The sequence below is a fragment of the Roseovarius sp. MBR-51 genome (assembly GCF_053628575.1).
Genome location: NZ_JBRJGQ010000011.1, coordinates 55,079 through 111,392 on the forward strand (window position 1 = coordinate 55,079; position 56,314 = coordinate 111,392).

General features: G+C 62.0%; 52 protein-coding genes, 2 tRNA genes and 1 riboswitch (2 of these 55 cut by a window edge). Of the genes, 20 read left to right on the forward strand and 34 right to left on the reverse strand.

Going from position 1 to position 56,314, the window contains the following annotated elements; all coding sequences use genetic code 11:
- Positions 1-317, forward strand: the final stretch of a protein-coding gene (gene ygfZ / locus ACSSVY_RS16175; RefSeq protein WP_454270605.1) for a CAF17-like 4Fe-4S cluster assembly/insertion protein YgfZ. It extends 430 nt beyond the left edge of the window; only the last 317 of its 747 coding nucleotides appear in the window; its start codon lies off the left edge, out of view; it ends in the stop codon at positions 315-317.
- Between the two features lie 63 nt (positions 318-380).
- Here ygfZ and ACSSVY_RS16180 read toward each other — a convergent pair.
- The 3 genes from ACSSVY_RS16180 to lepA all read right to left on the reverse strand — a co-directional run bounded on the left by ACSSVY_RS16180 (position 381) and on the right by lepA (position 2,888).
- Positions 381-455, reverse strand: a tRNA-Val gene (locus ACSSVY_RS16180).
- A 19-nt stretch (positions 456-474) separates the two neighbouring features.
- Positions 475-996 (reverse strand): HU family DNA-binding protein, encoded by a 522-nt coding sequence (locus tag ACSSVY_RS16185; protein WP_454270606.1) that lies wholly within the window; start codon positions 994-996, stop codon positions 475-477.
- 92 nt (positions 997-1,088) lie between these two features.
- Positions 1,089-2,888, reverse strand: coding sequence for a translation elongation factor 4 (gene lepA, locus ACSSVY_RS16190; RefSeq protein ID WP_454270607.1), 1,800 nt, complete (start codon positions 2,886-2,888; stop codon positions 1,089-1,091).
- A gap of 165 nt (positions 2,889-3,053) precedes the next feature.
- Here lepA and ACSSVY_RS16195 point away from each other — a divergent pair, with 165 nt between their 5' ends.
- Positions 3,054-3,578, forward strand: coding sequence for a PhnA domain-containing protein (locus ACSSVY_RS16195; protein ID WP_454270608.1), 525 nt, complete (start codon positions 3,054-3,056; stop codon positions 3,576-3,578).
- A gap of 2 nt (positions 3,579-3,580) precedes the next feature.
- Here ACSSVY_RS16195 and ACSSVY_RS16200 read toward each other — a convergent pair whose 3' ends face one another.
- Entirely contained in the window at positions 3,581-4,369 is a 789-nt protein-coding gene (locus ACSSVY_RS16200) for a crotonase/enoyl-CoA hydratase family protein (RefSeq protein WP_454270609.1), read from the reverse strand.
- 108 nt (positions 4,370-4,477) lie between these two features.
- Here ACSSVY_RS16200 and ACSSVY_RS16205 point away from each other — a divergent pair, with 108 nt between their 5' ends.
- On the forward strand, positions 4,478-5,590 hold the full coding sequence (locus ACSSVY_RS16205) for a pyridoxal phosphate-dependent aminotransferase (protein WP_454270610.1): 1,113 nt from the start codon (positions 4,478-4,480) through the stop codon (positions 5,588-5,590).
- 19 nt (positions 5,591-5,609) lie between these two features.
- Here the strand turns inward: ACSSVY_RS16205 and ACSSVY_RS16210 are convergent, their stop codons facing one another.
- Positions 5,610-6,299 carry an arylesterase gene (locus ACSSVY_RS16210; RefSeq protein WP_454270611.1) on the reverse strand — a complete coding sequence of 230 codons (690 nt, stop codon included), beginning with the start codon at positions 6,297-6,299 and terminating at the stop codon, positions 5,610-5,612.
- Here ACSSVY_RS16210 and ACSSVY_RS16215 point away from each other — a divergent pair.
- The 4 genes from ACSSVY_RS16215 to ACSSVY_RS16230 all read left to right on the forward strand — a co-directional run bounded on the left by ACSSVY_RS16215 (position 6,298) and on the right by ACSSVY_RS16230 (position 12,379).
- Positions 6,298-6,975, forward strand: a complete 678-nt coding sequence (locus ACSSVY_RS16215) for an ABC transporter ATP-binding protein (protein ID WP_454270612.1) — start codon at positions 6,298-6,300, stop codon at positions 6,973-6,975. The two genes, ACSSVY_RS16210 and ACSSVY_RS16215, sit on opposite strands and share 2 nt — an antisense overlap.
- The gene (locus ACSSVY_RS16220; RefSeq protein ID WP_454270613.1) at positions 6,972-9,494 is read left to right on the forward strand and encodes an ABC transporter permease; all 2,523 of its coding nucleotides are present in this window, start codon (positions 6,972-6,974) and stop codon (positions 9,492-9,494) included. Before ACSSVY_RS16215 ends, ACSSVY_RS16220 begins: the two co-directional genes overlap by 4 nt.
- Positions 9,495-9,629: 135 nt before the next feature.
- Positions 9,630-10,493, forward strand: a complete 864-nt coding sequence (locus ACSSVY_RS16225; protein ID WP_454270614.1) for an inositol monophosphatase family protein — start codon at positions 9,630-9,632, stop codon at positions 10,491-10,493.
- A 98-nt stretch (positions 10,494-10,591) separates the two neighbouring features.
- Positions 10,592-12,379 carry a helix-turn-helix transcriptional regulator gene (locus tag ACSSVY_RS16230; protein ID WP_454270615.1) on the forward strand — a complete coding sequence of 596 codons (1,788 nt, stop codon included), beginning with the start codon at positions 10,592-10,594 and terminating at the stop codon, positions 12,377-12,379.
- A gap of 222 nt (positions 12,380-12,601) precedes the next feature.
- Here the strand turns inward: ACSSVY_RS16230 and gcvP are convergent, their stop codons facing one another.
- The 4 genes from gcvP to ACSSVY_RS16250 all read right to left on the reverse strand — a co-directional run bounded on the left by gcvP (position 12,602) and on the right by ACSSVY_RS16250 (position 17,815).
- On the reverse strand, positions 12,602-15,451 hold the full coding sequence (gcvP, locus tag ACSSVY_RS16235; RefSeq protein WP_454270616.1) for an aminomethyl-transferring glycine dehydrogenase: 2,850 nt from the start codon (positions 15,449-15,451) through the stop codon (positions 12,602-12,604).
- A 122-nt stretch (positions 15,452-15,573) separates the two neighbouring features.
- Complete coding sequence (gene gcvH / locus ACSSVY_RS16240; protein WP_009818071.1) at positions 15,574-15,933, reverse strand: glycine cleavage system protein GcvH; 360 nt, start codon at positions 15,931-15,933, stop codon at positions 15,574-15,576.
- A 21-nt stretch (positions 15,934-15,954) separates the two neighbouring features.
- Positions 15,955-17,079, reverse strand: coding sequence for a glycine cleavage system aminomethyltransferase GcvT (gene gcvT / locus ACSSVY_RS16245; RefSeq protein WP_454270617.1), 1,125 nt, complete (start codon positions 17,077-17,079; stop codon positions 15,955-15,957).
- 165 nt (positions 17,080-17,244) lie between these two features.
- A riboswitch (glycine riboswitch) is annotated at positions 17,245-17,331 on the reverse strand.
- Between the two features lie 31 nt (positions 17,332-17,362).
- On the reverse strand, positions 17,363-17,815 hold the full coding sequence (locus ACSSVY_RS16250) for an RrF2 family transcriptional regulator (RefSeq protein WP_454270618.1): 453 nt from the start codon (positions 17,813-17,815) through the stop codon (positions 17,363-17,365).
- Between the two features lie 59 nt (positions 17,816-17,874).
- On the opposite strand from ACSSVY_RS16250, the gene ACSSVY_RS16255 reads away from it, so the two are divergent.
- Both ACSSVY_RS16255 and ACSSVY_RS16260 read left to right on the forward strand, forming a co-directional pair.
- Entirely contained in the window at positions 17,875-18,480 is a 606-nt protein-coding gene (locus tag ACSSVY_RS16255) for a gamma-glutamylcyclotransferase family protein (protein WP_454270619.1), read from the forward strand.
- Positions 18,481-18,493: 13 nt separating this feature from the next.
- Positions 18,494-19,756, forward strand: a complete 1,263-nt coding sequence (locus ACSSVY_RS16260; RefSeq protein WP_454270620.1) for a DUF2254 domain-containing protein — start codon at positions 18,494-18,496, stop codon at positions 19,754-19,756.
- Here ACSSVY_RS16260 and gltX read toward each other — a convergent pair.
- A complete protein-coding gene (gene gltX, locus ACSSVY_RS16265) occupies positions 19,740-21,065 on the reverse strand; it encodes a glutamate--tRNA ligase (RefSeq protein WP_454270621.1) in 1,326 nt (441 codons plus the stop codon). The two genes, ACSSVY_RS16260 and gltX, sit on opposite strands and share 17 nt — an antisense overlap.
- A 65-nt stretch (positions 21,066-21,130) precedes the next feature.
- On the reverse strand, positions 21,131-22,462 hold the full coding sequence (locus ACSSVY_RS16270; RefSeq protein ID WP_454270622.1) for an MFS transporter: 1,332 nt from the start codon (positions 22,460-22,462) through the stop codon (positions 21,131-21,133).
- A 138-nt stretch (positions 22,463-22,600) separates the two neighbouring features.
- Here ACSSVY_RS16270 and ACSSVY_RS16275 point away from each other — a divergent pair, with 138 nt between their 5' ends.
- A complete protein-coding gene (locus ACSSVY_RS16275) occupies positions 22,601-23,527 on the forward strand; it encodes an MBL fold metallo-hydrolase (RefSeq protein ID WP_454270623.1) in 927 nt (308 codons plus the stop codon).
- A gap of 55 nt (positions 23,528-23,582) precedes the next feature.
- On the forward strand, positions 23,583-23,978 hold the full coding sequence (locus ACSSVY_RS16280) for a metallopeptidase family protein (protein ID WP_454270624.1): 396 nt from the start codon (positions 23,583-23,585) through the stop codon (positions 23,976-23,978).
- Positions 23,979-24,072: 94 nt separating this feature from the next.
- On the opposite strand, the gene ACSSVY_RS16285 is transcribed toward ACSSVY_RS16280, so the two are convergent.
- Together ACSSVY_RS16285 and ACSSVY_RS16290 are read right to left on the reverse strand one after the other, a co-directional pair.
- Positions 24,073-24,159, reverse strand: a tRNA-Leu gene (locus ACSSVY_RS16285).
- Between the two features lie 100 nt (positions 24,160-24,259).
- On the reverse strand, positions 24,260-25,591 hold the full coding sequence (locus ACSSVY_RS16290; RefSeq protein ID WP_454270625.1) for a peptidoglycan-binding domain-containing protein: 1,332 nt from the start codon (positions 25,589-25,591) through the stop codon (positions 24,260-24,262).
- Positions 25,592-25,691: 100 nt separating this feature from the next.
- Here ACSSVY_RS16290 and lipB point away from each other — a divergent pair, with 100 nt between their 5' ends.
- Positions 25,692-26,375, forward strand: coding sequence for a lipoyl(octanoyl) transferase LipB (gene lipB, locus ACSSVY_RS16295; protein WP_454270626.1), 684 nt, complete (start codon positions 25,692-25,694; stop codon positions 26,373-26,375).
- 97 nt (positions 26,376-26,472) lie between these two features.
- Positions 26,473-26,862, forward strand: a complete 390-nt coding sequence (locus tag ACSSVY_RS16300; RefSeq protein ID WP_454270627.1) for a c-type cytochrome — start codon at positions 26,473-26,475, stop codon at positions 26,860-26,862.
- Between the two features lie 64 nt (positions 26,863-26,926).
- Here ACSSVY_RS16300 and arsB read toward each other — a convergent pair whose 3' ends face one another.
- The 6 genes from arsB to ettA all read right to left on the reverse strand — a co-directional run bounded on the left by arsB (position 26,927) and on the right by ettA (position 33,445).
- On the reverse strand, positions 26,927-27,934 hold the full coding sequence (gene arsB, locus ACSSVY_RS16305; RefSeq protein WP_454270628.1) for an ACR3 family arsenite efflux transporter: 1,008 nt from the start codon (positions 27,932-27,934) through the stop codon (positions 26,927-26,929).
- Positions 27,931-29,193 carry an organoarsenical effux MFS transporter ArsJ gene (gene arsJ, locus ACSSVY_RS16310; RefSeq protein WP_454270629.1) on the reverse strand — a complete coding sequence of 421 codons (1,263 nt, stop codon included), beginning with the start codon at positions 29,191-29,193 and terminating at the stop codon, positions 27,931-27,933. The genes arsB and arsJ overlap by 4 nt, the downstream gene beginning before the upstream one ends.
- On the reverse strand, positions 29,190-30,188 hold the full coding sequence (locus ACSSVY_RS16315; RefSeq protein WP_454270630.1) for an ArsJ-associated glyceraldehyde-3-phosphate dehydrogenase: 999 nt from the start codon (positions 30,186-30,188) through the stop codon (positions 29,190-29,192). The genes arsJ and ACSSVY_RS16315 overlap by 4 nt, the downstream gene beginning before the upstream one ends.
- Complete coding sequence (locus ACSSVY_RS16320; RefSeq protein WP_454270631.1) at positions 30,185-31,024, reverse strand: arsenate reductase/protein-tyrosine-phosphatase family protein; 840 nt, start codon at positions 31,022-31,024, stop codon at positions 30,185-30,187. Before ACSSVY_RS16320 ends, ACSSVY_RS16315 begins: the two co-directional genes overlap by 4 nt.
- Before the next feature lie 199 nt (positions 31,025-31,223).
- Positions 31,224-31,490, reverse strand: coding sequence for a hypothetical protein (locus ACSSVY_RS16325; protein WP_454270632.1), 267 nt, complete (start codon positions 31,488-31,490; stop codon positions 31,224-31,226).
- Positions 31,491-31,789: 299 nt separating this feature from the next.
- Positions 31,790-33,445: an energy-dependent translational throttle protein EttA gene (gene ettA, locus ACSSVY_RS16330; protein ID WP_454270633.1), complete on the reverse strand. Its 1,656-nt coding sequence runs from the start codon at positions 33,443-33,445 to the stop codon at positions 31,790-31,792.
- A 173-nt stretch (positions 33,446-33,618) separates the two neighbouring features.
- On the opposite strand from ettA, the gene ACSSVY_RS16335 reads away from it, so the two are divergent.
- Positions 33,619-34,233 carry a nicotinate-nucleotide adenylyltransferase gene (locus ACSSVY_RS16335; protein WP_454270634.1) on the forward strand — a complete coding sequence of 205 codons (615 nt, stop codon included), beginning with the start codon at positions 33,619-33,621 and terminating at the stop codon, positions 34,231-34,233.
- A 58-nt stretch (positions 34,234-34,291) separates the two neighbouring features.
- Positions 34,292-35,818, forward strand: a complete 1,527-nt coding sequence (dacB, locus tag ACSSVY_RS16340; protein WP_454270635.1) for a D-alanyl-D-alanine carboxypeptidase/D-alanyl-D-alanine endopeptidase — start codon at positions 34,292-34,294, stop codon at positions 35,816-35,818.
- A gap of 56 nt (positions 35,819-35,874) precedes the next feature.
- Here dacB and ACSSVY_RS16345 read toward each other — a convergent pair whose 3' ends face one another.
- From ACSSVY_RS16345 to ACSSVY_RS16405, 13 genes are all read right to left on the reverse strand, one after another.
- Positions 35,875-36,348, reverse strand: coding sequence for a CoA-binding protein (locus ACSSVY_RS16345; RefSeq protein ID WP_454270636.1), 474 nt, complete (start codon positions 36,346-36,348; stop codon positions 35,875-35,877).
- 203 nt (positions 36,349-36,551) lie between these two features.
- Positions 36,552-36,851 (reverse strand): hypothetical protein, encoded by a 300-nt coding sequence (locus ACSSVY_RS16350; protein ID WP_454270637.1) that lies wholly within the window; start codon positions 36,849-36,851, stop codon positions 36,552-36,554.
- 80 nt (positions 36,852-36,931) lie between these two features.
- A complete protein-coding gene (locus ACSSVY_RS16355) occupies positions 36,932-38,998 on the reverse strand; it encodes an exonuclease domain-containing protein (protein ID WP_454270638.1) in 2,067 nt (688 codons plus the stop codon).
- A complete protein-coding gene (locus tag ACSSVY_RS16360; protein WP_009818043.1) occupies positions 38,991-39,374 on the reverse strand; it encodes a response regulator transcription factor in 384 nt (127 codons plus the stop codon). Before ACSSVY_RS16360 ends, ACSSVY_RS16355 begins: the two co-directional genes overlap by 8 nt.
- Before the next feature lie 31 nt (positions 39,375-39,405).
- Positions 39,406-39,912 (reverse strand): hypothetical protein, encoded by a 507-nt coding sequence (locus ACSSVY_RS16365; protein WP_454270639.1) that lies wholly within the window; start codon positions 39,910-39,912, stop codon positions 39,406-39,408.
- A gap of 3 nt (positions 39,913-39,915) precedes the next feature.
- Positions 39,916-41,754 (reverse strand): DUF294 nucleotidyltransferase-like domain-containing protein, encoded by a 1,839-nt coding sequence (locus ACSSVY_RS16370; RefSeq protein ID WP_454270640.1) that lies wholly within the window; start codon positions 41,752-41,754, stop codon positions 39,916-39,918.
- 120 nt (positions 41,755-41,874) lie between these two features.
- Entirely contained in the window at positions 41,875-43,638 is a 1,764-nt protein-coding gene (locus tag ACSSVY_RS16375; RefSeq protein ID WP_454270641.1) for a sodium:solute symporter family protein, read from the reverse strand.
- 15 nt (positions 43,639-43,653) lie between these two features.
- The gene (locus ACSSVY_RS16380; protein ID WP_085978777.1) at positions 43,654-43,914 is read right to left on the reverse strand and encodes a DUF4212 domain-containing protein; all 261 of its coding nucleotides are present in this window, start codon (positions 43,912-43,914) and stop codon (positions 43,654-43,656) included.
- A 68-nt stretch (positions 43,915-43,982) separates the two neighbouring features.
- Positions 43,983-44,669, reverse strand: coding sequence for an adenylate kinase (locus tag ACSSVY_RS16385; protein WP_454270662.1), 687 nt, complete (start codon positions 44,667-44,669; stop codon positions 43,983-43,985).
- An 18-nt stretch (positions 44,670-44,687) separates the two neighbouring features.
- Positions 44,688-46,628 (reverse strand): acetate--CoA ligase, encoded by a 1,941-nt coding sequence (gene acs / locus ACSSVY_RS16390; protein ID WP_454270642.1) that lies wholly within the window; start codon positions 46,626-46,628, stop codon positions 44,688-44,690.
- A gap of 307 nt (positions 46,629-46,935) precedes the next feature.
- Positions 46,936-47,238, reverse strand: coding sequence for a DUF6525 family protein (locus ACSSVY_RS16395; protein ID WP_454270643.1), 303 nt, complete (start codon positions 47,236-47,238; stop codon positions 46,936-46,938).
- The gene (locus ACSSVY_RS16400) at positions 47,228-47,839 is read right to left on the reverse strand and encodes a DUF1826 domain-containing protein (protein ID WP_454270644.1); all 612 of its coding nucleotides are present in this window, start codon (positions 47,837-47,839) and stop codon (positions 47,228-47,230) included. Before ACSSVY_RS16400 ends, ACSSVY_RS16395 begins: the two co-directional genes overlap by 11 nt.
- An 18-nt stretch (positions 47,840-47,857) precedes the next feature.
- Complete coding sequence (locus ACSSVY_RS16405; protein ID WP_454270645.1) at positions 47,858-49,075, reverse strand: GTP-binding protein; 1,218 nt, start codon at positions 49,073-49,075, stop codon at positions 47,858-47,860.
- Between the two features lie 125 nt (positions 49,076-49,200).
- Here ACSSVY_RS16405 and uvrB point away from each other — a divergent pair, with 125 nt between their 5' ends.
- Both uvrB and copM read left to right on the forward strand, forming a co-directional pair.
- Positions 49,201-51,399 (forward strand): excinuclease ABC subunit UvrB, encoded by a 2,199-nt coding sequence (gene uvrB / locus ACSSVY_RS16410; protein WP_454270646.1) that lies wholly within the window; start codon positions 49,201-49,203, stop codon positions 51,397-51,399.
- 195 nt (positions 51,400-51,594) lie between these two features.
- Positions 51,595-51,957, forward strand: a complete 363-nt coding sequence (gene copM / locus ACSSVY_RS16415) for a CopM family metallochaperone (RefSeq protein WP_454270647.1) — start codon at positions 51,595-51,597, stop codon at positions 51,955-51,957.
- Between the two features lie 97 nt (positions 51,958-52,054).
- Here copM and ACSSVY_RS16420 read toward each other — a convergent pair whose 3' ends face one another.
- On the reverse strand, positions 52,055-52,795 hold the full coding sequence (locus ACSSVY_RS16420; protein WP_454270648.1) for a YebC/PmpR family DNA-binding transcriptional regulator: 741 nt from the start codon (positions 52,793-52,795) through the stop codon (positions 52,055-52,057).
- 155 nt (positions 52,796-52,950) lie between these two features.
- Here ACSSVY_RS16420 and bchE point away from each other — a divergent pair, with 155 nt between their 5' ends.
- From bchE to ACSSVY_RS16435, 3 genes are all read left to right on the forward strand, one after another.
- The gene (gene bchE / locus ACSSVY_RS16425; protein ID WP_454270649.1) at positions 52,951-54,612 is read left to right on the forward strand and encodes a magnesium-protoporphyrin IX monomethyl ester anaerobic oxidative cyclase; all 1,662 of its coding nucleotides are present in this window, start codon (positions 52,951-52,953) and stop codon (positions 54,610-54,612) included.
- A 10-nt stretch (positions 54,613-54,622) separates the two neighbouring features.
- On the forward strand, positions 54,623-55,198 hold the full coding sequence (gene bchJ / locus ACSSVY_RS16430) for a bacteriochlorophyll 4-vinyl reductase (RefSeq protein ID WP_454270650.1): 576 nt from the start codon (positions 54,623-54,625) through the stop codon (positions 55,196-55,198).
- A gap of 87 nt (positions 55,199-55,285) precedes the next feature.
- Positions 55,286-55,483 carry a CsbD family protein gene (locus ACSSVY_RS16435; RefSeq protein ID WP_454270651.1) on the forward strand — a complete coding sequence of 66 codons (198 nt, stop codon included), beginning with the start codon at positions 55,286-55,288 and terminating at the stop codon, positions 55,481-55,483.
- Positions 55,484-55,635: 152 nt separating this feature from the next.
- Here ACSSVY_RS16435 and ACSSVY_RS16440 read toward each other — a convergent pair whose 3' ends face one another.
- On the reverse strand, positions 55,636-56,314 hold the 3' portion of the coding sequence (locus tag ACSSVY_RS16440; protein WP_454270652.1) for an HAD-IIA family hydrolase. Its footprint extends 206 nt past the window's final position; the window shows 679 of its 885 coding nt (coding positions 207-885); its start codon lies off the right edge, out of view; the stop codon is at positions 55,636-55,638.

The following is a 56,314-nucleotide window of genomic DNA, read 5'->3' on the forward strand; positions in this document are numbered from 1 at the left end:
CCCCTGACACCTTTATCCTCGAGGCCGGGTTCGAGCGCCTCAATGGTGTGGATTTCCGCAAGGGCTGTTACGTCGGCCAAGAGGTAACGGCCCGGATGAAACACAAAACCGAGTTGCGCAAAGGTCTGACCATGGTCGCCGTCCATGGCGCTGCCCCCATCGGCAGCGAAATCCTGACCGCCGAGGGCAAACCCGCAGGCACGCTCTACACCCAATCCGGCGGGCGCGGCATCGCCTATCTACGCCACGACCGCGCAGCGGCCGGAATGATCGCAGGCGAGGCCCGGGTCGATCCATTGTCCCTCAGCACGCCCTGAGCTAGGCATGCCTGCAAAACCCGGCGGCAAACGTCAGCCGCACAATGTGAAAAAACAGGGAAATGGTGGGTGATAAGGGATTTGAACCCCTGACATCTTCGATGTGAACGAAGCGCTCTACCACTGAGCTAATCACCCGCCGTGGGGGCTTTTAGCGTCACTCTTCGCCCTGTGCAACCTCATCTTTCATGTCATCGTCACTGTCCTGATCATCGGTCCCGGCATCCGATCCGGCCCCCGCTTTCGACTGCCTGATCTTGGCCACGATGATCCGCGCATTGGCGACATCACGGACCCGGTTGATCTTGATCTTGCCCATTGGCGGCAGGTTCAATTCGCGCCCCTCGGCCAACGCCTCGCCCAGCACCTCAAGAACCGCCTCGACGACGGGCTTGGCGTATTTCTTCTTGATGTCGCCCTTGCCCAGAACCTTGTCGATCAGTTCCTGTTTCTTCAAGTCCGGCCCAGCGTCGGCGGGGATCGTGTCCGTCACGGTCAGGGCGATGACATTATCCGCCGCATTGTCCAGAGGCGCAATGACCGCCGCGCTCTCGACCACGGGCACGGCTTCTTTGACCACGCTCGGCTTGCGCGCCGTCTTGGGCTTGGCCGTGCTCGCTTTGGTCGTGCTTTTGGTCGATGTCTTGCGCGGGCTGGTTGTCTTGGCCTTTGTCGTCATGATGCGCCTCAATTGTTTCGCTGCTGGAAACACGCTAGCGCGGGGCGCGGCGTAACGCCAGTGAGAGTTGCATCAGGACGCGATCCGACCGCTCAACTATCCATCTTGAGCGCGGAAATGAATGCCTCTTGCGGGATGTCCACCTTGCCGAACTGGCGCATCCTCTTCTTGCCGGCCTTCTGCTTTTCCAACAGCTTCTTCTTGCGCGTGGCGTCCCCGCCATAACACTTGGCCGTCACATCCTTGCGCATGGCCGAGAGCGTTTCGCGCGCGATCACCTTGCCGCCAATCGCCGCTTGAATCGGGATCTTGAACATGTGGCGCGGGATCAGATCCTTGAGCTTTTCCACCATGGCGCGGCCACGCATTTCCGCGCGGTCCCGGTGCACCATCATCGACAGCGCATCAACCGGCTCATCGTTCACAAGGATCGACATTTTCACAAGACTGTCCTCGCGGTAGCCCTGCAGCTGATAGTCAAACGAGGCATAGCCCTTGGTGACCGATTTCAGCCGGTCATAGAAATCGAACACCACCTCATTGAGCGGCAGATCATAAACCACCATCGCCCGGTTGCCCGCATAGGTCAGGTCCATCTGGATGCCACGCCGATCCTGACAGAGCTTGAGCACATCGCCCAGATACTCGTCCGGCACCAGAATGGTCGCCTTGATCCGAGGCTCCTCGATATGGCTCACATAGGTCAGATCCGGCATGTCGGCGGGGTTGTGCAGATCCGAGCGCGTGCCGTCCTTCATGAAGAGGTGATAGATCACCGACGGGGCGGTGGTGATCAGGTCGATGTCGTACTCGCGGTCGATCCGGTCGCGAATCACCTCGAGATGCAACAGTCCCAGAAACCCGCAGCGAAAGCCAAAGCCAAGCGCCGCCGAGGTTTCCATCTCATAGCTGAAAGACGCGTCATTCAGCGCCAGCTTCTCGATCGCGTTGCGCAGATCCTCGAACTCGTTGGAATCCACCGGAAAGAGCCCGCAGAACACCACCGGCACCGAGGGTTTGAACCCCGGCAAAGCCTTGGCGCAGGGGCGTTTTTCATGGGTGATCGTGTCACCCACCTTGGTATCGCGCACCTGCTTGATCGAGGCGGTGATAAACCCGATCTCACCGGGCCCAAGGCTCTCGACCTTTTCCATCTGCGGCCGGAACACACCGATCCGCTCGACGTTATAGGTGGCCTCGGTCTGTATCATGTGGATGCGGTCGCCACGCTTCATGCGCCCGTCCATGATCCGCACCAGAACGACCACGCCCAGATAGGCATCATACCAGCTATCGACCAGCATCGCCTTGAGCGGCGCGTTCTCGTCGCCCTTGGGGGCGGGCAGATGCTTGACGATGGCCTCCAGCGTCTCGGCAATGCCGACGCCTGTCTTGGCCGACACGCGGATCGCATTGCTCGCGTCAATCCCGATCACATCCTCGATCTGTTCGGCCACCCGGTCACATTCCGACGCGGGCAGGTCGATCTTGTTGAGGATCGGCACGATCTCATGGCCCGCATCAATCGCCTGATAAACATTGGCCAGCGTCTGTGCCTCGACGCCCTGCGTGCTGTCCACCACCAAGAGACTGCCCTCGACCGCGCGCATGGAGCGGCTGACCTCATAGGCAAAGTCCACATGGCCCGGCGTGTCGATCAGGTTTAGGACATAGACCTCGCCATCCTGCGCCTTGTAGTCGATGCGCACGGTATTGGCCTTGATCGTGATCCCGCGCTCGCGCTCGATATCCATGGCATCGAGCATCTGCTCTTTCATGTCACGGTCCTGAACCGTCCCGGTCGACTGAATCAACCGGTCGGCAAGCGTGGATTTCCCGTGGTCGATATGGGCCACGATCGAAAAATTGCGGATGTGAGCAAGGTCTGTCATAGCTCTGGCATATGTATGGGAATAGGCGTTTGGTCAAGGTGGGATGATGCGCGCCCACTGGCGCAGGGACCCACCCGCGCCAGATCAAACACAGTCCGGGCTTTTGTCCTGCCCCATAGGGGTCTAAGGGGGATCAACGCCCCTTTTTTACCGGAGTTCCCTGTTATGTCCTGCGCCCTCTGTGCCACCGATGCCCCCCTCACCCCCCATCCCGTGACGGGCGGTCCCGACGGGGCAAGCGTCAGCCTCTGCGCCACTTGCGCCGATCAGATCGCAGGCACGCCCGAGCCCGAGCATTGGCGCTGCCTTGCCGCGTCCATGTGGTCCGAGGATACCCCGACACAAGTGATGGCCGCGCGCATGCTCACCCGCCTCAGCGACCATGACTGGGCGCGCGAACTGTCCGAGCAGCTCTGGCTCGAGGACGACACCCGCAAATGGGTCGAGAACATCGCCGAGGACGCAGGTGGCAACGAGACCGGTCACCGCGACAGCAACGGCGTGCCTTTGGCCCAAGGCGATACCGTGGTCCTGATCAAGGATCTGACGGTCAAGGGGGCTAATTTCACCGCCAAACGCGGCACGGCGGTGCGCGGCATTGCCCTTGTCCATGACAACCCCGCCCAGATCGAAGGCCGGGTCGAGGGCCAGCGCATCGTCATCCTGACCGAGTTCGTCAAGAAACGCTAATCCTACCCCCGAAACACCGGCGCGCGCCCCGCCATATTGGCCGCAATCTGCTCCATCTGGTCCGGCTTGCCGATCAGTGCGGCCTGCTCCCGGCTCTCGGCCCTCAGAACCGCCGCCGCATCGGCCCCGCTTTCGGCCACACCAATCAGACGCTTGGCGGCGCGTATGGCTGTAGGGCTGCGGCCCGCAATCTCGGCGGCCAGATCACAGGCCGCCGCCAGCGGATCATCGGCCAGTTCCGTGACCAGCCCCCACGCCATCGCCTGCGCCGCTGAAATGGGCCGCGCCGTATAGGTCATGCGCCGGATCACGTCCGACCGCGTCAGATGCGGCAAGAGCGCCATGCCGCCCATGTCCGGGATCAACCCCCATTTCATCTCCATGATCGCCAGCTCCGTATCCGGTGCCGCAATCCGCACATCCGCCCCCAGCGCAAGCTGAAACCCCGCGCCATAAACGGCCCCATGCAGCGCCGCGATCACCGGCACCGGCAGATCACGCCAGACCATCACCACCGCCTGAAAGAGATTGCCCGTGCCATGCGTGCGCGGCAGACACAGCGCCTCGGGATCGCCTGCCGCCAATTGCGCAAAGCTCATCACATCGAGACCTGCGCAGAACGCGCGGCCCTCGCCCGACAGCACCACGGCGCGGATATCCGCCTCACTCAGCGCCTGCCCCGTCGAAACAAGCGCCTCTGCCATCTCTGGATCGACCGCATTGCGCTTGTCCGGACGGCTCAGCGTGACATGTGCGATATGATCCTTGATCTCGGTCGTGACTCGGGCCATGGCCAATCCTCCCTTTTGCACCATGAAACACCACAGCCCTGCCGCAGACCAGCACAACGTCGCGGCACACCCTTGCAAGGCTCTGCCGCATCCCGTTAACTGCGCCCCATGACACATCCGCGCTATACCCCGCTGATCCAAAGCCTGCCCGCCTCTGTCCCCTTTGTCGGGCCGGAAGAGCAGGAACGCCAACGCGGCGCGCCCTTTGCAGCACGCCTCGGGGCCAATGAAAACCTCTTCGGCCCCTCGCCCAACGCACTTGCCGCGATCCGTGCCGAGGCGGAAAATGTCTGGAAATACGGCGACCCGACCAGCCATGATCTGCGCGCAGCGCTCGCGGATCACATGCGCGCGGCCCCCGAAAACGTGCTGGTGGGCGAGGGTATTGACGGTCTCTTGGGCAATCTGGTGCGGCTCTTGATTGGCCCCGGCGATGCGGTCGTGACCTCGGACGGGGCTTATCCCACCTTCAACTATCACGTAACCGGCTTTGGCGGCACGCTGCACAAGGTGCCCTACCGCGATGACCACGAAGACCTGTCCGCCCTCATCACCCGCGCGCGGGATGTGGGCGCGAAACTGATCTACTTCGCCAATCCTGACAATCCGATGGGCACGTGGGTGCCGGGCGCGGATATTGTGACCGCCCTCGACACCCTGCCCGAAGGCTGCCTGCTCTGTCTTGACGAGGCCTATGTCGAATTTGCCCCCGAGCACACAGCGGCGGAGTTTGCCGCCGATGATCCCCGGGTCATCCGCATGCGCACTTTTTCCAAGGCCTACGGCATGGCTGGCGCCCGCATCGGCTATGCGGTGGCGGATGCCCCGCTGATCAAGAGCTTTGACAAGATCCGCAATCACTTCGGCATGAACCGGATGGCGCAGGCCGGGGCCTTGGCCGCGCTCCACGATACCGACTGGCTCGCCCATGTGCAGGCCGAGGTGCGCCGCTCCCGCGAGAGCATCGCCCACATCGCGGCGCAGAACGGATTGCAAGCCCTGCCCTCCGCCACCAATTTCGTCACCGTGGATTGCGGTCGCGACGGCGCCTTTGCCCGGCGCGTTCTGGCAGGTCTGGTGGCACGCGGCGTGTTCGTGCGCATGCCCTTTGTCGCGCCGCAGGATCGCTGCATCCGCATCAGTTGCGGTCGGACAGAGGAGATGGAGATCTTGGCCAGAACCCTGCCCGAGGCGCTGACCGAGGCGGCTCAGGCGGGCTGACCTCGCGTAACGGCTGGTCTCATTCCTTCGCCTGCGCCGCCTCGATCAAGTCGCGCACCTGCGGCCCCAACCCTTCGACAATCCGCGCAACACCTTCTGCATTGGGATGAATGCCATCTGCCTGAAACAACTCTTGCAGGGTAGACGGATCGCCCTCACCCAGTCCCGCAAAGAAATCAGGTGTGAAGAGCGTGTCATAAGCCTCTGACAGATCAGGGTAAATGGCATCAAACGACGTCTTGTAATCAGCCCCGTAATTGCCCGGCGCTCTCAGGCCAACCAACAAGACCTCGACCCCCTGCGCCTCCGCCACCCGCAGGATTTCTTCCAGATTTCGGCGACTTACCGCCGGATCTATGCCGCGCAACAGATCATTGCCGCCCAGCGCCACGATCATCGCATCCACCTCCGGCGTCAGGCTCCACTCCACCCGCGCAGCCCCGCCCGCCGTGGTGTCACCGGACACGCCCGCATTGATCAAATTCGCATCAACCCCTTGATTTTCCAACCACTTCCGCATCTGCGGTACCAGCCCATCCTGCTCTGGCAGGCCATATCCTTGGGTCAAACTGTCCCCCAATGCCAGAACCGTGACCGGTTCTGCGGCCATCACGGGGCTGACAAGGCAGAGAAACGCCGCTACCACCTTGCCCAAGGGCCGCAGCACCCCATATGTCAGAAAACCTTTGTAAATCAGGCGCAAACGCATGAGTTCTCCTCTTCTGTCCCTCACCGACGTCACATTGTCGCTCGAGGGAAACGCCGGTCTTGTGCGAATACTCCACGGGATTACCCTGGATGTCCACAAGGCCGAGACATTGGGTCTGATTGGACCGTCCGGTTCGGGCAAATCCTCGCTCCTAATGCTGATGGGCGGCCTCGAACGCGCCACCTCCGGTCAAGTCATGGCAATGGGACATGACCTCTCATTGATGAACGAAGACCAGTTGGCCCGCCTGCGGCGCGAGAATTTTGGTGTTGTTTTTCAATCATTTCACCTTATTCCGACGATGACAGCACTGGAAAATGTGGCCACTCCGCTTGAACTCGCAGGCGTCGCAAACGCCTATGAGCGCGCCCAAGAGGAACTGCTCGCTGTGGGTCTTGCATCCCGGTCAGGTCACTACCCATCGCAACTCTCGGGCGGCGAACAACAGCGCGTGGCCCTCGCCCGCGCCGCCGCCACCCGCCCGGCGATCATCCTTGCGGATGAACCCACCGGCAATCTCGACAGCACCACAGGCGCTTCGATCATCGAACTACTCTTCGACCTGCGCGACCGCCACGGCGCAACCTTGGTGCTCGTGACCCATGACCCAGAGCTTGCCCGTCGCTGCGACCGCGTTGTCAGCCTGCGCGACGGCCGCGTCGAGGTCGCGGCATGAGTCTGCGCATCGCGGCTCGTCTCGCCCGACGCGAATTGCGCGGTGGCCTGCGCGGCTTTCGCATCTTTCTCGCCTGCGTGATCCTTGGCGTGGCGGCGATTGCCGCCGTTGGCACCCTGCGCGAGAGCATCCGTGCCGGCATGACCGAACAGGGGTCAGCCATCCTTGGCGGCGATGCCGAACTTGAGCTGACCTATCGCTTTGCCACTGAGACCGAGTATAACTGGATGGTGCAACATGCCGATGCTGTCTCGGAAATTGCTGATTTTCGCTCTATGGCGATTGCCCCTGACGGGCGACGCGAACTGACGCAACTCAAGGCCGTGGATCACGCCTATCCGCTGGTTGGTAATGTGGTTCTCTCACCCAACATGCCGCTTGATGTGGCGTTCGGCGGTGCCGGCGGCTTGCCCGGCGCGGTGATGCAGCCCATTCTCGCGGCGCGGTTGGGCATCACAGTGGGTGACACCTTTCGCTTGGGCGAACGTGAGTTTCGCCTGATGGCCGAACTGGTGAAAGAGCCGGATCAAACCCGCGCGGGCTTTGGCCTCGGCCCCCGCACCATCGTCAGCCGCGCCAATCTGGACGGCTCCGGATTACTGAGCCCCGGCTCACTATTTACGACGAAATACCGCCTTCTCCTGCCCGAGGGCTCGGACCTCGCCGCGCTGGAAACCCGCAGTCTCCAAGAGCTGGATGGCTCCGGCTTTCGCTGGTCCGACGCCCGCAACGCCAGCCCCCGCGTGGCTGAATTCGTCACCCGCCTGGGGGCGTTTCTGGTACTGGTGGGCCTCTCGGGGCTTGCGGTGGGCGGCGTCGGCATCTCAGCGGCTTTGCGGTCCTATCTCGCGGGCAAGGTGCAAGTCATCGCGACGTTGCGCACGCTGGGGGCCGATCAACGCACGATTTTTCTGACGTATTTCATACAGGTAGGCGTTCTGTCCCTGATTGGCATCATCGGCGGTCTCATTCTTGGAGTGGGCCTGCCGGTGCTGCTCGGACCCGTTATTGCGGCGCGATTACCTGTCCCTGCGATTTTTGCCCCCTATGCCGCTCCGATGGCCGAGGCGGCACTCTACAGCGTACTGAGCGTGCTTATTTTTACGCTGTGGCCCCTCGCCCGCGCCCGAGAGGTCCGCGCCGCAGCCCTTTACCGCGAGGCGGCAGGTGCCGCCCGCCGCTGGCCCGGCTGGCCCTGGATTGCGACAACCCTCGGTCTTATTGCAGCCCTGCTCATCGCCGCTATCTTCTTCTCGGGTAATCTGCGCCTCACACTCTGGACCGCAGGCGGCATCGGCAGTGCGCTCTTGGTCCTGTCTCTGGCCGCTATGCTGGTCCAGAAACTGGCCCGTACCTTAAGAGTTCGCCTGCGCGGGCGCCCCGCTCTTGGCTGGGCCTTGGGGGCCATCGGCGGGCCGGGCACCACCGCCGGATCGGTCATGCTCTCGCTCGGTCTTGGCCTCGCCGTTCTGGCTGCAGTCGGCCAGATCGACGGCAACCTGCGCCGGGCCATCGCCGCCGACCTGCCTGAGCGCGCGCCCTCTTTCTTCTTTGTCGACCTGCAAAAGGACCAGATGGAATGGTTCCTCGAGCGGTTGGAGAACGACCCCGCTGTCAGCCGCATCGACAATGCGCCCATGCTGCGCGGCATCATCAGCCGCATCAACGGCCGCCCCGCGACCGAGGTGGCCCCCGGACATTGGGTGGTCGAGGGCGACCGCGCCGTGAGCTACGCCGATGCCCTGCCGGACCGCACCGAAATCACCGAAGGCACCTGGTGGGGCGAGGGCTATACCGGCGCGCCGCAACTCAGCTTTGCCGCCGAAGAAGCCATGGAGATGGGCATCGGCATCGGCGATGAAATCACCATCAACATTCTCGGCCGCGACATCACAGCGCCCATTACGTCGCTGCGTGAGGTGGATTTCTCCAGCGTCGGCATGGGCTTTGTCCTTTTGATGAACGAGGCTGCTGTGGCCGGTGCTCCGCATACGTTCATCGCCACGGTCTATGCCGACGATCAGGCATCCGAGGAACAGATCCTGCGCGACGTGACCGACCGCTTCCCCAATGTCACCGCCATCAACGTCCGCGATGCGCTGACCCAGGTGACAGATCTCTTGGCGGGCCTCGCCTCGGCCACCTCTTGGGGCGCGTCGGTGACTCTGCTCACCGGCTTTCTCGTGCTCATCGGCGCGGCGGCAGCAGATCAGCGCGCTCGTACCTATGAAGCGGCGATTCTCAAAACCCTCGGCGCCACGCGCGCCCGCATTCTCTCGAGCCTTATCTTGCGTGCCCTAATTCTCGGCGGGGCCGCGGGGCTGGTCGCACTAGGGGCGGGCATCGGCGGTGGTTGGGCGGTCAGCCATTTCGTGATGGACACGCCGTTTACGGTGATATGGAACTCTGCGTTAGCGATCATTCTGGGCGGGATGTTGGTGACGCTGCTGGCCAGTCTGGTCTTCGCCTTGGGGCCATTGCGTGCCCGTCCTGCACGGACCTTGCGTGCGCGCGAATGACGCCTGCGACCCGGCTTTTTGTTGGCTGAAATACTCTGGGGGCTCGGGGGTGAAACCTCCGATCTTTTTGGCCATTCCCGCGTTGATTTCAGCCCCCAAGGCTGGCACTCCACCTGCGCACCGACAGGAGATGACATGATCGATTCGCTGCCCATCCCGCTTTCGTCCCCCTTCACCCCGGCGCAGCAGACCATGCTGATCAACCTCGTGCGCCGCGCCGCGCGCGCCGAGATCATGCCGCGCTTTCGCACCGTGACACGGGCCGATGCCACCACCAAATCCGGCCCACATGATCTGGTGACAGAGGCCGATCACCAGACCGAGGCGATGCTCGCCCGGGGACTGCAACGGATGTTCCCGCATGCGCTGATCGTGGGTGAAGAAGCGGTGGCGGCCAAGCCCGCCCTACGCGATGATGTATCCGAAGCAGAACTGGCAATTATCATCGACCCTGTGGATGGCACTTGGAATTTCGTGCATGGCCTTCCACTCTTTGGGGTGATCATCGCGGTCACCCGCTTTGGGCGTCCGGTAATGGGGTTGCTCTATGACCCCGTCTCGGATGACTGGATCATCGCCGACGAAACGTCGCCCGCGCGTCTCGAGGCCGCACTCGGGGTCGCGCGCCCGGCGCGCGTCTCTCGCGGTGGCGAATTGGCGGACCTGCAAGGCTACATGCACTACTACCTGATGTCGCAGTCGCGCCAAGAGCAACTGGCGCCTTTGCTGCCCGCACTTGCACGTTGCATAGCGCTACGCTGTTCCTGCCATGAATACCGGCTCTTGGCTCAGGGCGCGGTGGATTTCGTTATGTCGGATGTTCTGAACCCTTGGGATCATGCGGCGGGCGTCCTTGTCTGCCAACAGGCAGGCGGCGTTGCGCGCATGCTCGATGGGCGCGAGTATTCAACGGCAATCGCCAAAGGCGTATTGCTCAGTGCCGCCGATGAGGCGACATGGAGACGGCTGCGTGATCACTTTGCCTGTCTTTTGGACTGATAAGGCCACAAAGAGACTTTTCATTTGCCTTTAAAATGCCGTGCCTGCATGACTAACTAAAGGCTACGGCCCGTTTTTAACCTCATCGGATTTCAGGTATGACATCGACCCGGCGCATGACGGATCAAATCGACGTTGTAACTCTGTCCGACGCGGACAGGGATGCGGCGATTGACAGACTCTATGACGTAGCGCTCGACCCCGCGCGTTACGAGGCGCTGCTTGACCACTGGGAGAGCGCGATAGGTCCGCTGCGCGCGCGCGTTGACCTGAGCATGCCTCACCTGTTGGATGACCCGCAGATTGCAGAACATTTCCGCCGGGCCACGGAATTCCTTGATCGCTTAGCCCCCGAGGAGACAGGCAATCTTGGGCTGGATGGCATGCTGGTCCCATTCGACCGGGTGCCTGCCTTGCTGTTGGACCGTTGCCGCCACGTCCGCGCGGCCAATCCCGCCGCCCGTCAGGCTATGGCTCTGCCTTCAAAGGCAGAACTGCACGATCTGCCGATCCATGAAGCTGATATGGACGCACTGAGATGCGCGCTCGATATCCTCTTTGACAACCGGGAAAAAGACACCGCTGTTCTTCGGGTGCGTGCCGCGCAGGCCGATCATCTGATCGTTTTCCGCCTGCAGCGTTGCATCGCGGCGGATGGCACGGTCCTCGTCCTAGCAGCGTCAAACGCCGTGAGCATGCCACCGGGGTTCTGTGATATCCTCATGCAAGCGTTTGAGCTGACCCAGACCGAAGCCGATATTCTGTGCCATCTCGTCGATTGCCGTAGTGTCAGTGAGATCGCCGCCGAGCGGGGACGCTCGGTTGACACGGTTCGCGCTCAGATCAAATCGCTGCTCGCCAAGACCGAGACCCATTCTCAGTTGGAACTGGTGCGTCTCGCTCTGTCGTTGATCGACATGACCGCCATGACCGTGCGCGCCGCCCCCGCTCCGCTTGAGGTCAGCAAAGGCTATGCGACGCTGGTGGAACGTGATTTCAAATCCTTGGTGACGCCGGACGGACGGCGGGTGGACTATCTGATCCTTGGCGCGCCACGCGGGAGACCCGTACTCTACCTTCCGCTTGATTTCGGGTTGGTGCGCTGGCCCGCCTCGGCTGAGGCTTGCGCTGCATTGCGCGGCTTAAAGGTGATCGTGCCCCTACGGCCCGGCTATGGCCTGTCGGATATGGTGGACCGAAGCACAGATTATGACACAGCCCTTCTTGATGACACGATGCGGGTATTACGCGCCGAAGCGGTTGGACATTGTCCGATCCTATGCCTCAGCGGAGATGCCTATTATGCCGTCAAGTTGGCCCGTGCAAATCCCTTTGCCTTCAGCGGAATCATCGCGTGCTCCGGCATGTTGCCCCTCACCCGGCGCGAACAGTTCGAGCGTATGCACAAATGGCACCGATTCATCATGGCCGGAGCCAAGTACACGCCGCATCTGTTGCCGTTCATGGTCAAAGCTGGATTTCTTTTGGCCCGAAAGATCGGAAAGCGGACGTTCCTGCACGCAGTCTACGGTAATTCTGCGGCCGATGTCGCCACGATCGAAGATCCAGAAGCCTTTGAGGCGCTCGCCACTGGCTCCGAAGTCGCTCTTTCCGAGCACCACTCTGCGCATGAAGCGTTTTCGCGACAGCTCATTTCCGGCCAGCTTGAAGATTGGAGCGCGGATGTCGAGGCCCTTCGCGGCAAGTTACCCATCGTCTTCATAAACGGTACGCAAGACCCGCAGGTGCCGCTTGCAACCATTGAGGAATTCCGCCGCGACTATGGTTGGATCGAGTTCCACCTGATCGAAGAGGCCGGGCAACTGGCTTTCTTCCGGCACTGGCGCATCGTTCTCGAGCGTTTGATGCCAATGCTTGCGGATTAATGACGGCCTTACCCAATTTGGGGGATGACAGACTCATATTACTCACATTAGCGTGAAATTACGTGATCAGAGCGGACCGTGTGAGTGATGGCGCACCCGTTCCTATCGCATATCCGGCTCAAGTTTTTGGGTCGGACACTTTTTAAGGTAGATTTTTCAGCATAACGAAAGGCGGCCCCCCAAAGGCCGCCTTTTTTCGTTTCTCACAGGTCATTGAGCAGATCATTCCGCGGCCTCGGCATAATCCTCGAGCGGCGGGCAGGTGCAGACCAGATGCCGGTCGCCGTAAACATTGTCCACCCGGTTGACCGGCGGCCAGTATTTGTCCACGCGGAAGGCGCCCGGCGGGAAGCATCCCTGTTCACGGCTATAGGGCCGATCCCAATCCTTGACGAGATCCTCCATCGTGTGCGGTGCATTCTTGAGCGGGTTGTTCTCCGCATCAATCCGGCCTTCTTCGATGTCGCGAATCTCTTCGCGGATGGCCAGCATCGCGTCGCAGAAGCGGTCAAGCTCGGCCTTGGTCTCGCTCTCGGTCGGCTCCACCATCAGCGTGCCCGCCACCGGCCAGCTCATCGTCGGCGCATGGAACCCGCAATCAATCAGCCGCTTGGCGATGTCGTCCACGGTCACGCCCGCACTCTCGGCAAAGGGGCGCACATCAAGGATGCACTCATGCGCCACCCGGCCACCCCGGCCCTTGTAAAGCACCGGAAAGGCCCCTTCGAGCCGCTTGGCGATGTAGTTGGCGTTGAGGATTGCAACCCGTGTTGCCTGCGTCAGCCCCGCACCGCCCATCATCAGGCAATAGGCCCATGAAATCGGCAAGAGCGAGGGCGAGCCAAACGGCGCGGCGCTAACCGGCCCCTCGGCCCCGCCGGTTTCGGGATGCCCCGGCAAATGTGGCACCAGATGCGCCTTGACGCCAATCGGCCCCATGCCGGGACCGCCGCCACCATGCGGGATGCAGAAGGTCTTATGCAGGTTGAGATGGCTCACGTCGCCCCCCAGATCACCGGGGCGCGAGAGGCCCACCATGGCATTCATATTGGCCCCGTCGATATAGACCTGCCCGCCATGTCCATGCGTGATCTCGCAAACTTCGCGCACCGTTTCCTCGAATACGCCATGGGTTGACGGATAGGTGATCATGCAGCCGGCAAGGTTCTCCGAGTGCTTCTCGGCCTTGGCGCGGAAATCCTCCACGTCGATATCGCCATTCTCGGCGGATTTGACGACAACCACATCCCAGCCCACCATCTGCGCGCTTGCCGGGTTGGTGCCATGGGCGCTGACGGGGATCAGGCACACGCGGCGATGCCCCTGCCCCTGCGCCCGGTGATAGGCAGAAATGGTCAAGAGCCCCGCATATTCCCCCTGCGCGCCGGAATTGGGCTGCATGGAAATGGCGGCATAGCCGGTGATGTCACAGAGCTTGGCGCTCAGATCGTCGATCATCTCTTTATAGCCAAGCGCCTGATCGGCAGGCACAAAGGGATGCAAGAGCGAGAATTCGCGCCAACTGACCGGCATCATCTCGGCGGCGGAATTGAGCTTCATCGTGCAGGACCCAAGCGGGATCATCGCGCGATCCAGCGCCAGATCACGATCCGCCAGACGCCGCATGTAACGCATCATCTCCGTCTCGGCGCGGTTCATATGGAAAATCGGATGGGTCAGATAATCGCTCTCGCGCTGCAACGCATCGGGGATGCGGTATTCGGGCGTGAAATCGGCATCCTCCATGATGATGCCAAAGGCCCGCCAGACCGCCTCGATGGTGGCCGTGCGGCTGCGCTCGTCGAGCGTGATGCCGATCCGCGTCTCCCCCACGCGGCGCAGGTTGATCCCTTCGCGCACCGCCGATTGCAGCACGCCACGCTGCAAGAGCCCCACATCGACCGTGATCGTGTCAAAGAAATCACCCGGCTCCACATGAAAGCCCGCCGCCTCCAGCCCCTTGGCCAGACGCACCGTCTTGCGGTGGATGCGCTGAGCGATGGCGCGCAGCCCTTTGGGACCGTGAAACACCGCATACATCGACGCCATGACCGCCAAGAGCGCCTGCGCGGTGCAGACGTTCGAGGTGGCCTTTTCGCGGCGGATATGTTGCTCGCGGGTTTGCAGGCTCAGGCGGTAGGCGCGGTTGCCGTGGCTGTCGATGGACACGCCCACAATCCGCCCCGGCATGGCGCGCTTGTAGGCATCCTTGGTCGCCATGTAGGCGGCATGCGGTCCGCCATAGCCCACCGGCACACCAAAGCGTTGCGTCGAACCCACGGCGATATCCGCCCCCATCGCCCCCGGCTCCTTGAGCAGCGTCAATGCCAGCGGATCGGCAATCACGATGCCCAGCGCGCCGCTGTCATGCAGGGCTGCAATCTCGGGGGTGAAATCGCGCAGCGTGCCATAGGTGCCGGGATACTGAAAAATCGCGGCAAAGACCTTGTCCGCCTCCAGATCATCCGGGCTGCCCACGATCACCTCGATCCCCAGAGGCGCGGCGCGGGTCTGGATCACCGCGATATTCTGTGGATGGCAGTTTTCATCGACGAAAAACGCCTTGGCCTTGGATTTGGCCACGCGCTGCGCCATGGTCATGGCCTCTGCCGCCGCCGTCGCTTCATCCAAGAGCGAGGCATTGGCGATTTCCAGCCCGGTCAGATCGCTGACCATGGTCTGAAAGTTCAACAGCGCCTCAAGCCGCCCTTGGCTGATCTCCGGCTGATAGGGGGTGTAGGCCGTGTACCACGCCGGATTTTCAAAGATGTTCCGCTGGATCGCAGGCGGCGTCACCGTGCCATGATAGCCCTGCCCGATGAGCGAGGTCAGAACCTTGTTCTTGGACGCGGTCTGCCACATGTGGAATTGCAATTCCTGCTCGGACTTCGGCTTGCCGAAATCGAGCGGTTTTTCCTGACGGATGGATTTCGGCACCGTTTCATCAATCAGCGCCTCGAGAGATGCGACACCCAGAACCTTGAACATCTCGGTCATTTCCTCGGGCGAGGGGCCGATATGGCGGCGATTGGCGAAGTCATAGGGCAGATAATCGGTCGCTTTGAACGACATGGGTTTGTCCTCATCAGATCGCGCAGGCGGCATCACGCCAACCTGCTGCTTCTTTTTGGCAAAAATACTCCCGCCGGAGGCCCGAAACTCTTTGGGGCCGTCCGCACCTCCGGCGGGCGGGTTCAGGCGATATGGGCCTGATAGGCGGCCTCATCCATATACTCATCCATCTGGCTGGGATCGGCCGGCTTGATCTTGAAGAACCAGGCATCGCCCATCGGGTCTTCATTGACCTTGCCCGGATCATCAAGCAGGGCCTCGTTGACCTCGACGATCTCGCCGTCAATGGGGGCAAGAATATCCGAGGCGGCCTTGACGCTTTCGATCACCACAACGCCATCATCCTTGACCACCTCCCGGCCCACCTCGGGCAGGTCGACAAAGACCACATCGCCGAGTTGCTCGCTGGCGTGCTCGGTGATGCCCACGACCACGACGTCATCTTCGACGCGCAGCCATTCATGTTCTTCAGTAAATTTCATCGCTTTCAGGCTCCCTGTTGCTCAGCGTTTGAAAGTGGCGGGGGTAAAGGGCAGCTTGGCCACCCGGACGGGCAGGCGTTTGCCGCGCACCTCACCGTATAGCTCTGTACCCTCAGAGGCCAAGCCCTGAGGGACATAGCCCATCGACATCGGCGCCTCGATGGTCGGGCCAAAGGCGCCAGAGGTTACATGACCTACAGGCTCGCCTCCTTCGACATCTGCGAAAAGCACCGTTCCCTCGCGCATCGGTGCGCGCCCCTCTGGGCGCAGGCCGACGCGGGCGCGGGGGGCACCCTGATGCAATTCGTTCAGGATACGCTCGGCGCCCGGAAATCCGCCCGCGCGCGTGCCACCCGAGCGGCGGACCTTCTGGATGGCCCAACTCAGACTGGCCTCGACCGGGGTGGTGCCGATGTCGATGTCATGGCCATAAAGGCACAAACCCGCCTCAAGCCGCAGGCTGTCGCGCGCACCCAATCCAATCGGTTCGACATCCTCATGCGCCAAGAGAGCGCGCGCGAGCCGGTCTGCCTGCGTCTCGGGCATCGAAATCTCGAACCCATCCTCGCCCGTGTACCCCGAACGCGAAATCCACAGCTCGCCAAACTCCGAGCCGAAGATGCCCACATCCATAAAGCGCATCGCGGCCACGCCCGGCACCATCGCCTCCAGCACCGCCTCGGCGGCGGGGCCTTGCAAGGCCAAAAGCGCGCGGTCGGTGATTTCCTCGACCGTGACCCCCGGCAATCCAGCCCGCATATGCGCGAGATCGGCACCCTTGCAGGCGGCATTGACCACAACGAACATGTGATTGCCCCGGTTGGCCAGCATCAGATCATCCAGAATGCCGCCCGTTTCATTGGTAAACATGCCATAGCGTTGCCGCATCACGCCAAGACCCAACAGGTCGACGGGCACCAACCCCTCGATTGCCTGCGCGAGGGCGGCATATCCACCCGGCGCGCGCAGGATCACTTGTCCCATGTGGCTCACGTCAAAGAGGCCAGCCTTGGCGCGACAATGCAGATGTTCCTTCATCACGCCCATGGGATATTGCACCGGCATGTCATAGCCTGCGAAAGGCACCATCTTGGCCCCCAACTCGCGGTGCAACGCATTCAACGGCGTTATTTGCAGATCAGACATCCGCATCCTTCCCTTTGCTCTGGTCCGGATCGTCTGTCGATCAGTCCGGCACCGCCAAAGCGCAAAACCCATCACAGGCCGCGCCACGATGCCCCCTCTGTCCTTTCGCCTGAGATCGCTATCCCGTCGGCGCCCCGCTCAAGATCGGGGTCTCTCCAGAGTTCCGTGATCGGGTAGGTCCTTGCGCCTGAGAGTTTCCGGGGCGGTTGCTCCTTCGGCACTGGCGCGTGCCAGTTCTCCCTATCCGATCTGTGGTAGACGCTAGTATACAGCGCGCGCCAGTTCAAGCCTGTTTGATACAGGGGGCCGCTGAAAAGATCGTGAAGAGCGCCTCGTTGTCGCAGACCAGCGCATCCAGCGTCACCTCGTCGAGATGCGCATAAAACGCCTCGACCGCATCAACCAGCGCCACCCGCAAGCGGCAGGCATCGGTCAGAGGACAGGTGTTGTCGACATCGGCAAAACACTCCGCCACCGGCGTGTTCTGCTCCAACTGGCGAAATACATCACCCACAGTGATCTCTGTCATCGGACGCCCGAGGCGCACGCCGCCCGTGCGCCCACGCTGGGTATAGAGGAAACCCAACTGTGACAGTCGATTGATGATCTGCGCCAAATGGCTCTCAGATGTGTTGCAGCGCTCGGCAATCTCGGCTTTGGTGACGAGACGGTCATTGTTCGAGGCGCAAAACATCAACAGCCGAATGGCGATATTGGTCCGTTTGGTGATCCGCATGATTGGCCCTGACCTCTGATTGACTGCGCCAAGTCTTGCGTCGAAACGGGCATGTGACCATGATTCAGATCAAAACCGGGACGGAAACCTTGATTGGAAACTCATATTTCTTTGGATACGGCAGCCTCGTGAACCGCGCGAGCCACTCCTTTGCCAGTGCAATTCCCGCTCGACTGACAGGATGGCGGCGGGTTTGGCGACACACGGACCTGCGGCCTGTGGCCTATCTGACGGTTGTGCCCGACCCGGAGGCGGAAATTGACGGGCTCATCGCCCCCGTACCCGAAGCCGACTGGCCCGCTCTCGATCTCCGCGAGGCGGCTTATGTCCGCGCGACGGCAACACATCAGGTGCGCCACACCCTTCCCCATACCCCAAACATCGCTGTCTACACGATCCCGGATGGGTATCACGGTGCGCCAACGCAGGCGCATCCAATCTTGCTCAGCTATCTCGACGTTGTCGTCCAAGGCTATTTGCACGAGTTTGGCGTAGCGGGCGTGCAGCGTTTCTTTGACACCACTCTCGGCTGGGACGCGCCCGTTCTGGACGATCGAGCAAAACCACTCTATCCCCGTCACCAAAGCCTCAGCACGTTTGAGCGCACTCAGACGGACCATCACCTGGACCGGTTGGGCGTCTCTCTCATAGACCATTCCGATTGACAAAGGCCCGCGCGTGAAAATTCAAATCCTTTCAACCACGGCCCTTTATCTGCTGCGCTTCAGCCGCAAACTCTGGCTCAGGGTCGCGCTCTTTGCCCTATTGGCGGTGCTGGCCTCTGCGGCTGCCATTTTACTAAACCAGCACATCCCCAACACTCTGAAGGAACGCTTCACGCCAGACGCCGTGATGCCGATCCTGACAATTCTAGCCTCTAGCATGCTGGCGGTGAGCACCTTCTCTCTGAATGTCATGGTGACGGCACATAATGCCGCCGCCGGACAGACAACGCCGAGGGTTCACAGAATTCTATTGGCAGACACAACCACCCACACAGTTCTGGCCACCTTCATCGGCGCTTTTGTCTATGCGCTGAGCGCAATCATCCTCTTCAAGTCAGGCTTTTATCCCGAAGGGGCCAGCGTGTTGGTGCTGGGCTTTACCGTGGTGGTGGTGGTGCTGGTGGTTCTGGCGCTTTTGCGGTGGATCAACCGATTGAGCGATCTGGGCAGCATGGACGCGACGCTTCATTCCATCGAGCAGGAGGCGCACCACTGCCTGGCCCGCGCTCGTAATCTGCCGGCCCTCGGTGCAAGGTGCCTGACCGCGTCCACTGTCTTGCCGACCGACGCGCGGCCTCTCAAAGCCCCGGCCACCGGGTATCTGCAATTGATCGACATGCACGCCATCAGCGAAAAGCTGAGAACGGATCAGACCCGCGTCTACATCTATGTTCGACCCGGCGACTATTTGATCAAAGGCCAGACCATCGGCCATGCCACAGGTCTGCGCGAGGACGACTCAAACGCCATCTGCCAGAGCCTGACCATCGCCGCAAACCGCAGCTTTGAACAGGATGCGGCTTACGGGCTTCTGGTCCTCTCCGAAACCGCGTCACGGGCGCTCTCACCGGGGATCAATGATCCGGGCACCGCAATCGCCGTTGTATGCCGTCAGGAGAAGCTCTTGCTCGATTGGGCCAATGCCACACCCAACGAAACCAGCCCGCGATTTCCGCGCCTCTTTATGCCTGATATGTCGCGCGCAGCGATGATTGAGAACGCGTTTCTCGGGGTGGCCCGCGATGGGGCCGGTCAGATTGAGGTGGCCCTGCGCCTGCAACACGCTCTCGCGCGCCTTGCCGTCGCACCCGACCATGATCTGGCCGAGGCGGCGCGCGACATGGCGCAGCACGCATTGGAACACGCTGAATTAGCGCTGACCCTTGAGCGTGACAAGTCGCGGTTACGCGCGGCGGTGCTCAGCCCTTCGCCTTGATCACCTGCAAGAGCGGCAGCACCTGCGCCATTTCCGGCCCATGCACTTGGCCTGTCAGCGCCTTGCGCAGCGGCATGAAAAGACCCTTGCCCTTGCGGCCCGTGGCCTCTTTGACGGCACTCGTCCACTTGCCCCAGGTCTCTGCATCATGCGGACCCTCAGGCAAGAGCGCCATCGCTTGCGCCACAAACTCCCGATCCTCGTCCTCGATCACCGGCTCTGCCCCATCCCGAAAGAGCACCCACCACCCCTCAAGGTCCTTGAGCGTGGTGATATTCTCGCGCGTGACTTCCCAGAATTGCGGGGCCAGTGCCTCGGGCACGCCGATCTCCGCGATCTTGCCCGCCACCGCCTCGAACGGCAGCGCCGCCAGATGCCGCGCGGTCAGCGGAAAGAGGTCATTCTCATCGAACTTGGTCGGCGCAGAGCCAAACCGCTCGATATCAAAGCCCTCGATCAACTGCGCCATCTCCGTACGCAGCTCCACCGGATCAGCCGACCCCAACCGCGCCATCAGGCTCAAGAGCGCCATCGGCTCGATCCCCTGCGCGCGCAGGTCGCGCAATGACAGCGCGCCCAGACGTTTCGACAGCGCCTCGCCCTGCGGACCCGTCAAGAGCGAGTGATGCGCGAACTGCGGTGGTTTTGCCCCTAGCGCCTCGATGATCTGGATTTGCGTGGCGGTATTGGTCACATGGTCCGAGCCGCGCACGATATGCGTAACGCCCATGTCCACATCATCCACCACCGATGCCAGCGTATAGAGCACCTGACCATCGCCGCGAATGAGAACCGGATCACTGACCGAGGCCGCATCAATCGAAATATCGCCCAAAATGCCGTCGCGCCACTCGATCCGCTCCTGGATCAGTTTGAACCGCCACACGCCATTGCCCCGCTCTGCGCGCAGCTTGTCCTTCTCCGCGTCGCTCAGCGCAAGCGCCGCACGGTCATAGACCGGCGGGCGGCCCATGTTGAGCTGCTTCTTGCGCTTGAGGTCGAGTTCCGTCGGTGTCTCGAACGCCTCATAGAACCGCTCCATGCTGCGCAGCTTGTCCGCCGCTTCGGCATAACGGTCCAGTCGCAGCGATTGCCGCTCGATCCGGTCCCAATGCAGGCCCAGCCACTCCAGATCCTGCTTGAGCGCATCGACATAGGCTTCTTTCGAGCGTTCAGCGTCGGTGTCGTCGATCCGCAGGATAAACGTGCCCCCCGCGCGCCGGGCAATGAGATAGTTCATCAGCGCGGTGCGCAGATTGCCGACATGGATATAGCCGGTGGGCGACGGGGCAAAGCGGGTGGTGATCATGGGTGTCTCCTGACTCTGTCGCGCGATGTGTCACAGCCGTGCCCGATTGTCCAGATTGCGGCGGATCAGCCTTGAGTGGGCCAAACGCGATGTTCATCGTCAATCACCAAAGGGTGCACGTGCTTGCGGCCGCCATGGGCGCGCAAATGCGGATGATCGGGCGGCAGATCGGGATGCTCATGCCGGGGCGCGTCCGGCAGGTCGGCAGGCCATAGCCACGCCGCTGCAAGCAGCCCCAAAACCGCCAAACCGGCCAGCAGCATCAGGGCCGGCCCCATCCCAAGCATCTGCCCAGCCCATCCCGCCAGAGGATAGCTCACCAGCCAGCAGGCATGGCTGAGCGCGAACTGCGCGGCAAAGACCGCCGGGCGATCCTCGGCATGGGCCGAGCGCCGCAAGAGCCGCCCCGACGGCGTGAGAACGCCAGAGTAAAGAAACCCGATCATGGCCCAACTCAGCAGGAACACGCCCCAGTCCGTTACCCCACCACGCCAAAGCACCGCCCCCATGACCAATGCCACAATAATCAAGCCCCGCGCGGCCATCACCATCACACGCCGATCCGTCACATGACCCAGCAGCCGCGGCAGCATCAACGCGGCACCCATGGACCCCGCCCCGAAGGCGGCCATGGCCAGCGCCAAGTCACTCTCGCTCCCGCCATAACCGCTCCGCACCAACACCACCGTGTTCACAAGCACGAATGCCCCGACAGAGGCCGCGGCGAAATTGAGCGCCAACAACCCACGCAGCCGGGGTGTAGCCAGGTAAATGCGCAACCCCCGAAAGAGACGCTCGCGAAAGGGACGATCTGCCACCGTGCCATGCACCATCGGAACTGCGGTTACAGCCACCAACAACGCAGATCCCACAAACCCAGCGACCGTGCCCAGAAATAGCCAGTGATAGCTCATCACCATCAACAAAACGCCTGCAAGCGCCGGGCTGACCATATTCTCCAGATCATAGGCCACCCGTGACAAAGACAGCGCGCGTGTATAGTCCCGCTCATCCGGGAGCACATCAGGCAGCACCGCCTGATAGGCCGGGGTGAAGGTGGCCGAGGCAGCCTGCAAGATGAAGATCAACGCGTAGATCTGCCACAGATCACTCACAAAAGGCAGACACAGTCCGACAGCCGCACGCAACAGGTCGGCCCCGATCAACACTCCCTTGCGCGGCAGGCGTTGCACCACGGCCTGCGCTACGGGTGACAGTCCCACATAGGCAACCATCTTGATCGTATAGGCAGTACCCAGAACCAATCCCGCGCGATCCCCCGACAGATCATAGGCCAACAGGCCGAGCGCAACGCTCAACAGGCCCGTACCAATCAACGCCACGACCTGAGCACAGAATAGGCGGGCGTAATCGCGGTTTTGAAAAAGGGTGAACATGGCCGCAAGCGAGCCTTTGGTGCGGGGCTTTAGAAGGAACGATTACAGACGCGCTGATACCTCAATTTTGTGTGAACGATAACTGCACTACATCAAATTACGCTACTCTCTGTGAGGAACAAAAAACAGGAGGTTTTCATGTCCCACATTACTCTCACCCGCCGCGCGGTTCTCGGATCAGCCGCTGCGCTCCCGCTGGCCGGCATCGCCGGAACATCCGCACGCGCAGCAGCGCCGATGCTGGGGGCTGCCACCACACGGTTCAATCGGGTGACGCTCGGGGATTTCGAGGTGACGACCCTGCTCGCCGCCACCATGCCGCGCCCTGAACCGCAGACGATCTTTGGCCTCAACGTCAGCGCCGAGGAATTTGCGCAGGTCTCTGCCGCCAACAATATTCCCATCGATCAGGCGCAGTTCTTCTTTACGCCCACCGTGATCAACACCGGTGCCGAGCTTGTGCTCTTTGACACCGGTCTCAATCCCGAGGCGATCACCGGCGCGCTCGCCGCTGCGGGTTACACCCCCGATCAGGTCGATGTGGTGGTCATCACCCATATGCACGGCGACCATATCGGCGGCCTGATGGGCGAAGGCGGCACCGCCACCTTCCCGAATGCCCGCTACGTGACCGCCAGCACCGAATACGATCACTGGGCGGCGGCTGGCAACGAAGGGTTCGACGCCAAGATGCGCCCGCTGGCCGAAAAGACCGAGATGATCGGTGACGGGGCCAGCGTGGCCTCGGGCATCACCGCCATGTCCGCCCCCGGCCATACCCCCGGCCACACCGCCTATATGATCGAGAGCGGCGGCAAATCGCTGGCTATCGCCGCCGATTTCGCCAATCACTACGTCTGGTCGCTTGGGTATCCTGATTGGGAGGTCAAGTTCGACATGGACAAGGCACAGGCCGCCGCCACCCGCCGCAAGGTTCTGGATATGCTGGCCGCCGATAAGGTGCCGTTCATCGGCTATCACATGCCCTTCCCCGCCGTGGGCTATGTCGAAACGCGCGGCGACGGGTTCCAATATGTGCCCGCGAGCTATCAGTTGATGCTCTGATTGGACGACGCGGGGGCGGATTTACATTTCCGCCCCTGCCCCCCATATGCCGGGCATGGACAGCCCCGCCCCCGATCTCGCCAGCTTTGAGGATATGGCCCGCGCGGCCATAGCCGCCCTGCCCCCGGCGTTTCGACCTGCGGCGCAAGAGGTGGCATTGCTGGTCGTGGACTGGCCCCCCCAACATCTGCTCGACGAGATGGAGATTGACGATCCACTTGATCTGACAGGCCTCTACGAAGGCATCCCGCTCACCGAGAAATCCCACTTTGATCAGCCGCTTGGCCCCGATACGATCTGGCTCTTCCGCGAACCGATCCTCGACGAGTGGCGCGACCGGGGCGATATTGATCTGGCCGATTTGATCACGCATGTGGTGGTGCATGAATTCGCGCATCACTTCGGCTGGTCGGACGCGGATATCGCCACCATTGACCGCTGGTGGGAATGACCCTGCGGCAACCTGCGCCAGCCACGCTCACCTCGTCACCACGTCATATGTCCGGACTGTATTTTGATCAGATTTCAACCCAAGACGGGTGAAATGGTGCGGTCGAGAGGACTCGAACCTCCACGGGTGTTACCCCACAGCGACCTCAACGCTGCGCGTCTACCAATTCCGCCACGACCGCACGTGATCAGGTAGGTGCGGGCCGTATATGCAAACTAATCAGGCTTGTGAAGGGGCAAAACACATTGCCCCTCCGGTTTTTCAAACGATGCACTGCGCGCCTATTCCAACTTGAATGTCGGCAGGGTTGCAACCGGCTGCACGCTCTCTGAAGCGTCCGCCGCTGCGCCCTGCGTTTTGAACGCCGCCTTGCGCAAAAGCCCGGTGCGCTCAGTGTTGCCGGGGGCGAAAACGGGCTCTGCGCCGCGCTCGATCGCCTCAACAGCCCCTTGATACCATGCCAGGGCCAGATCAGGGCGCCGCGTTGTGCCAAAGCCTTCGTTCAGGTGATGTCCCATCAACTCACCGTAAGGTTCCTCGCCCAAGGCTGTAAGCAACAGGGCAGAGCCAAGCGCCACGTTCATATTGTCGATCCGGTAGCCCACCGAAAGACAGATTTTCGCCGTTCCCGACAATTGCGCCGGGGATTGCCCCGATTGGAGCACGAAACCGCGCACGTTCTGCACGACCTCTTCGCGTGAATTCAGCGAGAGCGCCGCCACATGATCCCGCATCGCAGGCTCAAAGGCGCGGCACTGTTCTTCCAGTTGTGCCGGTGTCACGCCCTTGAGAGCGGCCGCCATCGTCTCGCCTTCGGCAATCGCATATGTACGTGCGAGGCAGAACTGCTCGTTCAGCGCAACGCGCGAATCGCCCAGCGACGCCTCAGTTACAAAACCGCCGTTTGAATTGGTGATCAGACTGACCTGATTACAATGCGATGCCAGAGACGGACCTTCGCCGCCCGAGGCCATGAGATTGGGCAGCGCGGCGAATCCGACTGCAGCCGGGGCCGCAACCGGAGCCGTGCTTGCCGCCGGCACCTGCGCCGCCTCTGGAATGGAGGCCATCACTGGCGACGGCGCTGTCGGCACAGGCACGGGCGCCGCCGCATAGGTCGGCACGCCGACGGCCTCGTCGCGATAGGCATGCAACAGTCCGCGCGTCCCCTGTCCGCGTTGCGCGATCAACTGCGCGGTGGCCGCTCCGCTGCTCTGTGCGCGGTAATACGAGCTGATCAAAAACTGACGCTCGTAATCGGCCAGATAGCCGGTCGCAGGATAGCCCATATGCGCCTGAAACTGCGCCGCCGCGTCGCGGGTGTTGCGGCCGCGCACGCCATCAGGTGACCCTGCCGGAAAGCCAAAGTAATTCAGCGCTGTCTGTTCTTCGCGGACTTGCTGGCGCTCGACCGTGTTGACCGGAGCCGGAGCCTGATAGACCCGCCGCGTCGTGGTCGTGGTTTGTTGTTTGCGTTCCCGCGCTTTGGCGCTTTCGTTCACGATGATGCCACTGACGGCACCACCAACCAGCCCCCCGACCAGTCCATCCTTGAAATCCGCATGGGCTACGCCCGCAGGCACTGCCACCGATGCCGCCAATGCAGCCATCATAATTCGTTTTGAAAACATCTCTCATCTCCCCTAAGCAGGTGCAAAACTCGATAGGACAATCTACCACAAGTTTTCCCTTACACGTAGACAGAGTCAAACCTTGCCGCTCAAAACCCCTATTGCAATCGACCAAACGGGTGTGGAATGGCACCTCTCCGCCGATCTTGTGCCCTATCCGGTGGCCGTAGCCGCGATGGAGGAGCGTGTTGCGCGAATCGCCGACGGCACCGCAGCCGAGGCGATCTGGCTCTTAGAGCATCCGCCGCTCTACACCGCCGGCACCTCGGCCAAACCGGCGGATTTGACCGATCCTGACCGCTTTCCCGTCTATGAGGCGAAACGCGGCGGGCAATATACCTATCATGGCCCCGGTCAGCGCGTCGTCTACATCATGCTCGACGTGGGCAAGCGGGGCCGCGATGTGCGTTGCTTCGTGCGCCAACTGGAAGACTGGGTCATCGCCACGCTGGCCGAATTCAATGTGATTGGGGAAATACGACCGGGTCGCGTGGGTGTCTGGGTCACCCGACCTGACAAACCGCTCACAGCCACAGGCCAACCGGCTGAGGACAAGATCGCCGCCATCGGCATCCGCCTGCGCAAATGGATCAGCTTTCACGGTATCTCGATCAACGTCGAACCCGACCTGGAGCATTTCACCGGCATCGTGCCCTGCGGGATCACAGACCACGGCGTGACCTCTCTCGTGGACCTAGGCCTGCCGGTCACCATGGCCGACCTCGATGTGGCTCTGCGTCAGAGCTTTTCACAGGCATTTGACTGAGGCAAACCACAGCCTCTACCAAAGTTGGAGGTTGCAAGCCGGGGCAGTCGGGCTATGGTTACACCCGGAATGCAACCAAACCCCAATGAGGTAGCTCATGAAGACCCTTCTCGCCGCTTCCGCCACGCTCGTGGCGCTCTCCCTGCCCGCTTTCGCCGAAGGCGACGCCGCCAAAGGCGAAAAAGAATTCAACAAATGCAAAGCCTGCCACATGATCGCCTCGGACAGCGAAACGATCGTCAAGGGCGGCAAGACCGGCCCGAATCTCTATGGTGTGATTGGCCGCACGGCGGGCAGCGTCGAGGACTTCAAGTATTCTGACGGTCTGGCCGCAAAAGGGGCCGAGGGTCTGGTTTGGGACGAGGCAGAGCTTGCAGCCTATGTCAAAGACCCGAGCGAATATCTGGGCAGCCGCTCCAAGATGACCTTCAAGCTCGCCAAGGGCGGCGAGGATGTGGCCGCCTATCTGGCGACCTTCTCGCAGTAAGCCCAAGCCAGACCGCAAGGCAAAAGGCCCCGCGCCACCGCGCGGGGCTTTTCCATGGAAGGGCTCAGGGAAACCGCGCCCGCGTCCGGTTGGCCAATGCCACCAGCGACAGCATCACCGGCACTTCGACCAGCACGCCGACCACCGTCGCCAGAGCCGCCCCGGAATTGAGCCCAAAGAGCGAAATCGCCACCGCCACCGCGAGTTCAAAGAAATTCGACGTCCCGATCAGCGCACAGGGCGCGGCAATCCGGTGCGGCACTCTGAGCAGCCACGCCGCCGCATAGGCCAGCACGAAAATCCCGTAGCTTTGCAAGATAATGGGCACCGCGATCAGCCCGATCACCATCGGCCGCTCGACGATCACCCGGCCCTGCAGGCCAAAGAGGATCACCACCGTTGCAATCAGCCCGAGGATCGACCACGGCTTGACCCGCGCCTGAAACGCCGCAATCCGCGCCTCGGACCCAAGCCTGCGCCGCGTGAGCAACCCCGCCGCCAGCGGCAGCGCCACAAAGAGCAGCACCGACAGCACCAGCGTCTCCCACGGCACGACAATATCCGTGACCCCCAGCAAGAACGCCACAAGCGGGGCAAAAGCAAAGACCATCACCACATCGTTGACCGAGACCTGCAAGAGCGTGTAGCTCTCGTCGCCCTTGGTCAGTTGCGACCAGACAAACACCATCGCCGTGCAGGGCGCAGCGCCCAAGAGGATCAGCCCGGCGATATATTGCTGGGCATCGGCAGGGGCGATCAGATCGGCAAAGACCCCCTCAAAGAACAGCACCGCCAGCGCGGCCATGCTGAACGGCTTGATCAGCCAATTGACCACCAGCGTAATCGCCAGACCTTTTGGTTGGCGCGCCACCTGGCTCAGACTTGATGGATCGACGCCGACCATCATCGGATAGACCATCGCCCAGATCAGCACCGCCACCACCAGATTGACCCGCGCCACCTCTGCCGCCGCAATCGCCGCGATCAGGCCCGGTGCCACAAGGCCAAGGATCACGCCCGCCGCCATCGCCAGCCCAACCCAGACCGTCAGATACCGCTCGAAACCACTCATGCCTCTGCCTTTTCCTGTGGGGTCAGCCGCCCCGCCGCCAGTGCCGACAGCGCCACCAGCCCTGTGGCCACCCCCAGCATGAGCGCAAGCCCCCCCAATTGATAGGTCAATCCCGACAGCAGCGTGCCCAAGAGCCGCCCCCCGGCATTGGCCATGTAATAGAACCCTACATCCAGTGTCACCCGTTCGGCACGGGTAAAGGCAAGGATCAGATAGGAATGCAGCGCCGAATTGACGGCAAAGATGACGCCGAAGACCAGCAACCCCACCACCAGCGCCACCGTAAGCCACGGCTGCGCCCCCCCGGCCATCAGCGCCAGCACGGTCAGCACCGCAGGCACCCCGCAGAGCGCCAGCGCCCATCCCCGCGCGGCCGCGATCAACGCCGCCTCAGGCCGCGACTTGGCCCGCAGGATCTTGGGGGCCGAGGCCTGCACCGCGCCATAGAGGATGATCCACCCCGCCATGAACGTGCCGATCAGAAAGAACGCCGCGCGGTTCCCGGCCTCGGACCCGTCCGACAAGACACCGTAGAAATAGATCGGGATGCCCACCACGAACCACACATCGCGCGCGCCAAAGAGAAACACGCGCGCCGCACTCAGCCAGTTCACATTCGCGGATTTCGAGAAGACTTCCGAGAATTTCGCCCCCTTGCGCCCTCGTGGCAGCCCCGGCGGCATGGCAAGGACCACGGCAATCAGGATCACCGCCAGCACGCCCGCCATGGCCCAGACCGCGCCCACGAACCCGATCCCCGCCAAGAGCGCCGCGCCCAACAGAAACCCAACCCCCTTGACCGCGTTCTTGGACCCGGTGAGCACCGCGACCCAGCGGAAAAGCCCGCCGTCCTCCGACGGGGCCAACAATTTGACCGCGGATTTCGACGACATCTTGGCCAGATCCTTGGCCACGCCTGACGCCCCCTGCACCGCCATCACAAAGCCCACCGAAAGCGCGAGGCTCCACTCTGGGTCCAGTTGCGCCAGCGCAATCAGCGCCCCCACCTGCAGGCCAAGCCCCGCATAGAGCGTCGCCGTCAACCCGAACCGCGCCGCGATCCAGCCCGCCGAGAGGTTCGTCACCATCCCCGCAAACTCGTAGAGAAGAAAGAGATAGGCCAATTGCACCGGGCTGAAGCCCAGCGTGTGAAAATGCAAGAGCACCAGCATCCTGAGCGCGCCATCGCTGAGCATAAAGGCCCAATAGGCCGCCGTGACGGCGATATAGGCGCTCAGGCCTTCGGGTCTTGCGGTCACAGGCTGTCCCCGACCATGCAGGCCACATCGACCAAGCGGTGCGCATAGCCCATCTCGTTGTCATACCAGACATAGACCTTTACCTGCGTGCCATTGACCACCATGGTCGAGGGGGCATCGACAATGCCCGACCGGGTGTCATTGGTGTAGTCGGCGCTGACAAGCGGGCGGGTTTCATAGCCCAGAATACCCGCAAGCGGCCCCTCGGACGCCGCCTGAAACAGCGCGTTGACCTCCTCCACCGTGGTCTCGCGCTCCATCTCGAACACACAATCGGTGATCGACGCATTGAGCAGCGGCACGCGCACGGCATGGCCATTCAAGCGGCCTTTCAGCTCCGGATAAATCAACGTGATCGCCGTGGCGCTCCCCGTGGTGGTTGGGATCAGCGAATTGAGCGCCGAGCGCGCACGGCGCAGGTCCTTGGCGGGCCGGTCCACGATGGTCTGCGTGTTGGTCACATCATGGATCGTGGTGATCGACCCGTGCTTGATGCCGATGCTCTCGTGCAGCACCTTGACGACGGGCGCGAGACAGTTGGTCGTGCAGCTTGCCGCCGTCACGATGCGGTGCCGTGCAGGCTCATAAACCGCGTGATTGACGCCGTAGACGATGTTGGCGGCATCGCCATCCTTGACCGGGGCAGAGACAACGACTTTCTTGACGCCTGCCGCGAAATAGGGCGCGATCTTGGCCTCGGTCTTGAAAATGCCCGTGCAGTCGATCACCACGTCCACACCATCGAGCGGCAATTCCCCTAAATCCCGCGCGCCGATGAACGGCAGACGCACGCCATTGATGATCACCGCGCCGTCGTCATGCCCGAAACTGGCGTCCCAACGCCCATGCACCGTGTCGAATTCGAGCAGATGGGCGTGCATGGCGGCATCGCCCACCGCGTCGTTGATCCATGCAATCTGCGCGCCGCGCTCCATGAGCGGCTTGAGGATCAGCTTGCCGATCCGGCCCAGCCCGTTGATGGCATAGACCGTCATGCGCCCTGCCCCGCAGAGTGCCGCGCGATGTCATCGACGGCGGCTTGCAGGCTCACACGATCGAGGGTCTCGATGGGCAGCGCCGCAAAGGCCGTGATCCGATTTCGGAGCGCGCCATAAGCCTGCTGAAACGCAAGGCTTTTCTGCGCCTCCGTGCCCTCGACCTTGACCGGGTCGGGCATGCCCCAATGGGCGCTGACGGGCTGGCCTTCCCAGGCAGGGCATTCCTCATTCGCCGCCGTATCGCAGACGGTAAAGACGAAATCGAGCGCCGGGGCATCGGGGCCGGTGAACTCTGACACGTTCTTGGCGCGCAGCGGGCTCAGGTCATGGCCCTTGGCGCGCAGCACCTCCAGAGCAAAGGGATTAAGCTCGGAATAGGGCCTCGTTCCGGCGGAATGGACGGTGAACCGGTCGCCCGCCATGTCGCGCAGGATGGTCTCGGCAAAGATCGAGCGCGCCGAATTGCCGACGCAGATGAAAAGCACGGTGTATTTCCGGTGGGCCATATCGGGGCCTCCTCTGAGGGTGGGGAACGGCGCGCAGATATCCGGGCGCCCGCGACAACAGTCGTTGAACAGGTAATCGAAGGTGCGTCGCACCTCTGTCATGTCGATGGAATATCGAAGGGATGTGCCGGACCGCTCTTGCACCACCAACCCGGCCTGCATCAAGGCTGCGAGATAGGCAGAGAGGGTCGAAGACTTGAGGCCCAGCACCGTGGCCAATTCACCCGCGGGAATACGATCCGGGTAGCGGCGCATGAGCAGCCGAAAGATCGCCAGCCGCTGCGGATGACCCAAGGTTGCAAGACGTGTGGGGGCAAGTTTTTCCATATTTCATGGATATCGGAAGTAACGGGAAGTTCAAGTGAAGGTTTTGTAACGGGCGGGGCCGGGAATAGCCCCATGTTTCATGTTGGCAGGCGCGCGGAAAAAGGTGTGAACGGTGTGGCACGCGATGTCCTCCGCGCGGTCGGCGCCACGCAGGAAGCATGCCGTTGGCATGACGATCACTTCGTTGCTCTGTGCGCGTTTATCTTGTGAAAAGGCTTATTGCCATTATACCGGCCAGCAACAAAATAATGAATAAAGAGGGAACCGAATAATAGGCAAAATCGTCAGGCGGTTCACCACCAAAGATACGGTAGCGAATATAAGACAGTGTAAAAAGAAAGCTCGCTATGAACCATAATATGAGCAACAAAAGTATTCCCTTTCCAATACCGAATGGAAGGAAGTCCGCTTTGCTCATCGCCCAACCCCAAGTGTCAGCAAATCGATGAACCCACTCTAACATCATGAGACCGTCCGCTCCTTCCGTGTTCTAAGGCAAAATGTGCGTCCAGTTTTTCAATTTTCCGTCGAGGAGGATGTAGACCGTGACGCAACCTCGGTGAGTTAGTCAAGCTCGCATAACATTGCCTCGCGAACGTATCGTATCGTATCGTCACCTCATGGCCCAAGGCGCACCGGTAAGTCCAGCCGTAGGGTGCGCATTCATTGCGCACCGTGGCGCGGACGGGTGCCGTTGATTGGTGCGCATTCATCGCGCACCCTACGCGGTGTGGGCGGCCCCGGGTCAGGCCCGGGGCGCGCGCATTACCTCACGAACTTCTTGTGCTTCACCCGCTTGGGCTCCAACGCATCCGGGCCTAGGCGGCGCTTCTTGTCTTCTTCATAGGCCGAGAAATCGCCCTCGAACCATTCCACATGCGCATCCCCCTCAAAGGCGAGGATATGCGTGCAGATGCGGTCTAGGAAAAACCGGTCGTGCGAGATGACCACGGCGCAGCCTGCGAAATCCATCAGCGCATCTTCCAGCGCGCGCAGGGTTTCAACGTCGAGGTCGTTGGTCGGCTCGTCAAGGAGCAGCACGTTGCCGCCCTCTTTCAAGAGCCGCGCCATATGCACCCGGTTGCGCTCACCGCCCGAGAGGAGCGACACTTTCTTCTGCTGATCGCCACCCTTGAAATTGAACGCCCCGCAATAGGCGCGGGAATTCATCTGCGCGTCGCCCAGCACGATCACCTCGGCCCCACCGGAAATCGCCTCCCAGACGTTATCCTCGGGTTTGAGATCGTCGCGCGACTGATCGACATAAGAGAGCTGCACCGTGTCACCGAATTCGATGGTGCCGGCGTCGGGCTGTTCCTGCCCCGTCAGCATCTTGAAGAGCGTGGATTTACCCGCACCGTTGGGGCCGATCACGCCGACGATGCCGCCGGGCGGCAGGGAAAAGCTGAGATCTTCGATCAAGAGCTTGTCGCCCATGTGCTTTTTCAGCCCCTCGACCTCGATCACCTTGTTGCCCAGACGCTGACCGTTGGGAATGACGATCTGCGCGCGGCTGATCCGCTCGCGCTCAGACTGACCGGCGAGGTCGTTATAGGCGTTGATCCGGGCTTTTTGCTTGGCCTGACGCGCCTTGGCACCTTGGCGCATCCATTCCAATTCGCGTTCCAGCGTCTTTTGCTTGGATTTATCCTCGCGCGCCTCTTGCATCAGGCGCTTGGCCTTTTGCTCCAACCAAGCGGAATAATTGCCTTCGTAGGGAATGCCCCGGCCCCGGTCCAACTCCAGAATCCAGCTGGTGATCTCGTCGAGGAAATAGCGGTCGTGGGTGACGATCAGGATCGTGCCCTTATAGGCGACCAGATGCTGTTGCAGCCACGCGATGGTCTCGGCGTCGAGGTGGTTGGTCGGCTCGTCAAGGAGCAGCATTTCGGGCGCTTCGAGCAGCAGTTGGCACAGGGCCACCCGGCGACGCTCGCCCCCCGAGAGGGTCGAGACCGCCGCGTCATCGGGCGGGCAGCGCAGCGCCTCCATCGAGATATCGACCTGACTGTCGAGATCCCAGAGGTTCTGGCTGTCGATCTCGTCCTGCAACTGCGCCATCTCATCGGCGGTCTCGTCGCTATAGTTCATCGCCAGTTCGTTAAAGCGGTCGAGCTTGGCCTTTTTCGCGGCAACGCCCAGCATCACATTGCCGCGCACATCGAGGCTCTCGTCGAGATGCGGTTCCTGCGGGAGATATCCCACACGCGCGCCCTCGGCGGCCCAGGCCTCGCCGGTGAAATCCTTGTCCATCCCGGCCATGATCCGCATCAGGGTGGATTTCCCCGAGCCGTTCACGCCCACGACGCCGATTTTCACTCCCGGCAAAAAGTTGAGGTGAATGTTCTCAAAGCATTTCTTGCCGCCGGGATAGGCCTTGGAGACGCCCTGCATGTGATAGACATATTGATAGGCTGCCATGATGTGCCGCTCCGTTCCGCTTGGGTGACTGATAATTCAGCCCGCGTGATACCCGTATGGGCGTGCGGGGGCAATGGCCTGCGCGCCCCTCACCCCGCGAGATCACGGCCAAGGCCAGATGGCACCTTTTGTTTTCGCTTTACACCGCCCGCGCCTCTGGCAATGAAAGGGCAATGACATATGCCCTGCCCCATGCCCGCCCCGGTCAGGTGATCGGCCTCTTGGGCGGATCGTTCGATCCGCCGCACGCAGGCCATCTGCATATCAGCCGCGAGGCGCTGAAACGCTTTGGTCTGGACCGGCTGTGGTGGCTGGTGAGTCCTGGTAATCCGCTCAAGACCACCGGCCCGGCCCCGCTTGACCAGCGCATGGCGGCCGCCCGCGCGCTGGTGGATCATCCGCGCATCGCAATCACGGATATCGAGGCGCGGACCGGCACCCGCCATACCGCCGCCACCCTGCGGGTGCTGCGCGCGCTCTGCCCCGGTGTTCGGTTTGTCTGGCTGATGGGGGCGGACAATCTGGCGCAGTTTCACCTCTGGCAGGATTGGCGCGAGATCTTGGACACGGTGCCGGTGGGCGTGCTGGCGCGTCCCGGTCAACGCATATCGGCGCGGCTCTCTCCGGCGGCGCGCATCTATGCCCGCGCCCGCATCCCGGCCCGCGACAGTCAGGCCCTCGGCCATGCCAATGCCCCGGCCTGGTGCTTTCTCAACGTGCCGATGATGGATATCTCATCGACCCGGTTGCGGGCAGGCGGCGCATGGATCAGCCCGTCGCAAACCTGACCCTCTGCGTCACAAATCCCGATTGCGCCCGCACGCCACCTGAGATTTACTCTGCGCCATGACTCACAGGCTTTCCCGTCGTTTCTTTCTCGGCACCGCACTTGCGGCGCTCTCCGTCGGCAGCGCCTTGGCGGGCGCGCCTGCGGTCTCGTTGCGCCCTGTGGCCCGTCCCGGCAGTGGCCCGCGCACGACGGCGCAAACCGCCGCCAAAGGGGCCGCGCGCAGCGCCCCCTCTGCCGAAGCGCTGATCTCTGAGGCCAACCTCTCGGGACGCGTCGGCTATGCCGTGGCCGATGCCCGCACCGGCCAGGTGCTTGAGGCCAGCGAGGGCACGACTGGCCTGCCCCCGGCCAGCGTGACCAAGGCGGTCACGGCCCTCTACGCGCTCGACGTGCTCGGTCCCGATCACCGCTTTGCCACGCGGATCATCGCCACCGGACCAATCTCGGGTGGGGTGCTAAGCGGCGATCTGATTCTCGCCGGGGGCGGCGATCCGACATTGGACACCGATGCCTTGGCCAGCCTCGCATCCAGCCTCGCCAAAACCGGCCTGCGCGAGATCCGCGGTCAGTTCCGGGTCTGGGGAGGGGCGGTGCCTTTTCTGCGCGCCATCGACGACAGCCAACTCGAGCACGCGGGCTACAACCCCGCTCTCTCGGGGCTCAATCTCAATTACAACCGCGTGCATTTCGAATGGAAACGCGCGGGCGGCAAATATGCCATCACCATGGATGCCCGCTCGAACCGCTACCGCCCGGATGTGACCATGGCCCGCATGCGCATCGCAGAGCGCAACACGCCGGTCTACACCTACAAGGACGCGGGGGCATATGACGATTGGACCGTGGCGCTCGGGGCCCTTGGCACCGGGGGCGCGCGCTGGCTGCCGGTGCGCAAGCCCGAGCTTTACGCAGGCGAGGTCTTTGCCACCTTTGCCCGCTCGCATGGGATCAAGACCGGCGCGCCAAAACCCATCGCCAGCCTGCCCGGTGGGACCGCCCTCGTCACGCATGCCAGCGCGCCCTTGTCCACCATCCTGCGCGACATGCTGAAATTCTCGACCAATCTCACCGCAGAAATGGTCGGGCTTGCCGCCTCTGCCAAACGACGCGGCGCGGTGGTGGGTCTCGGGCAATCGGCCCGCGACATGAACGCTTGGGCCGCCAGCGCGCTTGGCATGTCCGGTGCGGCGCTCAAGGATCACTCAGGCCTCAGCGACCAGTCCCGCCTCTCGGCGGCGGCGCTCGCCCAGGCTTTGGCACGCGCGCATCGCGCGGGCTTGCTGCGGCCGTTGCTGCGTCAGGTGGACCTGCGCGACGCCCAAGGCCGCCCCAACAGCAAGCACCCGCTCAAAGTGGCGGCCAAGACCGGCACGCTGCATTTCGTGAGCGCGCTCGCAGGCTATGTCACGACGCCCGGCGGCGCGGACCTGGCCTTTGCCATCTTGACCGCCAGCGACAGTCTGCGCGCTCGGATCGACCCCTCACAGGATGACAGCCCCCCCGGCGCACGCGGCTGGAACGCGCGGTCCAAACGGCTGCAACAGGCGCTCATCGAACGGTGGGGCGCAGTCTATGGTGGTTGATCCACCGCCTTTTCAGTGTTCCAAAAATACTCAAATTTCGACAGGCGCGGCGGGGCTTATAGCTTCGAGGAAATGACACCCGTATTGAACCCGCCCATCCGCAACTCGCCAAAAAGGCGCTGATATTCGATCTTGGGGCAGCGGTTCATCACCACATCGACGCCGCGCGCCCGCGCCATGGCCGCAGCTTCCGCATTCTCGACGCCAATCTGCATCCACACCGTGCGCAGCCCCGGCAGCACCTCAAGCGCCTCTTCCACAATCGGACCGACATGCTCGGACCGACGGAAAATGTCGATCATATCGACCGAGCCTTCAATATCCTGCAATCCTGCCACGACAGTCTGACCGAACAACACCTCTCCGGCATGGCCCGGATTGACCGGCACCACGTCGTATTTCTTAATGCTGAGATACCGCGCCACATAGTAACTTGGGCGCACCGGGTTCATCGACACGCCTATCACGGCCACCCGCCGGGTCCGGGTCAGGATTTCGCGCAGGTGGGAATCGCTGTACTGCTCGCTCATGGGGGTACTCAAACACGGATCGCGCGCAGAAAAAAGCGCCCAAGTAAAAACTTGGGCGCCAGTCGCGGAACGAGGGACAGTGATAGGAAACACCGATGTTCCGTATCGGTGCCTCTGGGACTGATATGGGTCCGATTCTCAGAATAAAAAGAGTTTGTAATATACCTGTGACTGCGGAGTGATTTCAGGCCAGTCTCCGCGTATCAGTCCAGGATATCCTCGATGCCGTCCCAAATCTCTTCCAGCATGCGCCGTCCGAACCCCTTGCGCGGCTTGACTTTGCGGGGTGGGGTCGGGCTGTGTCGCTCTGGGCCATAGTCCTGTCGGGGCAAGGTCATGGGGCGCGCTTTGGGGCGCACGGCCGCGTCGTCGCGCCGGGGCATCGCCTTCATTTCATGCAGCGGCGCCCCACAATTGGCACAGGTCAATTCGTGCCGCCCCCGGTCCAGCACCAGAACGGTGCGCGCCCCACAATATGAACATGTCGCGATCTTGTGTCCCATGCCCCCCATATCGGTCAGATGGGCAGCCTTGCCAAGCCCCCGGGGTCAAAATGCCTCGGGCGAAAACGCCAGAGCGCGCCTCAATAATTCTGCGCCTTGCGGATTTTTGTCATCCGCCCCTCTTCGGCAATCGCCCCACCCAGCGTGGTGACACCCTTGGCCTGCAAGAGCCCCAGCATGCGTACAAAAACCTCCGCCGTGGCGACCGTATCACCCATCGCGGTATGCCGCGCCTCGGGCGGGATGGTGATCCCGAACCGGTCGCAGAGCGCATCGAGCGTGTGCTGCCCGCTGTGATCAAAGAGCCCCGCCGACATCAACACGGTGCACAGTACCGGATTGTCGAACCGCCGCCCGATCACCTTTTCCTTGAGCCGCAGAAACGCGAGATCAAACGGCGCGTTATGCGCGACCAGCACCGCCCCCTGACAGAAATCGTGAAACCGCCGCCCGGCCTCAATGATATCCGGAGCACCCTGCACCATCTCGTCGCTGATATGATGCACCCGCGTCGAGGCAGGCGGAATCGCGCGGCCCGGATTGACCAGCATGTCAAAACTCTCGCCACGCAGGATGCGCCCGTTGACGATCCGCAACCCGGCAATCTGCACGATTTCATCGCCCCCCCGCGGCGAGAGGCCCGTGGTCTCGGTGTCGAATACGACGAAACTCAGATCAGACAGGGGCCGGTTGGCCAATTCCCCGCCCGCCACCTCGGGCAGGTTGAAATCATAGAACTCCGGCCGCGCATCGCCGGGCGCAAGCGGCGGCGCGGCCGTCGCCACGGGCAGCACGATGCGATGCTCCCCAACCCCCGCCTCGGCCCAGAGATCGGTTTGATGCGCGCTCAGCGCGTCGCGCGCGGAATAATCACCATAGGCCGTCGACAATGGCTCCTTGAGCCAGCCGGTCAGTTGCCCATCCGTCACCGCCTCGCCCTGCCACCTCAGGATCAGCCGCGTCTCGGCCCCCTCCGGCTCGGCGCTCAGGCTGAATCCATCGCGGGTTCCCTCCTCCGCCAGATGGCCCAGCAGCCCACCCAAGAGCGTGGTCACGGCAAAGCCATCACAACTCAGCATCGCCTCGCTGCGCGCCACGTTCAGCGGCACCCGCGCCTGAACGCTCAACCCATCGAACACATGCGCTGCGGCAACCGGCGACATCGGCCAGCGTCGGGATTTGACCCCCGCATGCTGCGCCCCCATGTCGCGCACGCAGTCAAAGAGCCGCGCCACCTCTTCTTCGATCCCCTTGCGGAATGTCGCGCGGGTCTCGGGCGGCAAGTCATCAGCCGATTGCAGAACATCGAGCAACGCGCCGATGGTGGCCGCCGGTCGGCGCACCCCCTCCAAGAGCGTGTTGAACAGGTGATCCTGCTGCGCATGCGCGCTCAGATCCTCGGTCGCATCACGGAAAATCAGCACATGCCCCGACAGTTCCTCATCCGACAGGATCGGGCTCACGCGCCCCAGAAGGAACCGCTTGCCATCGGCTGAGGCCGCGAGAAAGGTCTCGGCCCCGATGTGTCCGCGCACCCGCGCGTCCTGCATCCGCGACAGCGCATCCATGACCGGCTCGGGGCGTAGGACATTCGACAGCGGTCGATCAAGGCCAATATCGCCCAACAACTCCTGCGCCATGCGGTTGTAGAGCATCACACGGTTGTCGGGCGTGGCCACCACCGCCCCCTCGCCCAGATCCCGAAACAGCGCCTCAAAGAGTGCCTTCTCGCGGGCAATCCGCGCGGTTTCCCGCTCGACCGCGCGGGTCCGTGCGGCGCGCGCTTCCGAAAGTGCGGCGTTGATCGCATTGGCGGCAGGGGCCAGCGTGCTCAGATGCTTGGCCTGCGTCTCATTGATCTGCAAATCCACATCGGCGCGCGCGCGTGTGGTCAGATCAGAGGCTAGGGCGAGGATCGGCTTGGCCACGTTCTCATCAAACAAGAGACCGATCCACGCCGCAAGCCCCAGCACGCCCAAGATCCCGATCATCCCGGCCATGGCATAGCCATCCATCGGGCCGCCCGCACGCGCGTAGCCGAACCAGAGCGCACCCAGAATGATCAGCGCGCCGCCGAGGCCCAATACCGCAAAGAAAAGCGCAAACCGCAGCCGCAGCCCAAGCCGCGCCGTGAGGCGCTCAATCATGCGCGACCTCGGCCAGAAGCGCGCCGATTTGCGCGGTCAGATCAGCTGTGGCAAAGGGTTTGGTCATAAAGGCATCCGCCCCCACCGCCAGCCCCTTGCGTCGCTCCACTTCGCCACCCCCAGCGGTCATCATCAGCACCTTGATCCCTTTGAGGGCGGCATCACTGCGAATCATCTGGCAAATTTCATAGCCCGACCGCTCAGGCAACATGACATCCAGCACCACCAGATCGGGACGGTCTTCGGCCAGCGCCGCCAGCGCGGCATTCCCCGAGGCCACCCGCCGCAACCGATAGCCCGCGCGCCCGATCAGATGCTCAAGCGCCAGCGCGATGTTGTCCTCATCCTCTACAAGCAGAATAGTTTTCTCGGACATGACGGGCCTCCTCTCCCGGTTACGTCTGACTTTATGTCTGGCACAGCGCCTCAATCACCGGATCATCTTCCCCCACAGTGATCCACTCCGCCTGCGACGGATCGGCCAGCGCCGCTTCGCTCACATCGGCCCGCGCGGCATTGGCGCAATCCACCAGTTGCGGACGTTTGACCGGCACAGCCCAGCGCCCAAAGAGATAGATGTCGGCCAAGAGAATCGACGGCGCGGTGGGATTGGTCTGCACCCCGGCCCGGTCGAGCACCATCATCCGCGTCACCTGAGGCACCACATAGGTCCAGGGCTTCCAGAATTTGGCTTCTTTGACCTCACTCACCACCTCGACACTCTCGGGCAGCGTGCTCATGGTGCGATTGGCCCAGGTGTATTCCGACCAGACCGCATAGATCAGCATCGCGATCCCCGCCAGAATCGGCGCGGCATAGCGCGGCAAACGACCCCGGCTCAGATGCCCCAGGACAAGCGCCAGACCGGCGGCGCCGATACCCACGGCGAAAGTGGCGATCAATTCAAAAAACATAAGTTATCCCAGTGCTCCTCTGGATTGTGCGATCGCGGATTGCATGGTTTTGACCACCATGAAGGCATCGCGCAGATGGTTGCGCTCCAGATCCGAAAGCTCGGCTGGAGCCATGAAATTGTCAGGTTTGCGCCCGGCGCGGATCTGGTGCGCCTGATGTCTCAGCCGGGTTTCGGCGATGAGATCATAGGCATCCAGAAGGTCGCGCGCGCCGCTCTCCGAGATGGCGCCCACCCCACGCGCGCCGGTGAGCCGCTCGCGGGTGCCTGCCACTTCGAGCGATCCCAAGAGCGCGTAAATCCGCCCCAGATCGACCACCGGCACCACCCCCGACAGCTTGAGATCAATCCGGTTCTTGTGCTCGCCCGACCGAATGAGGGCAAAGCCCCGAAAGAGCCCCAAGGGCACCGTATGCTTGAGCGAATTTGAGACCATATGCGCCACGAAAATCGAGTTCTTGCGCGCCTGTGCCAGAACCTCGGCCTGAAGATCCTCAAAGAGGGCATTCTCGCCCGCGATGGCGCGCAGATCGAACATGACCGAGGCCAGCATCTGCGCCTCATTGTCCGGCTGCGCGATCCAGCCCGCGAAATAGTTGCGCCAGACGCGGCGCGGCTGCCGCCAGCGCGGGTTGGTCGCCATCATGTCGCCCGGACAATAAAAGAATCCACAGGTGTTCAGCCCGTCGCTGACATATTTCGCAAGCGCCGCGAAATAGGCGTCATGCTCGGGCTGGAACCTGTCGTCAAGGATGAGACAATTGTCCTGATCGCTCACGCCGGTCTGTTCGCGCCGGCCCTGTGATCCGCAAGCGGCCCAGAGATAGGGCACCGGGGCGGGGCCAAGCTGCATCTCGGCCAGCCGGAGCAATCGCCGGGTGATGGCATCGGTGATATCGGTGATCCGTCGCGTGATCGACTGTGGCCGCACCCCGGCCTGCACCAGTTGCACCAAGAGCATCGGCACCCGTTCCATCACATGCGCCATATCCTCGGGCGCATCGGCGCTGGCAATATCGGCGACCATATGGCTCGCCGTGGCGGCCTGTTGGCGGAACAAATCGGTCTTGCCGATCATCCCCAGCACGCGCCCGCCCTGCGCCACCGGCAGGTGATTGATCTTGAGATCCGACAGGAGCATCAGCGCATCAAGGCCCAGCCGTCCCGGCTCGATCGTCACCGGGTCCGGTGTCATCACCTGCGCCACGCGGATGTCACCGCCCAGCCCTTCGGCCAATACCTTGTTGGAGAGATCGCGCACCGTGATGATGCCCGCCAGACGCGCGCCCTCCATCACGACCACCGAGGAAATCACATGATCCCGCATCAACCGGGCCACATCCTTGATGGTGGCATCCGGGCTACAGGTGATGGGTGTGGCCGTCATCAGATCTGACACCTGAAGCGCCGTCAAACCGGTGGCGTATGGCCCGTCATCCCCCGAGGTCGAAGGCCGCGCGCGCGCGAACCAGCGTGCAATCTCGTCAGAGCGCTCGATCAGATCGAGAAATGCCTCGGTCGGAATGACAATCAACTCCGAGGCCTCGGAGGCGCGCGCCGTCAGCATTGCATTGCCATCGCGCAAGAGGCCGCGCTCGCCCATGATGTCGCCCGGCCCACGGTGTGACACCAGATCCGCATGACCTGTCTCGATGTCCAGCCCACCGGATTCCACCACATATAGCCCCGCCAGAGGCGCACCCTTTTCAAACAGCAGCCCCCCCGCCTCGAGCTCGACCCGCGCCAGCTTGGGCGCGAGCTCGGCGCGCAGGACTTGCGGCAACCCATCAAAGGGCGCGTGGCGTGTCAGGCTGTCAATGGGGTCGAGTTTGACGTCGCTCATCGGGCGCGGCTCTCCTCAGGGACTGGCGGGAAAATTACCTAAAAGCGCCCGGTGCCCGGAAATATCGGCAGGCGTCAGAGGAAACAGGGGCGGCACACGCCGCCCCTGTCCAAGTTTGTCTTAGTGGTTCACAGCCGTGCCGGCACCGCGCGGAACACGCACGCTTTCGACCAGATCCTGGATCTCCTGCGGCGGCTCTGCCGTCATGCTGGCGACGAGGAAGGCGACGCCAAAGTTCAAGAGCGCACCAATCGGGCCGAAGTGGGTTGGCGGAATACCGAACAGGTACTGATCCGCGGTCAACATGTTCGTGCCGGGGACAAAGAACCAGCCCAGATAGAGGAACAGGTAGAGCGTGGTCGAGAGCAGACCGGCCAACATGCCAGCAGTCGCACCCGCAGAGTTCATCCGCTTCGAGAAGATGCCCATCATCAGCGTCGGGAAGAGCGACGCCGCCGCCAGACCAAAGGCCAAGGCCACAACCTGCGCGGCAAATCCCGGAGGGTTGAGACCCAGATAGGTCGCCACAACGATCGCCACCGCCATCGAGATACGGGCAGCCAAAAGCTCGCCTTTTTCCGAGATGCCGGGATTGATCGTTGACTTGATCAAGTCGTGACTGACCGCCGAAGAGATAGCCAGCAAGAGACCCGCAGCCGTAGACAGGGCCGCAGCAATACCACCTGCCGCGATGAGGGCAATAACCCAACCCGGCAGACCAGCGATTTCGGGGTTGGCAAGCACGAGAATGTCACGGTTGAACGTCACAAGCTCGTTGCCCTGCCAGCCACGCTCGGCGGCCAGTGCGGTCATCGCTTCGGATGTATCGTTGTAGTACTGGATCATGCCGTCGCCGTTCTTGTCTTCCACAGCCAAGAGGCCGGTGGCAGACCAGGTGCGGAACCAATCGGGCAACTGGTCAACTGTCACGGCTTCGCCTTGCACGCCATTCGGCCACATCGTGGTCATGATGTTCAGACGCGCCATCGCCCCCACAGCCGGAGCAGTGAGATACAGCAGCGCGATGAAGACCAGAGCCCAACCCGCCGACCAACGCGCATCAGCCACGCGCGGCACGGTGAAGAAGCGAATGATCACATGCGGCAGACCAGCAGTACCGATCATCAGCGACAGGGTGAACAGCGCCATCAGCCAAGGACTCGACCCCGCAGTATACTGGTTGAAGCCCAGATCGTTCAACAGACCGTCCAGCGTCACCAGCAGATACTGACCCGATGCGTTGTGCTCGGCGAACAGACCCATCTGCGGCAGAACATGGCCGGTCAGTTGCAGCGAGATGAAGATCGCCGGAATTGTGTAGGCGATGATCAGAACGCAATACTGTGCCACCTGCGTGTAGGTGATGCCCTTCATGCCGCCCAGAACCGCGTAAACAAACACCACGGCCGACGCGATCAGAAGGCCGGTCGTGTTGTCCACTTCGAGGAAACGCGAAAAGGCCACACCGGCACCCGCCATCTGACCGATCACATAGGTCACCGACATGGTGATCAGCGCGATAACGGCCACAACGCGGGCCTTGTTGCTGTAGAACCGGTCGCCCACGAACTCGGGCACGGTGTATTTGCCGAACTTGCGCAGATAGGGCGCAAGCAGCATGGCCATGAGAACATAACCACCCGTCCAGCCCATCAGGTAGGTCGAGTTGTTGTAGCCCACAAAGGCGATGAGACCCGCCATCGAGATGAACGACGCCGCAGACATCCAGTCCGCTGCCGTTGCCATCCCGTTGATGACCGGATTCACGCCGCGTCCCGCAGCATAGAATTCCGCCGTTGATCCCGCCTTGGCCCAGATCGCGATACCGAAGTAGAGCACGAAACTGAGGCCGACGACGATGATATTGAGTGTTGTTTGTTCCATTGTCCCTCCCCCTACTTATTCTTCGCCAACGCCGAATTCGGCGTCGAGTTTGTTCATTCGCCAAGCGTAGAAGAAGATCAGAATCAGAAAGACGATGATCGACCCTTGCTGCGCGAACCAGAACCCAAGATCGGTGCCGCCAATGGCGATACCCGACAGCATGGGGCGCAGCAGAATGCCAAAGCCGAATGAGGCCATGAACCAGACCACAAGGCTCCATTTGATGAGGCGCAAATTCGCCTTCCAGTAGGCGTTTGCTCTTTCTTTATCGGACAAAGCGTGCCCTCCCTTTATAAACGGCTTCCTCCAGACCGCGCCGGGACCATCCCGGCACGGGCACTCCTTTACGCGACCGCCTTTGCGACGATGGCGTTCAGCTCTCTTGCGACGGCCTCGATCTCGGCCATCGCATCGACGCGGGCCAGAACACCGCGCGATTCGTAATAGGAAATCAGCGGTGCGGTCTGCGCATGATAGGCACGCAACCGCTGTTCCACCGTTTCCGCATTGTCGTCGGCGCGCCGCTTCATTTCGGTGCCGCCGCATTTGTCACAGATGCCGAGCCTGCTCGGCAGCTTGAAGCTGTCGTGATAGCCCTCACCACAGCCGCCGCAGGTGTAGCGGCCCGAAATCCGCGTCACCATTGCCGCATCATCCACCTCGAGGCTGATCGCCGCGCGGATGCCTTGCCCGATCTCGGCCAGCAATCCATCCAACGCCTCGGCCTGCACCGTGGTGCGCGGAAACCCGTCGAGGATCACACCCCCGGCGCAATCCGGCTCTGACAGACGGTCGCGCAGGATCGCGATGACAATCGCATCCGACACCAGATCGCCCGCCTCCATCACCGCCTTGGCTTGGCGTCCCGCCTCGGTGCCCGCCGCCACAGCCGCGCGCAAGAGATCACCAGTCGAGAGCTGCACCAGCCCGAAATGCTCTTCGAGCATCCGCGCCTGCGTGCCCTTGCCCGCGCCCGGCGGTCCAAGCAGGACCAGATTTGCTCCGGCTCGAGGCGTGTCGGTTCCGTCCATCATGCGTCCCGTCTCCCCTCAGGCTTTGGTGCGATTGGCAATCAGCTCGTCCACGACCGACGGATCGGCCAGCGTCGAGGTATCACCAAGGCTGTCAAAATCGTTCTCGGCAATCTTGCGCAGGATACGGCGCATGATCTTGCCCGAGCGGGTTTTCGGCAGGCCCGGCGCCCATTGAATCACATCGGGCTTGGCAATCGGCCCGATCTCCTGACGGACCCAGTTGCCCAGTTCCGTGCGCAGCGCATCGGTCGGCTCCACCCCATCCATCAGCGTGACATAGCAATAGATGCCCTGCCCCTTGATATCATGCGGATAGCCCACAACGGCGGCCTCGCTGACGGTGGCATGCGCCACCAGCGCCGATTCCACCTCGGCGGTGCCCATCCGGTGGCCCGAGACGTTGATCACGTCATCCACCCGGCCAGTGATCCAGTAATCGCCATCCGCGTCGCGGCGGCATCCGTCACCCGAGAAATAATAGCCTTTGAACATCTCGAAATAGGTCGAGACAAACCGGCTGTGATCGCCCCAGACCGTGCGCATCTGCCCCGGCCAGCTGTCCTTGAGCGCCAGAACGCCCGAGGTTTCGCCCTCCAGCTCGTTGCCCTGATCGTCCAGAACGACAGGCTCAACACCAAAGAACGGCTTGGTGGCCGAACCGGGCTTGGGCGTGTCGATCACACCCGGCAGCGGCGTGATGAGGATCCCGCCGGTTTCGGTCTGCCACCATGTATCGACGATGGGGCAAGTCCCCTTGCCGACATTCTCATTGTACCAGTTCCAGGCCTCGGGATTGATCGGCTCGCCGACCGAGCCAAGGATACGCAGGCTCGACAGATCGCTGCCCTCGACCGGCCCCGTGCCCTTGCCCATCAACGCACGAATGGCGGTGGGGGCGGTGTAGAACTGCGTGACCTTGTGGCGCTCGCAGACCTGCCAGAACCGGCCCGCATCCGGCCATGTCGGCACGCCCTCGAACATCAATGTCGTGGCGCCATTGGCCAGCGGTCCATAGACGATATAGCTGTGTCCCGTGACCCAGCCCACATCTGCGGTGCACCAGTAGATATCACCCTCGTGATAGTCGAAGATGTATTCATGCGTCATCGACGCGTAGGCCAGATAGCCGCCGGTGGTATGCACCACGCCCTTGGGCATACCGGTGGACCCGGAGGTGTACAGGATGAAGAGCGGATCTTCCGCGTTCATCTCTTCGGGCGGGCAATCGGCGCTGACCTTCTCGGCCTCTTCATGCCACCAGAAATCCAGATCACGCCGCCACGCCACCTGATCGCCGGTGCGCTTGACCACAAGGCATTTCACATCGGACGTATCATGCAACAGCGCCTGATTGACGTTGTCCTTGAGCTTGGTCTTGCGACCGCCGCGCGGCGCGTGATCGGCGGTGATCACCACCTTGGCATCGCAGCCGTTGATCCGCGCGCCCAGCGCATCGGGGCTGAAACCCGCAAAGACGATGGAATGAATGGCCCCAATCCGTGCACAGGCCAGCATCGCATAGGCGGCCTCGGGGATCATCGGCATGTAGATCACAACCCGGTCGCCGCGGCCCACGCCCATGGATTTCAGCACATTGGCCATCTTGCAGGTCTGCGTGTGCAATTCCGTGTAGGTGATGTGCTGCGGTTCGTCGGTGGGATCATCCGGCTCCCAGATGATCGCGGTCTGAGTGCCGCGCGTCGCCAGATGCCGGTCGATACAGTTGGCAGCAACATTCAGCGTGCCATCTTCAAACCATTTGATCGAGACATTGTCATAGTCGAACGAGGTGTTCTTGACGCGTGTGTAGGGCTTGATCCAATCCAGCCGCTTGCCGTGCTCCCCCCAGAATGCCTCCGGGTCTGTGATCGAGGCGGCATACATCCGCTCATAGGTCTCGGCATCGATGTGAAATCCGGGTCCTGTTGCTGCTGCACCAGTCTTTGTCTCGGTCATGACTTGAAATCCTCCATCCCAACGGCCACCTGACATCCAGATCAGGTCACGCCGCATTCTTTGGCATACCCTAACGGAAAATGCGCAGAAATTAACAGAATCCTGACAAACACCCATAAGATCAGTGAATTTCTTGCATTCACTGGCAATATTTTTTGTAAAAAAATTTTCAACTGATGTTTTGCTGGCGTTTGGCAAGGTCTCAAGCGACTCAATCGCCTAAAATTGCGACACCGCCTTGCCAGAACCTTGTCCCAGTGAGGCCGCTGCGGCACTATGCCCCGGCACTACAGCCCGTTACGCAGCGTCACGAATCACCGCTGCGAATCGGCCCGGTCCCCTCCGCAGTGGGATAATCCGATCCCCAAACCGCTGCCGCCTCACGCGCAAGCGTCCGTGCCTCGATCCGGTCCAGTCGCGCCAGCGCCGCCGCCTCGCATCCGCCCGCGGCATGTAAGGCCCTCGTCCAGACCAGCCGCACAGAGCGTGCTGACCACGGCAGCGCCGCCTGCGCCAGCCAGCGCCGCAGTGGTCGCGGCAGGTGATCATACTCCGTCAGACCGACCGCCAAACGGCGGCGCGCGGCGGGGCTGCGCAGGTTAGACGCCAACTCGGCCCGCCTCCAGAACGTCCAGCACCATCAAGAGCCGGGTTTCGCCCTGCCTGGCAATCGGCGGCGAGCGATGCACCACCCCGCTCATCTCCTCTCCCGGCCAGAGCGCACCGCGAAAGATGCCCACATCCCCGGTTGCCATGCGGTACAGTGACTTCGGGTCGCCTTGCGCCCGCCGCAGCCCATATTCGGTGCCCGCCCCGCGATAGCTGCACAAGAGACGCGCGGGCACCTGATCCAGATGAAACTTGCGGCAGGCATCGTCGCGCACGACCTCCAGCCTCAGATGCAGCGCGCTACGCCCCATCACCTGCGAAAAGAGCAACGCCAGCGCGCCAATGTCACCACAGAGCATCTCCCTCTCCCGCCCAGCCGAGAGGCTCGCCGCCGCACAGGCCGCCTGCGCCGCCTCGCGGGCGCGCTGGGCCATGCAATAACATCGGGCTTGCGGCAGACTCTCCGGGGCCAGCCGGTCAATCCAGTCCGCAAACCCGGCATCCCGTTGGCGCTGCCAGACCGCCACCGCCTGACCCGACCGTGTCACCTGATGCAGAACGCCGGGCCTGTCCCCCTGCGCCACCCCGGTGGCCAGCCTCATGCCATGGTCCCGCATGGCTCAAGCCGCCTCTGCCCGCCGCCACACCGGGAACGGATCGGGCAGGCTGCGAAACGCCAGCGGATCAAAGGCTGTCTCGCTCCCCACCAGCGCAGCATCCAGCGCCGCCGTGATCGCCGCCCGGTCCATGCCCGCGCCGATGAACACCAATTCTTGTCTCCGGTCGCCAAAGGGCTCGTCCCAATGCCGCATCACATAGTCCCGTGCCTGTGGGTGGGTGGGCCAGCGCGCCTCGGGCACCGACGCCCACCAAGTGCCCAGCGGTCCGACCTTGCTCAAGGCCCCCGCAAGGCTGAACTCCGCCACCCAGTCGGGGCGCGTCGCAACCCAGAAATGCCCCTTGGCCCGGATCACCCCCGGCAATGGCCCATTCAGCACCGCGTGCACCGCCGCCGGATCAAACGGCCTGCGCGCGCGGTAGACAAAGGAACTGACGCCATATTCCTCGGTCTCGGGCACATGGTCGGCGAAGCCATACAACTCCTTGGCCCAGAGCGGATGATCATGCGCCGTCTCGAAATCAAACAACCCGGTGTCAAAGATCCGGTCAGGATCGACCTGCGCATGATCGGTCTCGATGATCTGCGCATCGGGATTGAGCGCCACGATGATACTGCGGGCCGCGTCCCGCCGCACGGGCCCGGCATCGCTGACCTTGTTGAGCACGATCACATCGGCAAACTCGATCTGATCGACCAGCAGATCGACCAGTGTCCGCGTGTCGCCCTCACCCGCCACCTCGCCCCGATCCGACAGGAAATCATGGCTGGAGTAATTTTCCAGCAGGTTCATGGCATCCACCACCGTCACCAGCGTATCCAGCCGCGCCACATCCGACAGGCTCTCGCCGCTCTCATCGCGAAACTCAAAGGTCGTCGCCACCGGCAACGGCTCTGAAACCCCTGTCGACTCGATCAGCAGATAGTCAAACCGCCCCTCGCCTGCCAGTTTGCGAACTTCCTTGAGCAAATCCTCCCGCAGCGTGCAACAGATACAACCGTTCGACATCTCGACCAGCGCCTCATCCGTATGGCTCAGATCGGCGCCACCTTCGCGCACCAGATCGGCGTCAATATTCACCTCGGACATGTCATTGACGATCACCGCCACCCGGCGACCCTCACGGTTGTTCAGCACGACATTCAACAGCGTGGTCTTGCCCGCGCCAAGAAAGCCCGAGAGCACGGTCACGGGCAGGCGGGAATCGGTGGGGTGCATGGTGGCCTCCATAATATGTAATGTTATCTCATTACATCACCTGCCTCCCAGATCACAACCCGCTTTGGGGCTTGAACCCCGCGACAAAGAGAACAAATGTGGACATCGAGCCAAAGGAACCGCCCATGCCCTATGCCCATTCCGACAAAACACCCTCGGTGCTGGCCCATCCCGCGCCGGATGTGAAAAGCCGTCAGAAACTTGAAGGCGGCAAGCGGTTCACGCTCGCCACCACATTCGAGCCCGCAGGCGATCAGCCCACCGCCATCGCCGAACTGTCCCAAGGCATCAATGAGGGCGAGCGCAATCAGGTGCTCCTGGGCGCCACCGGCACCGGCAAGACCTTTACCATGGCCAAGATCATCGAGGCGACGCAGCGCCCCGCGATCATCCTCGCCCCCAATAAAACGCTGGCCGCGCAGCTTTACGGGGAATTCAAGGGATTTTTCCCCGAAAACGCGGTCGAATACTTCGTCAGCTACTACGACTACTATCAGCCCGAAGCCTATGTTGCCCGCTCCGACACCTATATCGAGAAGGAATCGCAGATCAACGAACAGATCGACCGGATGCGCCACTCCGCCACCCGCGCGCTTCTGGAACGGGACGACGTGATCATCGTGGCCTCTGTCTCGTGCATCTACGGGATCGGCTCGGTCGAGACCTATGGCGCGATGACCCAGGATCTCAAACTCGGCGAGAGCTATGATCAGCGCGCCATCATGGCCGATCTGGTGGCCCAGCAATACAAACGCAACGATCACGCCTTTCAGCGCGGATCGTTCCGCGTGCGCGGCGACAGCGTCGAAATCTTTCCCGCTCACCTCGAAGACCGCGCGTGGCGCCTGTCCTTCTTTGGCGAAGAGCTGGAGGCGATCACCGAATTCGACCCCCTCACCGGCGAAAAAACCGACAGCTTCGAGAAAATACGCATCTACGCCAATTCGCATTACGTGACACCCAAACCCACGATGCAGCAGGCCATCATCGGCATCAAACGCGAATTGCGCACGCGTCTTGATCAGTTGGTCAACGACGGCAAACTGCTCGAGGCGCAGCGTCTGGAGCAGCGCACCAACTTTGATCTCGAAATGCTCGAGGCCACCGGCGTCTGCAACGGGATCGAAAACTATTCCCGCTACCTCACGGGCCGCGCCCCGGGCGAGCCGCCCCCCACCCTCTTCGAATTCATCCCCGACAATGCCATCGTCTTTGCCGATGAATCCCATGTCTCCGTGCCGCAGATCGGCGGCATGTACAAAGGCGACTACCGGCGCAAGTTCACCTTGGCCGAACACGGCTTTCGCCTGCCCTCCTGCATGGACAACCGCCCTCTGAAGTTCGAGGAATGGGACGCCATGCGCCCGCAATCGGTCTTTGTCTCGGCCACTCCCGCCAAATGGGAGATCGAGCAGACCGGCGGCGTCTTTACCGAACAGGTGATCCGCCCCACCGGCCTGCTTGATCCACAGGTCGAAATCCGACCCGTCGACATGCAGGTCGATGATTTGCTGGATGAGGTGCGCCGCGTTGCCGCCGATGGCTACCGCATTCTTGTCACCACCCTGACCAAGCGCATGGCCGAGGATCTGACCGAATACATGCACGAACAGGGCATCCGCGTGCGCTACATGCATTCCGATATCGACACCATCGAGCGCATCGAAATCCTTCGGGACCTGCGCCTTGGCGCCTTTGACGTGCTCATCGGCATCAACCTCTTGCGCGAAGGGCTCGACATTCCCGAATGTGGCCTTGTCGCCATTCTCGACGCCGACAAGGAAGGCTTCCTGCGGTCCGAAACCTCGCTGATCCAGACCATCGGCCGCGCCGCCCGCAACGCCGAAGGCCGTGTGATCATGTATGCCGACCGCATCACCGGCTCGATGGAACGCGCGTTGGGTGAGACCAACCGCCGTCGCGAAAAACAGGTGGCCTATAACCTGAAACACAACATCACCCCCGCGACGATCAAGAAGAATGTCGATGATATCCTGCAAGGGCTCTACAAGGGTGACGTCGACATGGCCCGCGTGACGGCCAAGGTGGACAAACCCCTCGCCGGGGCCAATCTCCAAGCGGTTCTGGACGGGTTGCGCCGCGACATGCGCAAAGCCGCCGAGAATCTGGAGTTCGAAGAGGCCGCGCGCTTGCGCGATGAGGTGAAGCGACTGGAGGCGGTGGACCTGCTCATCTCCGACGACCCCTTGGCGCGCCAATCTGCAGTCGAAGCCGCCAGCGCCGAGGCAGTCAAGGGACGGGGACGCTCGACGGCGGGCAGGCCGGGACAAAGAGGCGGGAATGTGAAGCGTAAGGGGCGGTAGGGTGCGCATTCATTGCGCACCACCCGCACTTACAGGGCACACGGGGTGAAACCCTCACCACCGTAGGGTGCGCATTCATTGCGCACCACCCAAACTCGCCCCCAACAAACCGCTGATCTGCTCGCATCGCCTCTTGCCTTCCAGCAGCGGGAAACCCCCATTTATCCCTCAGACACAACAACCGAGGATACACTCATGCGCATAGCCCTCCTGACCGCCACACTTCTGGCACTCCCCCTCTCGCCCGCCCTCGCCGACAGCCATGACCACAGCGGCCACTCCACCCACATGTCCCAAGACCTGCCCGCCTCGACCCGCGCCTACAGGGAGGCGAACGCCGCCATGCATGGCGCGATGGACATAGACTATACCGGCGACGCCGATGTCGATTTCCTGCGCGGCATGATCCCGCACCATGAGGGTGCCGTCGCCATGGCACGAATCGCCCTTGAACATGGCCAAGACCCAGAGGTTCGCAAGCTGGCCGAAGCGGTGATTGCCGCGCAAGAGGCCGAAATCATCTGGATGCGCGAGCGCCTCGCCCGAATGGGATACTGATCCCAGCCTATGAAAAAGAGGGCCAACCGGCCCTCTTTCCTGTAACCGCGCTCTTATGTCCCGAAACCGGGTACAATTTGTACGCTCTGTACACAGCTCAGAGCTGCTCCATCACCGCGTCCGAGGCCTCGAAATTGGTGGTGACGCGCTGCACGTCGTCGTCGTCCTCGAGCGCCTCGATCAGCTTCATCAGCTTCTGCATGCTCTCAAGGTCCATCTCGGTGGTGGTGGTGGGTTTCCACACCAGCTTGGTCGAGTCAGACTCGCCGAGTTGCCCCTCCAGCGCGGTGCCCACCTCGCTCAGGTCCGTATCGGCACACCAGATGGTGTGGCCATCGTCCCCGGATTCCACATCCTCTGCCCCTGCCTCAACTGCGGCCATCATCACCGTATCGGCATCACCGACATTGGCGGGATAGGTAACCTCGCCCTTGCGCTCGAACATGAACGCAACGCTGCCGGTCTCGCCCAGATTGCCGCCGTTCTTGGTAAAGGTCGAGCGCACGTTCGACGCGGTGCGATTGCGGTTATCGGTCATCGCCTCGACGATGATCGCCACCCCGTTGGGACCGTACCCTTCATAGCGGATTTCTTCATAATCCTCTGCATCGCCCCCCATCGCCTTTTTGATGGCGCGTTCGATATTGTCCTTGGGCATGGATTGCGCCTTGGCTTCCTTGATCGCCAGACGCAGACGCGGATTCTTGTCCGGGTCAGGATCGCCCATCTTGGCCGCGACCGTTATCTCTTTGGAAAACTTGGAAAACAGTTTCGCCCGCACGGCGTCTTGGCGCCCTTTGCGGTGTTGAATATTCGCCCATTTGGAATGGCCGGCCATGGTGCCTTCTCCTGCGTATCCGGGAATCTGCCGCCTTTTATACGCTTGCCGCGCACAGAGCAACGCCCCGCCCCGCTATGGCCGCCGTTTGATTTATGTCAAGTTTATCTGACAGTCATAAGTGTAACCTAAAATTACACACAGGGAGTCCCGCCATGCGCATCGTATTGATCCATCCCAATTATCACTCTGGCGGGGCCGAAATCGCCGGAAGCTGGCCCCCTGCTTGGGTCGCCTATCTGGCGGGCCACCTGCGTGATGCAGGATATACCGACGTCACCTTTATCGACGCCATGACCAACAATCTCGAGGATGACAGCCTGCGCAGCCGCCTGCGCGATCTCAAGCCAGATGTTGTGGGTGTGACCGCCATCACCCCCTCGATCTATGTCGCTGAAAACATTCTCAAACTCGCAAAAGAGGTGGTGCCTGACGCGCTCCGGGTCCTGGGCGGCGTGCATGCGACTTTCATGTATAAACAGGTGCTCTCCGAGGCCCCTTGGGTGGATGTCATCGTGCGCGGCGAGGGCGAGGAGATATTCCTCAACCTGATCCGCGCCGCCGACTCTGGCCAGTGGCTCGAAAAGCGTAAATCGATCAAGGGCTTGGCCTATCTGGATGGCGACACCATCACCGCCACCCCTGCCGCCCCGACGGTCAAGGATCTTGACGCGATCAATCCGGACTGGTCGCTCCTCGAATGGGAAAAATACATCTACGTGCCGCTTGGCAAACGGGTCGCCATCCCCAACATGGCGCGCGGCTGCCCCTTCACCTGCTCTTTCTGCAGCCAATGGAAATTCTGGCGCGATTATCGCGTGCGTGATCCCAAGAAGGTGGTGGATGAGATCGAGAATCTCGTCAACAACCACGGCGTCGGCTTTTTCATCCTCGCGGATGAGGAACCCACGATAAACAAAAAGAAATTCGTGCAATTCTGCGAGGAACTCATCGCTCGCGACCTGCCAGCCCGCGTGCAATGGGGCATCAACACCCGCGTCACCGACATCTACCGCGACCGCGACCTCTTGAAATTCTACCGCAAAGCCGGGCTGGTGCACGTCTCTCTGGGCACCGAAGCGGCCGCGCAACTGAAACTCGACCAGTTCAACAAGGAAACCACCGTCGCCCAGAACAAGGAGGCGATCCAGCTTCTGCGCGAGGCGGATATCTTTACCGAGGCGCAGTTCATCGTCGGTCTGGATAATGAGACCCCCGAAACGCTGGAGGAGACCTTCCAGATGGCTTGGGACTGGCAGCCGGACCTCGCCAATTGGGCGATGTATACGCCTTGGCCCTTCACACCGCTCTTTCAGGAGCTCCGCGACCAGGTCGAAGTCTTTGATTTCTCGAAATATAACTTTGTCACACCGATCATGAAACCCGCCGCCATGACGCGCGGCGAACTCCTCGACGGGGTAATGAAGAACTACCGCCGCTTTTACATGCGCAAGGCGCTCTTTCACTATCCATGGCGCGGCACAGGCTATCGGCGGCGCTATCTCTTGGGCTGTCTCAAGGCGTTCCTCAAGGCCGGCTTTGCCCGCACCTTCTATGATTTGGGCAAGGCAGGGTATTGGGGGCCCCAGACCAAGAACAGCGTTCACTTCGATTTCGACGAAACCCGCACCATCGCCGAGGCCCAGATGGAGGATTGGGAGGCCAGCGCCGACCGCGCCGCCCGTGCCGCCGAACGCCGCGAGGCGGTGCGCGCCCAGATGAAAGACCGCGCCATCGACCGCAACGATGGCTTCAAGATGCCCAATGGGGCCGAGGTCCGCGCCTGCGGCGGCAGCACACAGCAGATGGATGCCTGACGGCTGTCACATGACCGCCCGCATTGGCCCCAATGCGGTGCTGCAACTGGCCCCCGCGATGGACCGTATCGCGGGTGAGGGCGCGCGCCGCGCGCTCTTTGCCCCCCTTGGCTTTGATCCTCTGCCCGATCCGACCGCGATGATCGACGAGGCCCGCGTCGCCGCCCTGCACGGCGCGCTGCGGTGGCATTACCCTGAGAACGCGCGTAAAATCGCCATTGCCGCAGGCCAAGGCACCGGCGATTACATCCTCGCCCACCGCATCCCGCACGCCGCGCAAACCCTGCTGCGCGCCCTGCCTGCGCGTGTCGCGGCGCCGATCCTGACCCGCGCCATTCTCGCCCATGGCTGGACCTTTTGCGGCACCGGCACACTGACCGCCAAATCCGGTCCGCCGGTGGTCTTTACCCTCACCGACAACCCGATCATACGCGGCGAGAGGGCCCCAGCCCCGCTCTGCCATTGGCACGCCGCCGTCTTCGAGCGGCTCTTTGCCCGGCTGGTTCATCCACGCGCCCATGCGATCGAATCCTCCTGCTGTGCCACCGGCGCGCCCGCCTGCCGCTTCGAGATCGACTGGCGCTGATGCACCCACGTTGATCTGGACAGGAAGGGAACCATCCGCGCGGCGCTGCGTTATTCCTCCATGCGTCAACCAAATATGGAGAAACCGATGAACTGGGATATTATCAAAGGCAAATGGAAACAAGCCGCAGGTGCAGCCAAGTCCAAATGGGGCGAACTCACCGACGACGACCTGCAACAGATTGCCGGTGAGCGCGAGCAACTGGTCGGCAAGATTCAGGAAAAATACGGCATATCCAAGGACGAGGCCGAAAAAGAGGTGGATGACTGGTCGAGAAGCGTCTGACGCCTCCAGCATGTAACACGACACAAAAGCGGTCGACATCGAGTCGGCCGCTTTTGGACTGTCTGGCGGACCGGAGCCTGCGTTCAAAAGAGTCGGTCGTCTTGGGCTCTCTGCGTACCTCACCGATTTACGGCAACGCGCCACACGATGCGTCAGATGCGCGACAGTCTCCAAGTTGGAAAGAGCTTGGCTTGATTGAAATACGCACAGGTGTCTTGACCGGAGAAAAGGCCGTCGTGCTCTACAAGAACTGTCTGCCAGCCCCGCGCCGTTGCACCCAGAATATCCGTGTGAAGCGTATCTCCGCACATGACGATCCGACCCGGCGAAATACCGGGCAATGAGGCTTCAATCATCTCGTAGACTGCGGGAAATGGCTTGCCGACAAACCGGATGTCGGGAATGCCGCGATCTGCGAGCCGATGACCAAAATAACCGGGCTCGAGAGAGAACCCGTGTTCGCGGGGGGCAACGAGATCTGCATTGGCGATGATCAGCGGTCTTGGCCGATTGAGCAGCGACGCTTCCAGAAGCGCCTGTCGTTCCAGTGACCAGACCTCGGTCGATAGAAACAGAAACCCCTCGACCTCATCATAGCTCGCAGAATCATCGACAAGGCGACGTGTCGGGACCGTAATATCTGACAGATTGTCCTGGGGAGCGGCGATACATCCCCATACTCTGCGGTCCAGATGCGCCAGCGTCGCGTCGCGGCTGGTGATGATCTCGTGATCCCGCACCCCCATGCCGAGGGTCCGAAATTTGGACACGGCCCCGGCATGGGTGTAACTGGCCGCGTTGGAGAGAATCCGGATTTGACAGCCGATGTCG

What these genes read in the sequence shown, in the direction of transcription:
- gcvP (WP_454270616.1), bottom strand. Translation starts at nt 15,451, where the DNA reads ATGTCGTTCAAAGCGACCGATTATCTGCCCTATGACTTCGCCAATCGC.
- ACSSVY_RS16250 (WP_454270618.1), bottom strand. Translation starts at nt 17,815, where the DNA reads ATGCGGATCACCAAACGGACCAATATCGCCATTCGGCTGTTGATGTTT.
- ACSSVY_RS16320 (WP_454270631.1), bottom strand. Translation starts at nt 31,024, where the DNA reads ATGGAAAAACTTGCCCCCACACGTCTTGCAACCTTGGGTCATCCGCAG.
- ACSSVY_RS16185 (WP_454270606.1), bottom strand. Translation starts at nt 996, where the DNA reads ATGACGACAAAGGCCAAGACAACCAGCCCGCGCAAGACATCGACCAAA.
- ACSSVY_RS16280 (WP_454270624.1), top strand. Translation starts at nt 23,583, where the DNA reads ATGGACAGCCCCGCCCCCGATCTCGCCAGCTTTGAGGATATGGCCCGC.
- ACSSVY_RS16355 (WP_454270638.1), bottom strand. Translation starts at nt 38,998, where the DNA reads ATGATTGAGCGCCTCACGGCGCGGCTTGGGCTGCGGCTGCGGTTTGCG.
- ACSSVY_RS16360 (WP_009818043.1), bottom strand. Translation starts at nt 39,374, where the DNA reads ATGTCCGAGAAAACTATTCTGCTTGTAGAGGATGAGGACAACATCGCG.
- gcvH (WP_009818071.1), bottom strand. Translation starts at nt 15,933, where the DNA reads ATGAAATTTACTGAAGAACATGAATGGCTGCGCGTCGAAGATGACGTC.
- ACSSVY_RS16315 (WP_454270630.1), bottom strand. Translation starts at nt 30,188, where the DNA reads ATGACGGTCTATGCCATCAACGGGCTGGGCCGGATCGGCAAGCTGATC.
- ACSSVY_RS16300 (WP_454270627.1), top strand. Translation starts at nt 26,473, where the DNA reads ATGAAGACCCTTCTCGCCGCTTCCGCCACGCTCGTGGCGCTCTCCCTG.
- ACSSVY_RS16400 (WP_454270644.1), bottom strand. Translation starts at nt 47,839, where the DNA reads ATGAGGCTGGCCACCGGGGTGGCGCAGGGGGACAGGCCCGGCGTTCTG.
- uvrB (WP_454270646.1), top strand. Translation starts at nt 49,201, where the DNA reads ATGCCCTATGCCCATTCCGACAAAACACCCTCGGTGCTGGCCCATCCC.
- ACSSVY_RS16345 (WP_454270636.1), bottom strand. Translation starts at nt 36,348, where the DNA reads ATGAGCGAGCAGTACAGCGATTCCCACCTGCGCGAAATCCTGACCCGG.
- ettA (WP_454270633.1), bottom strand. Translation starts at nt 33,445, where the DNA reads ATGGCAGCCTATCAATATGTCTATCACATGCAGGGCGTCTCCAAGGCC.
- ACSSVY_RS16230 (WP_454270615.1), top strand. Translation starts at nt 10,592, where the DNA reads ATGACATCGACCCGGCGCATGACGGATCAAATCGACGTTGTAACTCTG.
- ACSSVY_RS16375 (WP_454270641.1), bottom strand. Translation starts at nt 43,638, where the DNA reads ATGGAACAAACAACACTCAATATCATCGTCGTCGGCCTCAGTTTCGTG.
- arsB (WP_454270628.1), bottom strand. Translation starts at nt 27,934, where the DNA reads ATGAGTGGTTTCGAGCGGTATCTGACGGTCTGGGTTGGGCTGGCGATG.
- ACSSVY_RS16435 (WP_454270651.1), top strand. Translation starts at nt 55,286, where the DNA reads ATGAACTGGGATATTATCAAAGGCAAATGGAAACAAGCCGCAGGTGCA.
- ACSSVY_RS16210 (WP_454270611.1), bottom strand. Translation starts at nt 6,299, where the DNA reads ATGCGTTTGCGCCTGATTTACAAAGGTTTTCTGACATATGGGGTGCTG.
- ACSSVY_RS16335 (WP_454270634.1), top strand. Translation starts at nt 33,619, where the DNA reads ATGACATATGCCCTGCCCCATGCCCGCCCCGGTCAGGTGATCGGCCTC.
- copM (WP_454270647.1), top strand. Translation starts at nt 51,595, where the DNA reads ATGCGCATAGCCCTCCTGACCGCCACACTTCTGGCACTCCCCCTCTCG.
- bchE (WP_454270649.1), top strand. Translation starts at nt 52,951, where the DNA reads ATGCGCATCGTATTGATCCATCCCAATTATCACTCTGGCGGGGCCGAA.
- dacB (WP_454270635.1), top strand. Translation starts at nt 34,292, where the DNA reads ATGACTCACAGGCTTTCCCGTCGTTTCTTTCTCGGCACCGCACTTGCG.
- ACSSVY_RS16195 (WP_454270608.1), top strand. Translation starts at nt 3,054, where the DNA reads ATGTCCTGCGCCCTCTGTGCCACCGATGCCCCCCTCACCCCCCATCCC.
- acs (WP_454270642.1), bottom strand. Translation starts at nt 46,628, where the DNA reads ATGACCGAGACAAAGACTGGTGCAGCAGCAACAGGACCCGGATTTCAC.
- ACSSVY_RS16205 (WP_454270610.1), top strand. Translation starts at nt 4,478, where the DNA reads ATGACACATCCGCGCTATACCCCGCTGATCCAAAGCCTGCCCGCCTCT.
- ACSSVY_RS16255 (WP_454270619.1), top strand. Translation starts at nt 17,875, where the DNA reads ATGATTCAGATCAAAACCGGGACGGAAACCTTGATTGGAAACTCATAT.
- bchJ (WP_454270650.1), top strand. Translation starts at nt 54,623, where the DNA reads ATGACCGCCCGCATTGGCCCCAATGCGGTGCTGCAACTGGCCCCCGCG.
- ACSSVY_RS16365 (WP_454270639.1), bottom strand. Translation starts at nt 39,912, where the DNA reads ATGTTTTTTGAATTGATCGCCACTTTCGCCGTGGGTATCGGCGCCGCC.
- gltX (WP_454270621.1), bottom strand. Translation starts at nt 21,065, where the DNA reads ATGATCACCACCCGCTTTGCCCCGTCGCCCACCGGCTATATCCATGTC.
- ACSSVY_RS16370 (WP_454270640.1), bottom strand. Translation starts at nt 41,754, where the DNA reads ATGAGCGACGTCAAACTCGACCCCATTGACAGCCTGACACGCCACGCG.
- ACSSVY_RS16350 (WP_454270637.1), bottom strand. Translation starts at nt 36,851, where the DNA reads ATGGGACACAAGATCGCGACATGTTCATATTGTGGGGCGCGCACCGTT.
- ACSSVY_RS16270 (WP_454270622.1), bottom strand. Translation starts at nt 22,462, where the DNA reads ATGTTCACCCTTTTTCAAAACCGCGATTACGCCCGCCTATTCTGTGCT.
- ACSSVY_RS16215 (WP_454270612.1), top strand. Translation starts at nt 6,298, where the DNA reads ATGAGTTCTCCTCTTCTGTCCCTCACCGACGTCACATTGTCGCTCGAG.
- ACSSVY_RS16325 (WP_454270632.1), bottom strand. Translation starts at nt 31,490, where the DNA reads ATGATGTTAGAGTGGGTTCATCGATTTGCTGACACTTGGGGTTGGGCG.
- ACSSVY_RS16385 (WP_454270662.1), bottom strand. Translation starts at nt 44,669, where the DNA reads ATGGACGGAACCGACACGCCTCGAGCCGGAGCAAATCTGGTCCTGCTT.
- ACSSVY_RS16275 (WP_454270623.1), top strand. Translation starts at nt 22,601, where the DNA reads ATGTCCCACATTACTCTCACCCGCCGCGCGGTTCTCGGATCAGCCGCT.
- ACSSVY_RS16225 (WP_454270614.1), top strand. Translation starts at nt 9,630, where the DNA reads ATGATCGATTCGCTGCCCATCCCGCTTTCGTCCCCCTTCACCCCGGCG.
- ACSSVY_RS16405 (WP_454270645.1), bottom strand. Translation starts at nt 49,075, where the DNA reads ATGCACCCCACCGATTCCCGCCTGCCCGTGACCGTGCTCTCGGGCTTT.
- ACSSVY_RS16290 (WP_454270625.1), bottom strand. Translation starts at nt 25,591, where the DNA reads ATGATGGCTGCATTGGCGGCATCGGTGGCAGTGCCTGCGGGCGTAGCC.
- lepA (WP_454270607.1), bottom strand. Translation starts at nt 2,888, where the DNA reads ATGACAGACCTTGCTCACATCCGCAATTTTTCGATCGTGGCCCATATC.
- gcvT (WP_454270617.1), bottom strand. Translation starts at nt 17,079, where the DNA reads ATGTCTGATCTGCAAATAACGCCGTTGAATGCGTTGCACCGCGAGTTG.
- ACSSVY_RS16220 (WP_454270613.1), top strand. Translation starts at nt 6,972, where the DNA reads ATGAGTCTGCGCATCGCGGCTCGTCTCGCCCGACGCGAATTGCGCGGT.
- ACSSVY_RS16420 (WP_454270648.1), bottom strand. Translation starts at nt 52,795, where the DNA reads ATGGCCGGCCATTCCAAATGGGCGAATATTCAACACCGCAAAGGGCGC.
- ACSSVY_RS16200 (WP_454270609.1), bottom strand. Translation starts at nt 4,369, where the DNA reads ATGGCCCGAGTCACGACCGAGATCAAGGATCATATCGCACATGTCACG.